This is a genomic window from Caulobacter sp. GW821-FHT11E11 (assembly GCF_058808315.1).
This window is the reverse complement of the sequence record NZ_JBXARO010000005.1, coordinates 220,396-274,574: the sequence shown is the minus strand read 5'-3', so window position 1 is coordinate 274,574 and position 54,179 is coordinate 220,396. Positions and strand designations below refer to the sequence as shown.

Annotated in this window: 57 protein-coding genes and 1 pseudogene (1 of these 58 running past the window's edge); 34 read left to right on the top strand and 24 right to left on the bottom strand. The window is 67.8% G+C overall.

Annotated features, from left to right (window positions below; genetic code table 11):
• Both AC1RR5_RS14565 and AC1RR5_RS14560 read left to right on the top strand, forming a co-directional pair.
• Positions 1-696 carry the 3' portion of an SDR family oxidoreductase gene (locus AC1RR5_RS14565; protein ID WP_492922357.1) on the top strand. Its footprint begins 45 nt before the window's first position, so 696 of the gene's 741 nt are visible here — the last part of the coding sequence; its start codon lies beyond the left edge, outside the window; its stop codon occupies positions 694-696.
• Between the two features lie 14 nt (positions 697-710).
• Positions 711-1,610: an SDR family oxidoreductase gene (locus AC1RR5_RS14560; protein WP_492922356.1), complete on the top strand. Its 900-nt coding sequence runs from the start codon at positions 711-713 to the stop codon at positions 1,608-1,610.
• 54 nt (positions 1,611-1,664) lie between these two features.
• Here the strand turns inward: AC1RR5_RS14560 and AC1RR5_RS14555 are convergent, their stop codons facing one another.
• Positions 1,665-2,042, bottom strand: a complete 378-nt coding sequence (locus AC1RR5_RS14555; protein ID WP_492922355.1) for a VOC family protein — start codon at positions 2,040-2,042, stop codon at positions 1,665-1,667.
• Between the two features lie 136 nt (positions 2,043-2,178).
• Here AC1RR5_RS14555 and AC1RR5_RS14550 point away from each other — a divergent pair, with 136 nt between their 5' ends.
• From AC1RR5_RS14550 to AC1RR5_RS14540, 3 genes are all read left to right on the top strand, one after another.
• Positions 2,179-2,508 carry a PadR family transcriptional regulator gene (locus tag AC1RR5_RS14550; protein ID WP_492922354.1) on the top strand — a complete coding sequence of 110 codons (330 nt, stop codon included), beginning with the start codon at positions 2,179-2,181 and terminating at the stop codon, positions 2,506-2,508.
• Between the two features lie 35 nt (positions 2,509-2,543).
• Positions 2,544-3,554, top strand: a complete 1,011-nt coding sequence (locus AC1RR5_RS14545) for an HAAS signaling domain-containing protein (protein WP_492922353.1) — start codon at positions 2,544-2,546, stop codon at positions 3,552-3,554.
• Positions 3,555-3,995: 441 nt separating this feature from the next.
• On the top strand, positions 3,996-5,150 hold the full coding sequence (locus AC1RR5_RS14540; RefSeq protein ID WP_492922352.1) for a cell wall hydrolase: 1,155 nt from the start codon (positions 3,996-3,998) through the stop codon (positions 5,148-5,150).
• On the opposite strand, the gene AC1RR5_RS14535 is transcribed toward AC1RR5_RS14540, so the two are convergent.
• Positions 5,110-5,940, bottom strand: a complete 831-nt coding sequence (locus tag AC1RR5_RS14535) for an SDR family oxidoreductase (RefSeq protein ID WP_492922351.1) — start codon at positions 5,938-5,940, stop codon at positions 5,110-5,112. The genes AC1RR5_RS14540 and AC1RR5_RS14535 overlap by 41 nt on opposite strands.
• A gap of 58 nt (positions 5,941-5,998) precedes the next feature.
• Positions 5,999-6,196 (bottom strand): YegP family protein, encoded by a 198-nt coding sequence (locus AC1RR5_RS14530; RefSeq protein ID WP_492922350.1) that lies wholly within the window; start codon positions 6,194-6,196, stop codon positions 5,999-6,001.
• Between the two features lie 130 nt (positions 6,197-6,326).
• Here AC1RR5_RS14530 and AC1RR5_RS14525 point away from each other — a divergent pair, with 130 nt between their 5' ends.
• From AC1RR5_RS14525 to AC1RR5_RS14515, 3 genes are all read left to right on the top strand, one after another.
• On the top strand, positions 6,327-6,884 hold the full coding sequence (locus tag AC1RR5_RS14525; RefSeq protein ID WP_492922349.1) for a DUF1003 domain-containing protein: 558 nt from the start codon (positions 6,327-6,329) through the stop codon (positions 6,882-6,884).
• Complete coding sequence (locus AC1RR5_RS14520) at positions 6,881-7,786, top strand: carbon-nitrogen hydrolase family protein (RefSeq protein ID WP_492922348.1); 906 nt, start codon at positions 6,881-6,883, stop codon at positions 7,784-7,786. The genes AC1RR5_RS14525 and AC1RR5_RS14520 overlap by 4 nt, the downstream gene beginning before the upstream one ends.
• Positions 7,787-7,852: 66 nt before the next feature.
• The gene (locus tag AC1RR5_RS14515) at positions 7,853-8,473 is read left to right on the top strand and encodes a DJ-1/PfpI family protein (RefSeq protein WP_492922347.1); all 621 of its coding nucleotides are present in this window, start codon (positions 7,853-7,855) and stop codon (positions 8,471-8,473) included.
• Positions 8,474-8,537: 64 nt separating this feature from the next.
• Here AC1RR5_RS14515 and AC1RR5_RS14510 read toward each other — a convergent pair whose 3' ends face one another.
• The 3 genes from AC1RR5_RS14510 to AC1RR5_RS14500 form a co-directional block, all read right to left on the bottom strand.
• Positions 8,538-8,786, bottom strand: coding sequence for a hypothetical protein (locus AC1RR5_RS14510; RefSeq protein WP_492922346.1), 249 nt, complete (start codon positions 8,784-8,786; stop codon positions 8,538-8,540).
• Between the two features lie 104 nt (positions 8,787-8,890).
• Complete coding sequence (locus AC1RR5_RS14505; RefSeq protein WP_492922345.1) at positions 8,891-9,076, bottom strand: hypothetical protein; 186 nt, start codon at positions 9,074-9,076, stop codon at positions 8,891-8,893.
• Positions 9,077-9,157: 81 nt separating this feature from the next.
• Positions 9,158-10,099, bottom strand: coding sequence for a GlxA family transcriptional regulator (locus tag AC1RR5_RS14500; RefSeq protein WP_492922344.1), 942 nt, complete (start codon positions 10,097-10,099; stop codon positions 9,158-9,160).
• An 83-nt stretch (positions 10,100-10,182) separates the two neighbouring features.
• Between AC1RR5_RS14500 and AC1RR5_RS14495 the strand changes: the two genes are divergently transcribed.
• Positions 10,183-10,863 (top strand): DJ-1/PfpI family protein, encoded by a 681-nt coding sequence (locus tag AC1RR5_RS14495; RefSeq protein WP_492922343.1) that lies wholly within the window; start codon positions 10,183-10,185, stop codon positions 10,861-10,863.
• A gap of 155 nt (positions 10,864-11,018) precedes the next feature.
• Here the strand turns inward: AC1RR5_RS14495 and ygiD are convergent, their stop codons facing one another.
• Positions 11,019-11,789, bottom strand: a complete 771-nt coding sequence (gene ygiD / locus AC1RR5_RS14490) for a 4,5-DOPA-extradiol-dioxygenase (protein WP_492922342.1) — start codon at positions 11,787-11,789, stop codon at positions 11,019-11,021.
• A gap of 105 nt (positions 11,790-11,894) precedes the next feature.
• Here ygiD and AC1RR5_RS14485 point away from each other — a divergent pair, with 105 nt between their 5' ends.
• From AC1RR5_RS14485 to AC1RR5_RS14460, 6 genes and pseudogenes are all read left to right on the top strand, one after another.
• Positions 11,895-13,058 carry an acyltransferase family protein gene (locus AC1RR5_RS14485; RefSeq protein ID WP_492922341.1) on the top strand — a complete coding sequence of 388 codons (1,164 nt, stop codon included), beginning with the start codon at positions 11,895-11,897 and terminating at the stop codon, positions 13,056-13,058.
• Positions 13,059-13,060: 2 nt separating this feature from the next.
• A complete protein-coding gene (locus AC1RR5_RS14480; protein WP_492922340.1) occupies positions 13,061-13,834 on the top strand; it encodes a tyrosine-protein phosphatase in 774 nt (257 codons plus the stop codon).
• An 84-nt stretch (positions 13,835-13,918) separates the two neighbouring features.
• Positions 13,919-15,358, top strand: coding sequence for an MFS transporter (locus tag AC1RR5_RS14475; protein WP_492922339.1), 1,440 nt, complete (start codon positions 13,919-13,921; stop codon positions 15,356-15,358).
• Positions 15,301-16,717: pseudogene (gene pabB, locus AC1RR5_RS14470) on the top strand (aminodeoxychorismate synthase, component I); the annotation flags it as partial. The gene AC1RR5_RS14475 and the pseudogene pabB, both read left to right, overlap by 58 nt.
• On the top strand, positions 16,714-17,454 hold the full coding sequence (locus AC1RR5_RS14465; RefSeq protein WP_492922338.1) for an aminotransferase class IV: 741 nt from the start codon (positions 16,714-16,716) through the stop codon (positions 17,452-17,454). The pseudogene pabB and the gene AC1RR5_RS14465, both read left to right, overlap by 4 nt.
• A gap of 204 nt (positions 17,455-17,658) precedes the next feature.
• A complete protein-coding gene (locus tag AC1RR5_RS14460; protein WP_492922337.1) occupies positions 17,659-17,955 on the top strand; it encodes a GIY-YIG nuclease family protein in 297 nt (98 codons plus the stop codon).
• Positions 17,956-17,958: 3 nt separating this feature from the next.
• On the opposite strand, the gene AC1RR5_RS14455 is transcribed toward AC1RR5_RS14460, so the two are convergent.
• The 3 genes from AC1RR5_RS14455 to AC1RR5_RS14445 form a co-directional block, all read right to left on the bottom strand.
• Positions 17,959-18,525: a TadE/TadG family type IV pilus assembly protein gene (locus tag AC1RR5_RS14455; protein WP_492922336.1), complete on the bottom strand. Its 567-nt coding sequence runs from the start codon at positions 18,523-18,525 to the stop codon at positions 17,959-17,961.
• The gene (locus tag AC1RR5_RS14450; protein ID WP_492922335.1) at positions 18,522-19,064 is read right to left on the bottom strand and encodes a TadE/TadG family type IV pilus assembly protein; all 543 of its coding nucleotides are present in this window, start codon (positions 19,062-19,064) and stop codon (positions 18,522-18,524) included. The genes AC1RR5_RS14455 and AC1RR5_RS14450 overlap by 4 nt, the downstream gene beginning before the upstream one ends.
• Positions 19,065-19,169: 105 nt before the next feature.
• Positions 19,170-19,619, bottom strand: a complete 450-nt coding sequence (locus tag AC1RR5_RS14445; protein WP_492922334.1) for a pilus assembly protein N-terminal domain-containing protein — start codon at positions 19,617-19,619, stop codon at positions 19,170-19,172.
• A gap of 317 nt (positions 19,620-19,936) precedes the next feature.
• Here AC1RR5_RS14445 and AC1RR5_RS14440 point away from each other — a divergent pair, with 317 nt between their 5' ends.
• The 11 genes from AC1RR5_RS14440 to AC1RR5_RS14390 all read left to right on the top strand — a co-directional run bounded on the left by AC1RR5_RS14440 (position 19,937) and on the right by AC1RR5_RS14390 (position 29,980).
• A complete protein-coding gene (locus AC1RR5_RS14440) occupies positions 19,937-20,113 on the top strand; it encodes a Flp family type IVb pilin (RefSeq protein WP_492922333.1) in 177 nt (58 codons plus the stop codon).
• A 221-nt stretch (positions 20,114-20,334) separates the two neighbouring features.
• Positions 20,335-20,511, top strand: a complete 177-nt coding sequence (locus AC1RR5_RS14435) for a Flp family type IVb pilin (RefSeq protein WP_492922332.1) — start codon at positions 20,335-20,337, stop codon at positions 20,509-20,511.
• Positions 20,512-20,673: 162 nt separating this feature from the next.
• The gene (locus tag AC1RR5_RS14430; protein ID WP_492922331.1) at positions 20,674-21,186 is read left to right on the top strand and encodes an A24 family peptidase; all 513 of its coding nucleotides are present in this window, start codon (positions 20,674-20,676) and stop codon (positions 21,184-21,186) included.
• Positions 21,187-21,398: 212 nt separating this feature from the next.
• Entirely contained in the window at positions 21,399-22,292 is an 894-nt protein-coding gene (gene cpaB, locus AC1RR5_RS14425) for a Flp pilus assembly protein CpaB (protein ID WP_492922330.1), read from the top strand.
• Positions 22,289-23,932, top strand: a complete 1,644-nt coding sequence (locus AC1RR5_RS14420; protein ID WP_492922329.1) for a type II and III secretion system protein family protein — start codon at positions 22,289-22,291, stop codon at positions 23,930-23,932. Before cpaB ends, AC1RR5_RS14420 begins: the two co-directional genes overlap by 4 nt.
• Before the next feature lie 9 nt (positions 23,933-23,941).
• Positions 23,942-24,622 (top strand): CpaD family pilus assembly lipoprotein, encoded by a 681-nt coding sequence (locus AC1RR5_RS14415; protein ID WP_492922328.1) that lies wholly within the window; start codon positions 23,942-23,944, stop codon positions 24,620-24,622.
• Positions 24,622-26,190 (top strand): CpaE/TadZ family protein, encoded by a 1,569-nt coding sequence (locus AC1RR5_RS14410; protein ID WP_492922327.1) that lies wholly within the window; start codon positions 24,622-24,624, stop codon positions 26,188-26,190. The genes AC1RR5_RS14415 and AC1RR5_RS14410 overlap by 1 nt, the downstream gene beginning before the upstream one ends.
• Entirely contained in the window at positions 26,191-27,723 is a 1,533-nt protein-coding gene (locus AC1RR5_RS14405; protein ID WP_492922326.1) for a TadA family conjugal transfer-associated ATPase, read from the top strand.
• Between the two features lie 6 nt (positions 27,724-27,729).
• Positions 27,730-28,707: a type II secretion system F family protein gene (locus AC1RR5_RS14400; protein ID WP_492922325.1), complete on the top strand. Its 978-nt coding sequence runs from the start codon at positions 27,730-27,732 to the stop codon at positions 28,705-28,707.
• 12 nt (positions 28,708-28,719) lie between these two features.
• A complete protein-coding gene (locus tag AC1RR5_RS14395) occupies positions 28,720-29,706 on the top strand; it encodes a type II secretion system F family protein (RefSeq protein WP_492922324.1) in 987 nt (328 codons plus the stop codon).
• Positions 29,707-29,782: 76 nt separating this feature from the next.
• Positions 29,783-29,980 (top strand): hypothetical protein, encoded by a 198-nt coding sequence (locus AC1RR5_RS14390; RefSeq protein ID WP_492922323.1) that lies wholly within the window; start codon positions 29,783-29,785, stop codon positions 29,978-29,980.
• A gap of 10 nt (positions 29,981-29,990) precedes the next feature.
• On the opposite strand, the gene AC1RR5_RS14385 is transcribed toward AC1RR5_RS14390, so the two are convergent.
• Positions 29,991-30,806, bottom strand: coding sequence for a tetratricopeptide repeat protein (locus tag AC1RR5_RS14385; protein WP_492922322.1), 816 nt, complete (start codon positions 30,804-30,806; stop codon positions 29,991-29,993).
• Positions 30,807-30,891: 85 nt separating this feature from the next.
• On the opposite strand from AC1RR5_RS14385, the gene AC1RR5_RS14380 reads away from it, so the two are divergent.
• From AC1RR5_RS14380 to AC1RR5_RS14370, 3 genes are all read left to right on the top strand, one after another.
• Entirely contained in the window at positions 30,892-32,298 is a 1,407-nt protein-coding gene (locus tag AC1RR5_RS14380; protein ID WP_492922321.1) for a leucyl aminopeptidase family protein, read from the top strand.
• The gene (locus AC1RR5_RS14375) at positions 32,295-33,128 is read left to right on the top strand and encodes a C40 family peptidase (RefSeq protein ID WP_492922320.1); all 834 of its coding nucleotides are present in this window, start codon (positions 32,295-32,297) and stop codon (positions 33,126-33,128) included. Before AC1RR5_RS14380 ends, AC1RR5_RS14375 begins: the two co-directional genes overlap by 4 nt.
• Positions 33,129-33,190: 62 nt before the next feature.
• Positions 33,191-34,435: a DmpA family aminopeptidase gene (locus AC1RR5_RS14370; protein WP_492922319.1), complete on the top strand. Its 1,245-nt coding sequence runs from the start codon at positions 33,191-33,193 to the stop codon at positions 34,433-34,435.
• Positions 34,436-34,442: 7 nt separating this feature from the next.
• Here AC1RR5_RS14370 and AC1RR5_RS14365 read toward each other — a convergent pair whose 3' ends face one another.
• Positions 34,443-34,952: a thioredoxin family protein gene (locus AC1RR5_RS14365; RefSeq protein WP_492922318.1), complete on the bottom strand. Its 510-nt coding sequence runs from the start codon at positions 34,950-34,952 to the stop codon at positions 34,443-34,445.
• A gap of 112 nt (positions 34,953-35,064) precedes the next feature.
• Positions 35,065-35,766 carry a c-type cytochrome gene (locus AC1RR5_RS14360; protein WP_492922317.1) on the bottom strand — a complete coding sequence of 234 codons (702 nt, stop codon included), beginning with the start codon at positions 35,764-35,766 and terminating at the stop codon, positions 35,065-35,067.
• Between the two features lie 155 nt (positions 35,767-35,921).
• Between AC1RR5_RS14360 and AC1RR5_RS14355 the strand changes: the two genes are divergently transcribed.
• The 3 genes from AC1RR5_RS14355 (at position 35,922) to AC1RR5_RS14345 (ending at position 37,998) form a co-directional block, all read left to right on the top strand.
• Positions 35,922-36,653, top strand: coding sequence for a 3-deoxy-manno-octulosonate cytidylyltransferase (locus AC1RR5_RS14355; protein WP_492922316.1), 732 nt, complete (start codon positions 35,922-35,924; stop codon positions 36,651-36,653).
• A gap of 1 nt (position 36,654) precedes the next feature.
• Positions 36,655-37,503, top strand: coding sequence for a prephenate dehydratase (locus AC1RR5_RS14350; RefSeq protein WP_492922315.1), 849 nt, complete (start codon positions 36,655-36,657; stop codon positions 37,501-37,503).
• A 78-nt stretch (positions 37,504-37,581) separates the two neighbouring features.
• Positions 37,582-37,998, top strand: a complete 417-nt coding sequence (locus AC1RR5_RS14345) for an MAPEG family protein (protein ID WP_492922314.1) — start codon at positions 37,582-37,584, stop codon at positions 37,996-37,998.
• On the opposite strand, the gene nadC is transcribed toward AC1RR5_RS14345, so the two are convergent.
• From nadC to nadA, 3 genes are read right to left on the bottom strand one after another with little or no spacing between them, the layout of a single operon-like run.
• Positions 37,995-38,843 (bottom strand): carboxylating nicotinate-nucleotide diphosphorylase, encoded by an 849-nt coding sequence (gene nadC, locus AC1RR5_RS14340; protein WP_492922313.1) that lies wholly within the window; start codon positions 38,841-38,843, stop codon positions 37,995-37,997. The two genes, AC1RR5_RS14345 and nadC, sit on opposite strands and share 4 nt — an antisense overlap.
• Positions 38,840-40,369, bottom strand: a complete 1,530-nt coding sequence (locus AC1RR5_RS14335; protein WP_492922312.1) for an L-aspartate oxidase — start codon at positions 40,367-40,369, stop codon at positions 38,840-38,842. The genes nadC and AC1RR5_RS14335 overlap by 4 nt, the downstream gene beginning before the upstream one ends.
• A 40-nt stretch (positions 40,370-40,409) precedes the next feature.
• On the bottom strand, positions 40,410-41,498 hold the full coding sequence (gene nadA, locus AC1RR5_RS14330) for a quinolinate synthase NadA (protein ID WP_492922311.1): 1,089 nt from the start codon (positions 41,496-41,498) through the stop codon (positions 40,410-40,412).
• Between the two features lie 726 nt (positions 41,499-42,224).
• Here nadA and AC1RR5_RS14325 point away from each other — a divergent pair.
• Entirely contained in the window at positions 42,225-45,158 is a 2,934-nt protein-coding gene (locus AC1RR5_RS14325) for a TonB-dependent receptor plug domain-containing protein (RefSeq protein ID WP_492922654.1), read from the top strand.
• A gap of 355 nt (positions 45,159-45,513) precedes the next feature.
• Here the strand turns inward: AC1RR5_RS14325 and AC1RR5_RS14320 are convergent, their stop codons facing one another.
• Both AC1RR5_RS14320 and AC1RR5_RS14315 read right to left on the bottom strand, forming a co-directional pair.
• Positions 45,514-47,811 (bottom strand): TonB-dependent receptor, encoded by a 2,298-nt coding sequence (locus AC1RR5_RS14320; protein ID WP_492922310.1) that lies wholly within the window; start codon positions 47,809-47,811, stop codon positions 45,514-45,516.
• 219 nt (positions 47,812-48,030) lie between these two features.
• The gene (locus AC1RR5_RS14315; RefSeq protein ID WP_492922309.1) at positions 48,031-49,596 is read right to left on the bottom strand and encodes a hypothetical protein; all 1,566 of its coding nucleotides are present in this window, start codon (positions 49,594-49,596) and stop codon (positions 48,031-48,033) included.
• A gap of 304 nt (positions 49,597-49,900) precedes the next feature.
• On the opposite strand from AC1RR5_RS14315, the gene AC1RR5_RS14310 reads away from it, so the two are divergent.
• The gene (locus AC1RR5_RS14310; protein ID WP_492922308.1) at positions 49,901-50,410 is read left to right on the top strand and encodes a hypothetical protein; all 510 of its coding nucleotides are present in this window, start codon (positions 49,901-49,903) and stop codon (positions 50,408-50,410) included.
• Between the two features lie 303 nt (positions 50,411-50,713).
• Here the strand turns inward: AC1RR5_RS14310 and AC1RR5_RS14305 are convergent, their stop codons facing one another.
• From AC1RR5_RS14305 to AC1RR5_RS14280, 6 genes are all read right to left on the bottom strand, one after another.
• Positions 50,714-51,724: a radical SAM protein gene (locus AC1RR5_RS14305; protein WP_492922307.1), complete on the bottom strand. Its 1,011-nt coding sequence runs from the start codon at positions 51,722-51,724 to the stop codon at positions 50,714-50,716.
• Positions 51,725-52,256: 532 nt separating this feature from the next.
• Positions 52,257-52,679 carry a DUF1801 domain-containing protein gene (locus AC1RR5_RS14300; protein ID WP_492922306.1) on the bottom strand — a complete coding sequence of 141 codons (423 nt, stop codon included), beginning with the start codon at positions 52,677-52,679 and terminating at the stop codon, positions 52,257-52,259.
• A 7-nt stretch (positions 52,680-52,686) separates the two neighbouring features.
• The gene (locus tag AC1RR5_RS14295; RefSeq protein WP_492922305.1) at positions 52,687-53,097 is read right to left on the bottom strand and encodes a DUF1801 domain-containing protein; all 411 of its coding nucleotides are present in this window, start codon (positions 53,095-53,097) and stop codon (positions 52,687-52,689) included.
• Positions 53,098-53,108: 11 nt separating this feature from the next.
• A complete protein-coding gene (locus AC1RR5_RS14290) occupies positions 53,109-53,309 on the bottom strand; it encodes a hypothetical protein (protein WP_492922304.1) in 201 nt (66 codons plus the stop codon).
• Positions 53,310-53,314: 5 nt separating this feature from the next.
• Positions 53,315-53,734 (bottom strand): SRPBCC family protein, encoded by a 420-nt coding sequence (locus AC1RR5_RS14285; RefSeq protein ID WP_492922303.1) that lies wholly within the window; start codon positions 53,732-53,734, stop codon positions 53,315-53,317.
• Positions 53,731-54,057 carry an ArsR/SmtB family transcription factor gene (locus AC1RR5_RS14280; protein WP_492922302.1) on the bottom strand — a complete coding sequence of 109 codons (327 nt, stop codon included), beginning with the start codon at positions 54,055-54,057 and terminating at the stop codon, positions 53,731-53,733. Before AC1RR5_RS14280 ends, AC1RR5_RS14285 begins: the two co-directional genes overlap by 4 nt.
• Positions 54,058-54,179: the final 122 nt, after the last annotated feature.

The window sequence follows — 54,179 nt, the reverse complement described above, 5'->3', positions numbered from 1 at the left end:
GGCGGCATCGGCGCGGAGACGGCCAAGCGCCTGGCCCGCGACGGCTTCACCGTCATCGTCAACTACGCCGGAAACCCCGCCCCGGCCGAGGCGACGGTGCGCGAGATCGAAGCCGATGGCGGCAAAGCCATCACCGCCCAGGCCGACGTCAGCGACCCGGCCGCCGTGCGCCGGCTGTTCGACCATGCCGAAGCGGCGTTCGGCGGCGTCGACGTCCTGGTCAACAACGCCGGCATCATGAAGCTGGCCAGCCTGGCCGACACCGACGACGCCCTGTTCGACCAGACGATCGCCGTGAACCTGAAGGGCGTGTTCAACACCCTGCGCGAGGCGTCGCGTCGTCTGCGTGACGGCGGCCGGATCATCAACATCTCGTCCAGCGTCGTGGGCCTGCTGCCGGTCAACTACGGCGTCTATGCCGCGACCAAGGCGGCGGTCGAGACGATGAGCGCGATCCTGACCAAGGAGCTGCGCGGTCGGAACATCACCGTGAACTCGATCGCGCCCGGCCCGACGGCCACCAAGCTGTTCCTGGACGGCAAGCCCGCCGAGGTCATCGACCGCCTGGCCAAGGCCGCGCCCTTGGAGCGCCTCGGCCAACCCGAGGACATCGCCGCGACCATCGCCTTCCTTGCCGGTCCGGACGGCGCCTGGGTCAACGGCCAGACCCTGCGCGTCAACGGCGGCATCATCTGAGAAGGAGCAGTCCCATGAGCAAGCAAGTCATCCTCGTCACCGGCGCCTCCTCGGGCTTCGGCGCGCTGACCGCCCGGGAGCTGGCCGGCGCCGGCCACACCGTCTACGCCTCGATGCGCGAGACGACGGGGCGCAACGCGCCGCAGGTGGCCGCCGCCGCCGACTACGCCCAAGAGCACGGCGTCGATCTGCGCACGGTCGAACTAGACGTGGCCTCCGAGGCCTCGGTCCAGGCCGCCATCGACCAGATCGTCGCCCGGGACGGTCGCCTCGACGTCATCGTCCACAATGCCGGCCATATGAGCTTTGGTCCGGCCGAGGCCTTCACGCCAGAGCAGTACAGCCAGCTGTTCGACGTCAACGTGCTGTCGACCCAGCGGGTCAACCGCGCCGCCCTGCCGGTGTTGCGCCAGCAGAGGCGGGGCCTGGTGGTCTGGGTGTCGTCCAGCTCGACGCGTGGCGGGACCCCGCCGTTCCTGGCGCCCTATTTCGCGGCCAAGGCGGCGATGGACAGCCTGGCGGTCTCCTATGCCAGCGAGCTGACCCGCTGGGGGATCGAGACCTCGATCATCGTGCCGGGGGCCTTCACCAAGGGCACCAACCACTTCGCGCACTCCGGCAAGCCGGCAGATGCGGCGGTGGCGGGTGCGTACATGGACGGGCCGTATGCCGGGGTGGCTGACGCCGCGCTGAGCGGCCTGGCGGCGCTGGAGCCGGCCGATACCGACGCCGGCGAGGTCGCGAAGGCCATTGCGCGCGTGGTGGATACGCCGTTCGGGCAGCGGCCGTTCCGGGTGCACATCGATCCGTCGCAGGATGGGGCGGAGGTCGTCAACGGCGTCGCCGACCGCGTGCGGGCGGAGATGTTCTGGCGGATCGGGTTGCAGGATCTGCTGAAGGTGAGCGGGCGCTAGCCCCCTCAGTCGCTCCGCGACAGCTCCCCCGCATCGCGGGGGAGCATCTGCGCTTCAGTAGTTCCCCAGGCTCAGAATGTTCCCGTCCGGATCCTTGAACCACACGACCCGCATGCCGCCCGCGACATGGACGTCGCCATCATGGCCCATGCCCGGGAGATCGTAGCGTTCAAAGACGACGCCCCGGCCTCTCAACATGTCCACCGCGGCGTCGAAGGTATCGCCGAGCGCCCAGGTCAGCACCGTGGCCTTGTTGTCGCCCGCGAACTGGGACTCGTAGACCAGCACCAGCGACTTGCCGGCCTGGAAGGCCTGGACGCCGGGCTGGTCCGAGGGGACGGGCCTCAGGCCCAGGACCTCCTCATAGAAAGGCCGCGCCGTCTTCAGGTCCTTCACCGCCACCGTCGCCTGGGCGTCCTGGTCGCCGAGCATTCGAAAACCTCCGTTTCGTTCGCCAGGAAAAGCCGCGAAGCCGAACCGCGTTCCGCCGCGTTGACTCCCGATCATACTGTGTGACATACAGTGTGTGTCACACACCATGTGATGCACACTATGTGGCGCACACCCAATGCCGACCGATACGGACATCTTTGAATCACTCCGCCAGGAGCTGCGACGGGGCAGCCTGATCCTCGCCGTCCTCGCCCAGCTGCGGGAGGAGCGCTACGGCTACAGCCTGCGCCAGGCCCTCTCGACCGTGGGCGTCGAGATCGACGAAGGCGCGCTGTATCCGATGCTGCGCCGGCTGGAGACCCAAGGGCTCCTGGCCAGCGAATGGCGCGAGGAAGACAAGCGCAAGAAGCGTTTCTACCAACTGTCGGAAGAGGGCCGGGCCGTGCTGGCCCGCCTGGCCGGCGAATGGCGCGCGATCAACGCCGCCCTCGAGCCGCTGCTGTGAGCGCGGCCTCCAACCATTCTCAAGGGGACAAGACCATGAGCGATCTGATCGATCGTTATCTGGCGGCCGTGGCCGCCCTGCTGCCGAAGGCCTCGCGCCAGGACATCGTCGCCGAGCTGCGCGACCTGATCATGAACCGCGTCGAGGAGAAGGAGGCCGCCCTGGGCCGCTCGCTCGACAAGGACCAGACCGAGGACCTGCTGCGCGAGATCGGCCATCCGATCGCCGTGGCCGGCCGCTACGGCCCGCACAGCGCCCTGATCGGGCCCGAGATCTATCCGTTCTGGCTGTTCGCCGTGAAGGTGCTGCTGGTCTTCGCCGCCCTGGCCGCGGTGGTCCCGGCGGCGGTGGTGCTGATCGCCGGCCACGGTGACAACTACCGGATCGGCGGGATCCTCTCGGACTTCATCCCCACCGCGCTCAGCCTGATCGGCGGGGCCACCGTGGTCGCGGCGGCGATCGAGCGCGGCTGGATCAAGGTCGGCGACCTGGCCAAGTGGAAGGTCAGCGAGCTGCCGCATCTGCCCGAGGGCGCCGGCTGGCTGGGCGGCGGCGACTGGTCGGGCTGGACGGACGGCAAGGGCTGGTTCGCCAAGAGCCGCTTCGAGGGCGTGTTCGAGCTGGCGGCCATCGGCCTGTTCATCGCCTGGTGGACCGGCGTCCTGCCGTTCCCGATGGAGCGGATCGTGCGCACGCCCGACGGCGTCGGCGTCATCCTGAGCCCGGTGCTGCTGGCCCTGCACTGGCCGATCCTGGGCCTGGCCGTCCTGCAAGGCCTGTCGGCCCTGATCCTGGTGATCCAGCCCGGCTGGGTGCGGGCGCGGGCGGCGACCGAGCTCCTGTGCGCCATCGGCGGCCTCGCCCTGGCCGCGGCCCTGTGGCAGGCCCAGCCCCTGGTGACCCTGTCCGCCGACACGCTCGCCGCCGACCTGGTCAATCTGCAGGAGGTGATCGACATGACCGTCAAGATCATCATCGCGGTGGCCGCGGGCATCAATCTGACCAAGCTGTTCGTCGACGGTTGGCGCCTGGTTCGGGGGCGTTGAGGGGCGGGGTTCGGCGCTCGACACATTATCCGGCGCCGACCCAATCCTGGGCTCGCGTTAAGCAAGATTGTTAAGGTTTATGACGTCGTCGAGTATCGATGCGGCGCCGCCGAAGTTCCGTAGGCGGAGGCTGAGCAAAGGCGTGGCAAGGCTTTTCAATCCACAAAAAAACGTCGATCGCACTTGTCGAGCTTTTCGCGAGGATTCAACGCGTTAACAATTTGACTGTGCGACTTCTAAGCGCAGACGTCATGTTGCAGTGCGGCAAGTGCTTGCGAGTCGTTCATGGATACGTCATAAGCCGCATCAAGCAGGATCTTGGCCACAGCGTGTTACGGCCAGTCCACCCGCTTCGAAGGGTTCCCCGCCAGTAGATTCCGGGGGTTTCGAGGTGGTTTTTGTCGGGGGGCCGGAGCGCCCTCGCCGCGCAGGACGCTAGTTTTGTATATCAAGTCGCAGACGCGCGCGGACGCGCGCGGGCTGGTCGGCGCCGTATTGGTCGGATCCATCACGGGTCTGGCTCTGGGCGGCGTTTACCTTCTGGGTGGCCTGGCTCAATCGGCCTCCACCCACGCCCGCGTCGCCCGATTGGCGGAAGGCGCTTCGGGGAACTTCTCCGACGCGGCCATGCTGAGCGCTTCTACGCGTATGGACCCCGGCGCGCTCGCCGTGGCCAAGCGTCACGATCCTTACCTGTTCGCCGCTGTTGAACGCAGCGACCGCCAGTCACAGATGCTGGCCGCGCGTCTCGACACCGCCGGTTCGAACCTGCTGCCGGGTCAGAACGGCCGCACCGGTCCGCTGATGCTGCGCGCCAGCTTCGGCTCTGCATTCAACCCCGGGATCGCTGGTCCGTTCCAACTGCGCAATGCTTTGGAGAGCTCGCGCGAGCTGGAATGCCTGGCGGACGCCGTCTATTACGAAGCCCGCGGCGAAACCCCCAGCGGCCAGGCGGCCGTGGCCCAGGTGGTCATGAACCGCGTGCGTCACCCGGCCTTCCCGAAGTCGATCTGCGGCGTGGTGTTCCAAGGCGCCTATAACCGCACGGGCTGCCAGTTCAGCTTCGCCTGCGACGGCTCGATGCGCCGCGCTCGCGACATCGGCGCCTGGGCCCGGGCCCGCAAGGTCGCCTCGCGCACCCTGGCCGGCGACGGTTCCAGCACGGTCGGCTCGGCCACGCACTTCCACACGATCAATGTTTCGCCCGGCTGGGGCCCGCGCCTGATGCGCGTCGCCCAGGTCGGCATGCACATCTTCTATCGTTTCGGCCGTCATGGCGCGTCGACCTATGCGCCTTCGCGCCTGCCGACCGTCGACGACATCGCCCCGTCCGAGATCGCCAGCCTGACGGCCGACGGCAAGCCGCCGGTGGTCTATGCCGCCAGCGCGATCGGTCGCCTGGAACCCGCGTCCTCGGCCCCCGGCATGGGTGGTCCGATCGGCGCGGCGGTGACCGAGCCGGCCTCGGCTCCGATCGCCACGGCCCCCAAGGCCCAGGCCAGCGGCCTGACAGCGGTTAAAAGCATCCAGTCCGACAAGCCGGTGATGGAAGGCCTCAAGACGACAGTAGGGGCTGGGAGCGGAGCCGCTTCCTAACCGCATTGGGCATGTGGCTGGTGGCGAAGCGCATCTGCTTCGCCCGCTTGCCCACGAAGTAGTGCAGCTGCTTGCCGTGCGCGGCGTCCCAGACCGCCTGGGCGGCGTCCTCCACCGGATAGACCTCCAGGCCGCCGGCGCGCAGGGCGTCGGCCATGTTCTCGTTCGTGCCTGAGGCTCCGGCGTGCAGGATCGGCGTCTCGACGAACCACGGCATGACGCAGGCGACGCTGACCCCGTGGCGGGCGTACTCGACGTCCAGCGCTTCCGACAGCCCGCGCACCGCGAACTTGGTGGCCGAATAGACCGCCAGCTTGGGCGAGCCATACAGCCCCGCGCACGAGGCGATGTTGATCAGCCGCCCGCCGGCCGCCTGCAGCAGCGGCAAGCCGGCACGAGCGCCGTTGATCACGCCCTTGATGTTGACGTCGATCTGGATGTCGCAGTCGGCGTCGGAGAGATCCTCCAGCACCCCGAACCGCGCGACCCCGGCGTTGTTGAGGATGACGTCGGCCTTGCCGCCGGTTTCCTTGCCGAACGCGCCCAGCGCGTTGGCCCAGGCTTCGCGGTCGCGGACGTCCAGGGGATGGATCGAGCCGTTGGCCAGGCCGATGGTCTCATGCGCGGCCTTCAGGCCGGCCTTGTCGATATCCGCCAGCCCCACGAACCAGCCGGCGCTGGCGAACCGCTTGGCGCAGGCCAGGCCGATGCCGCTGGCGGCGCCGGTGACAAAGATGGATTTCCGGCCGTTCGCAGCCATGGCGGTCCCCTCCCGTATCATTGTTATCAATGATCAGAAGGCCGGAATGGGGGAGGGGTCAAGCCTCCCCCACGGTGAGAGGCGCCGCTTACGGCCCTTCGTTCAGTTCGACCGTGTCGTCTTCGGTCACGGCGTCCGGGCCGTTCTTCTTGATCGACTCGATGGCGTTCTTGGCCCCGGCCTTCGAGGAATAGCCTTCGGTCCAGAAGATATTCTCGCTGTTGTAGGTGAAGTAGGCGACGAACTCGCCCGCCTTGTTCTTCTTGATCACGAACTTATGGGCCATCGGTCTTCTCCTTGGGAAGGAACTGGAAGTCGTCGGCCCCACCCGACCCATGGACCGTCGCCTTCTCGACAGGTCGCTGTCAATCTCGGCCCCGTTAAACTTCACCTGTAACGCCCGCTATGAGTCGCCGATGACCCAGGAACACCTCGACCAGCTGTCCCGCGAACTGCTCAGCCAGCCCTATGCCGAGCTGAGCGACGTGCAGAAGCGGGTCATCGACCTGATCCTGCACGAGGAGCCCTCCGACGAGCCCGACGAGGGTGACGACAACACCTTCTGGACGCGGCTGGCCGACCGGGTGGCGGCGATCGGCGGCTCGTGGGCCTTCATCGGCGGCTTTGGCCTGGCGCTGTTCCTGTGGATGGGGCTGAATCTGGCGCTGACCCCGTTCAAGCACGCCTTCGACCCCTATCCCTTCATCTTCCTGAACCTGATGCTGTCGACCCTGGCCGCCATCCAGGCGCCGGTGATCATGATGAGCCAGAACCGACAGGCCAAGAAGGACCGCCTGACCGCCGAGCACGACTACGCCGTCAACCTGCGGGCCGAGCTGGAGATCATGCGGGTGATCGACAAGCTGGACGCCCTGCGCAGCGACGAGCTGATGGTCCTGTGCCGCGAACACGCCGCGCGGCTGTCGGAGCTGCAGGAAGAGGTGGGGCGGCTGCGAGCGGAGCGGCCTGCGTGAAGGTCGCCACCGCCCAGTTCGCGGTCAGCGCCGACGTCGACGCCAATCTGGCGGCGATCGAGCGGCTGATGCGCCAGGCGAAGGCGGCGGGGGCGGACGTCGTCCATCTCTGCGAGGCGGCGCTGTCGGGCTATGCGGGTGTCGACTTCGAGAGTTTCAAAGGCTTCGACTGGCCGCGCCTAGAGGCGGCGACCCGTCGGGTCATGGCGCTGGCCGGCGAGTTGGAACTCTGGACGATCCTGGGCTCGGCCCACCCCTTGAGCGACGGCCGCAAGCCGCACAACTGCGCCTATGTCATCGACGCCTCGGGCGCGCTGGTCGATCGCTACGACAAGCGCTTCTGCGCTGGCGACGCGGCGGGGCTGACGGGGGATCTTGCGCACTACACGCCGGGCGACCACTTCGCGGTGTTCGAGATCGAGGGCGTGCGCTGCGGCGTGCTGATCTGCCACGACTACCGCTATCCGGAGCTCTATCGCGCCTATAACCGGCTGGGCGTGCGGCTGATGTTCCACGGCTTCCATGCGGGCGGGCTGCCCGCCGAGCGGTTCACGGACATGGAAGCGGGCGTCGGGACCCACCTGCTGACCGGCGGGACGACCCTGCCGGCCATCACCATGCCGGCCGGCATGATCGCCAGCGCCTCGAACAACAACCTGTGGATCAGCTGCCCGAACTCCTCGGCGCCGAAGAGCTGCTGGCCGTCGTTCTTCGTGCGGCCGGATGGGGTGATCACCGGGGCGCTGGAGCTTGAGGTGGAGGGGCTGCTGATCTCCGAGGTCGATCTGGCGGCCGAGATTTACGACAGCACCGTCGCTTGGCGGGACCGGGCGATCGACGGGGTGCTGCACTCGGGCGTAACGGTGGAGGATCCGAGGTCGAAGGCGCGGACGAAATTGTGACCGTGACAATACCGGCGTTGAGCCGCTGACGCCTGGGCCTTAGCTATGGGGCGACAGGAGGCCTCCATGCGGATCGCGGTGCTGACGTTCGACGGTTTCAACGAGCTGGACTCGTTCATCGCGTCCTCGATCCTCAATCGCCTGAAGGCCAAGGGCTGGAAGGCGGAGATCACCTCGCCGACCGAGAGGGTGACCTCGATGAATGGGGTGGCGGTCCACCGCCAGCAGCCGCTGGAATTCGCCGCCCAGGCCGACGCCGTGCTGATCGGCAGCGGGATCAAGTCGCGTGAGATCGCCGCCGACGCCGGGCTGCTGTCGCGGATTCAGCTGGATCCTTCGCGTCAGCTGATCGGAGCACAGTGCTCGGGCACGCTGCTGCTGGCCCGGCTGGGCCTGGTCGGCGATCTGCCGGCCTGCACGGACCTGGCGACCAAGCCCTGGGTGATCGAGGCCGGCGTCCAGGTGCTGGACGCGCCGTTCGTCGCCCACGGCAATGTCGCCACGGCCGGTGGCTGCCTGGCCTCGCAATACCTGGCGACGTGGATCATAGCCCGCGCGGCCGGGGTGGCGGAGGCCGAAGAGGCGATCCGCTATGTCGCGCCGGTGGGCGAGAAGGAGGCCTATGTGGCTCAAGCAATGGCGGCGGTGTCGCCGTTCCTGCCGGCAAGCGCGGTGCAGGCGGCCTGAGCCCATGGTGTCATCCCGGATAGCGCTACGCGCTTTCGGGATGACACGCTTAGAGCTTTAACGGCTACCGCCAGGTCCAGTAACAGACCCGCTCGCGGTGACCGTGCCGCCACTCGCGGTGGCAGACCTTCACCTTGTGGCCGCGATGATGGCGGCCGCGATCGTAACGTACGCGATCGTAGCGGCCCCGGTCATGACGGTCGTAACGATCGTGACGCTCATAACGGCCGTCCCGGTCTTTGGCGTCGGCCGCAGCGGGAACGCTGACGACCAGGGCCGAGGCCGCGATGACCGCGACGCTCAGCAATTTCATGACGGACATTTGTCCTCCAAGGATCGATGGTCCCTCGATCGGTAACCACGATCCTTGCCGGTCGTTGCAAGACTATGTCCGAAATGTACGGCCCCGCTTAGGTTCTAGCGGCGGGTCACCCAATGGCAGACCTTGGTCTTGTGGCCGTGATGGCGCTCCCACTTGCAGACCTTCACCTTGTGCGGAGGCTTGCGGTGGTGATGGGTGTCGGCGCTGGCCAGGGTCGGGACGGCGAGGGCCAGGGCGGCGGCGGCCAGGGTCGAGACACCCAGCATCTTCGCGAACGTCATTCAGGTCTCCAAGACTAAGGTTTGTGTCCCCCGACCCGGATACGATCTGTGTCCAATATTGCCGGCCGATGTCGCCGTGTTTCAGCTGGCCTTCGCAGCACGTCTCAGCGCCTGGGGCGGCTGGCCATAGGCGCGGATGAAGGCCCTGCGCATCCGCTCGCTATCGCCAAAGCCGGTCTCCAAGGCCACGTCCTCGACCTGCAGCGGCGCGCTGTCCAGCAGGGCGCGGGCGGCCTCGACCCGCAGTCGCTCGACGGCCTTGGCCGGGGTGACGCCGGTCTCCTGGGCGAATAGGCGGGCGAAGTTGCGCGGGCTCATGGCGGCGCGGTCGGCCAGCTGCTCGACGCTGAGGGCCTCGGCCAGGTTCTGGCGGGCCCAGGACAGCAGGGTGTCGAAGCGGCCGGGACGCAGGTCGATCAGGGCCGAGTGCTGCGACTGGCCGCCGGGGCGATGGTGGAAGACCACCAACTGCTGGGCCGTGCGGCGAGCCACGGCCTCGCCCTCGTCGGCGCCGATCAAGGCGAGGGCCAAGTCGATGCCGGCAGTGATCCCGGCCGAGCTCCAGATCGCCCCGTCCTGGATGAAGATGCGGTCCGGCTCCAGGCGGATGTTGGGATAGCGCCGCTGGAAATCCTTAGTCCGGCTCCAGTGGGTGGTGGCGCGCTTGCCATTCAGCAGGCCGGCCTCGGCCAGGACATAGGCGCCCGAACACACCGAGGCCACGCGCCGCGACAGCCGTCCGGCCTCGCGCACGAAGGCCAGGGTGTCGGCGCAGGTGGCCGGAACCTTCACCCCGTCGCCGCCGGAGATCAGCAGGGTGTCCAGGCGCGGGCAGTCGGCGAGGGCGGTGGTCTGGATCACGACGCCCGACGTGCTGGGCGTCAGCCCGCCGTTCAGCGACAGGAAATGCAGGCTGTACGCCCCCGGCGACAGCCGTCCGGCGATCTCGAAGGCCGCGATGGGGCCGGTGGCGTCCAGCAGCTGGAAGCCCGGATAGACCAGAAACCCGATAGCGCGAGGCATGGCTGAAACCGTGGGAACTATGTCATTTCAGACGGACGCTAACTGAACCATGTTCTCTCCGCAATCATGACGGAGACCATCGCATGAGCCAGCCGCTACAAATTGTGATCGCCCTGTTCCCCGGCGTGACCCACCTGGACTTCACCGGCCCCCACCAGATCCTGTGCCGCCTGCCCGGCGCCAAGGTGACGGTGGCCAGCCTCGCCGGCGGCGAGATCGAGGCCGACGGCCTGGTCTTCGCGCATCTGCCCAAGCTTTCGGACATCGAGGCCTGCGACCTGCTGCTGGTGCCGGGTGGCTTCGGGACCACCGAGGCGATGGGCAATATGGACTTCATCGCCGAGATCCGGCGGCTGGCGGACGGGGCCAAGTACGTGACCTCGGTCTGCACCGGCTCGCTGGTGCTGGGCGCGGCGGGGCTGCTGAAGGGCAAGCGGGCGGCGTGCCACTGGGCGTGGCGGGATCAGCTGGCGCTGTTCGGCGCGATCCCGGATCCGTCGCGGGTGGCGCGGGACGGGCGCTACATCACCGGCGGCGGCGTGACGGCGGGGATCGACTTCGCCCTCACCGTGGTGGCCGAACTGGCCGGCGACGACATGGCGCAGAGCATCCAGCTGGCGGTGGAATATGCGCCGGATCCGCCGTTCAACGCCGGGCGGCCGGAGACGGCGCCGGAGGCGGTGCTGCGGCGGGTGTCAGGGATCTACGGGAAGGGGATGGAGGCGCGCGAGGCGGCGGCGCGGAAGGCGGCCGAGGCGCTGTAGGCTTTAGCGCCCCCTCCGTCACGGCGCGTATCCGCGCCGCGCCACCTCCCCCCCCCCCTTCGCAGGGGAGGAGGAAGCTGCTCTTTCCTGCCCCGTGAAACGGGGGAGGTGGATCGGCGCCGATAGGCGACGAGACGGAGGGGGCGCTTTGGGCGCTAACCGACCTGCACCCCGGTCATCGAAATCGCCGCGAACACGTCATCATTGAAGAAGCTGACGGGTTCGTCCTTCTCCTGCGCCCCCAGCACATAAAGCAGCGGCAGGTAGTGCTCCGCGCTGTTGATCGAGATCTCCGCATCTGGTCCCAGGCTCCGCCAGTCGATCAACGGATCATGATCCCCGGCCAGGATCAGCGCCTTCGCCGCCTCATTGAACCGATCCGCCCATTCCGGCGCCTCGGGCCGTCGGAAGTCAGCCGCTCGCAGATTATGGACGATGTCGCCGCTGCCCACGATCAAGACGCCTTCATCCCGCAGCGGGGCCAACCGCCGCCCCGCCTCATAGTGCCAGCGATCCGACCGCCCACGATCCAGGCTCAGCTGCACCACCGGCACGTCGGCATGCGGATACATCGGCGCCAGCACGCCCCAGGCCCCGTGGTCGAGACCGCGGGTCGGATGCTGCACCACCACGTCCGGCGACAGCAGCTCGGCGACCCGCGCCGCCAGCACCGGATCGCCCGGCGCCGGGTACTGGACGTCGAACAGCGCCTGCGGGAAGCCGCCGAAGTCGTGGATCGTCTCCGGCGCGATCGAGGCGCTGACCGCCGAGGCGCCGCGCGTCTCCCAGTGGGCGCTGATCATCAGCACCGCCTTGGGCCGCGGCAGCTCGACGCCCAGCCGCGCCCAGTCGCGGTTCCAGGCATTGTCCTCGATGGCGTTCATCGGCGAGCCGTGGCCGACGAACAGGACGGGCATGCGAGACATGGGTGGAGACCTATCAGAAACAGTATGAGTTGCAGATAGTGGCCGTGACGCCATACCGCAAGACGACCTGCCGGCGACGGCTTTTCGGGGGGCGGCGCCTTTGCTATGGCCACCTCCGTGACCGTCCCGCTTTCTCAGAGTCCTTCGGGTGAGACGCCCGCTGCCGAGCCTGTCGGCTTCAAGCCCGGCAAGGACGCCGTGCGCGGCGGGGCCCTGGATTTCCTGCGCTTCCTCGCCTCTCTGCTGATCGTCGTCTATCACTATGGCGCCGAGAGCCCGATGCGGATCGAGCGCTTCGGCCAGGTGTTCTCGCGCGGGTTTCTCGCGACCGACTTCTTCCTGATGTTGTCCGGCTATGTGCTGGGCCGGGCCTATGGCGGCTCGGTGCTGAGCGGCCGGGTCAGTCCGCCGCGCTTCTGGGTGCGCCGCGCCGCGCGCATCTGGCCCGGGCACCTGGTGGTGCTGGCCATGCTGGCGGGACTGGTGCTGCTGCTCAACACCGTCGGCACCGACGCCCACAAGCCCAGCCGCTTCGCCTGGGACCAGCTGGCGACCCAGGCCCTGCTGATCCACGCCTGGGGCTTCCCTAGCGACGGCTGGAACCTGCCCAGCTGGTCGCTGTCGGCCCTGATCGTCTGCTACGCCCTGTTCCCGTTCTTCTGGAGGACGGTCAGCAAGGTGCGCCACGCCTGGATACTGCCGCTGGGCGCGGCCGTGATCCTGGGCGTGTTCGAGGTGATCGCCCGCAAGGCCTTCCACCACCCGCTGCCCGACCTGCAGTTCCAGTACGGCGTGGTGCGGGCGCTGCCGCTGTTCATTCTGGGCGTCTGCCTGGCGCGCGCGGTCGACATGCGCTGGCCGTCGGAGCAGGCGGCGAAAGCCCTGCTGTGGGGCGGCGTCGTCCTGCTGGTCGTCACCCAGCCGCTGGACCGCTACGCCCTGCCGGACCAGTGGCTGTTCGACGCCCCGTCGCTGCTGGCCATCGCCATGATCGTGCTGGGCGCCGGCCGCCTGCCGGTCAAGCAGCCGCGCAAGTGGATCGAGGAAGGCGCCAAGCTGTCCTTCGCCCTGTTCATCACTCACATCTTCGTCGGGGTGATCTACTGGAGCGCCGTGCACAAGCTGATCGAGACGGTGCCGATCGGCATCGGCTGGCAGTGGCTGATGTGGCTGGCCGGTTTCCCGATCGCCTACGGCGCGGCCTGGCTGTTCCACACCTATATCGACCAGCCGATCCAGGATCGGCTGCAGCCGCTCCTCAGGAAATAGACATGACCCGGCACATCCCCCTCCAAGGCGTCGAGAACTTCCGCGATTTCGGCGACTACGCCGCGGGGGCGGGGCGGCTGAAGAAGGGCGTGCTGTTCCGGGCCGCGCACCAGGCCGAGGCCACCGACGAGGATCTGGCGGTGCTCGAAGCCCTGGGCATTGTCACCCTGGTCGACCTGCGCCGGCCCAATGAGCGCGAGCGCTCGCCCTCGCGCCGTTGGACGGGCTTCACCGCCCAGGTGATCGACAACGACCTGGGCGTCACGGGTGTCGATCCCTGGCTGGAGTTCATCACCAGCACCGATCTCACCGAAGAGACGGTCCACGACTACATGGACGAATACTACCGCCGCCTGCCGTTCAAGGAACGGCACATCGACCTGTTCCGCCGCTTCTTCCTGGCGCTGGCGGAAGCCAAGGGCCCGGCCCTGATCCACTGCGCGGCCGGCAAGGACCGCACCGGCGTGCTGGCCGCCCTGACCCACCACATCGCCGGGGTCGGCGACGACGACGTCATCGACGACTACCTGCTGACCAACGACCCGACCCGCTTCGACCGGCGCGGCGCGACGTTCATGGACCACATCGAAGGCATGACCGGCCGCCGCCCGGATGAGGCCGCCATGCGCGCGGCCATGGGCGTCGAGGCGCGCTACCTGGCGGCGGCGTTCGAGGTGATCAAGGCGCAGAACGGCTCGCTGGACGGCTACCTGGAGCAGGTGGTCGGGCTTGATGCCGACAACCGCGAGAAGGTGCGGGCTCACATCCTTCTCTGAATCCGTAAGGTGACAAACGCCCGTTTAAGGTCCAGCCTCCCCTGACGGCCCCGACAGAGGGCCAAGCATCATCAGGGTTACGGTATGAGCGAGTTGGCGGGTTCGCCTCCGGGCATGAGCGATGTCGCGGGCGATGATGTTCTCGTCCCCGCCCCCAAGCAGAAGCTCTCCCGAAGCGCGCTCAGCTGGATCCTGCACCAGGGCACGCGCGACCCCTACGTCATCCTGATCACCATCTATGTCTTCGCGCCGTACTTCTCGCGCGTGCTGGTCGGCGATCCGGTCAAGGGCCAGGCGGTCGTCGCCGACATCTCCACCGTCTATGGCCTGCTGACCGCCGTGATCGCGCCGATCCTGGGCGCGTCGATCGAGCGGTTCGGACCGCGCAAGCCGTTCATGGGCCTGGTCCTGGCGATCATGGTCCCGATCCTGTTCGCCCTGTGGCTGGCCAAGCCGGGCGGCCTGCCGGTCGACCTGGTGGGCCTGGCTTTGATCGTGCTGGGCGTGGCCTATAACAGCGGCGACGTGCTCAACAACTCGCTGCTGTCGCGCTCGGCCGCGCCGGGGCAGGAGCCGGTGCTGTCGGGCCTGGGCTATGCCGCCGCCAACGGCCTGTCGGTGACCCTGCTGATCTTCGTGATGTGGGCCTTCGTGCTGCCCGGCATGGTGCCGTGGTCGTTCGTGCCAGCCTCGCCGCTGCTGGGCCTGAGCCAGACCGCCCAAGAGCCCAGCCGCATCGTCGGCCCACTGGCGGCCACGGTCATGCTGCTGGGCGCCATCCCGTTCTTCCTGTGGACCAAGGACGCGCCGCGCACCGGCGTCTCGCTGTTGGCCGCGATCAAGGAGGGCGTGAAGCTGATCGCCGACACCTTCGGCAACCTCAAGGGCCACGCCGACGTCGCCAAGTTCCTGGGCGCGCGCATGCTCTATTGCGACGGCATGACGGCCCTGCTGATCTTCGGCGGCTTGTTCGCGGCCGGGCTGATGAAGTGGGGCGAACTGGAGATGCTGGCCTACGGCATCTCGCTGTCGATCTTCGGGGTGCTGGGCGGCCTGATCGCGCCGTGGTTCGACAAGACCCTGGGCCCCAAGCGGGCGATCCAGCTGGAGATCGGCATCTGCATCCTGGTGCTCTTGGGCACGCTGGGCATGGGTCGCGAGAAGATCCTCTATTTCTGGACCTGGGACGCGGCGACCCACCCGGCGGTCTGGAACGGTCCGCTGTTCCGCACCCTGCCCGAGATCATCTATCTGAGCCTGGGCCTGCTGATCGCCGTCTTCGTCACCGCGCAATACGCCTCGAGCCGCACCCTGCTGGTGCGCCTGGCCCCGCCGGACCGCATGGCCGCCTTCTTCGGCCTGTTCTCGCTGTCGGGCACGGCGACCATGTGGCTGGGCTCGCTGCTCGTGGCCCTGGCGACCAAGATGTTCGCCAGCCAGGTCGCCGGTTTCATCCCCATCGCGGGCCTGCTGGCGCTGGGGTTGGTGGGCCTGTTCACGGTCAAGGGCGGGGAACGGGAGTAGTCCCCGGGGGCGGGAGCCGTTACATCCCGTCCCATGCGCCGCGTCGCCCTCCTTACCGTCCCCTGGCGTGAGCCGGTCTGGGCGTTGGCTCCGTTCCGGGGCGAGCCGTACGCCTGCGCCCTGGTGACGGGCGGGCGGGGGCGGTGGTCGTATCTGCTGCGGGCGCCGGATGAGACGTTCAGTCTGAATGCGGATCACACTGCGGATCCCTTCACGACGCTTTCCGATCTGATCGGCCCCCGCCTTGCCGGCGATCCTGAAAGGCCGCCGTTCCAGGGGGGCGTCGTGGGCTTGGCGTCTTACGAGCTGGGCGATCGGGTCGAGGCGTTGAGCCTTGGCCGCACCGATTGGCCCGACCTGATCTGCGCCCGGTATCCGGCGCTGCTGGCCTTCGACCATCATGCGCGGCAGGTGGTGGCCGTCGGGCGTGGCGACTCCGATGCGCAGGCCGCCGAACGGGCTCGCGCGGCGCTGGCCTGGTTGGACGCGTCCACGGATCGTACCGAGTTCGCCGGCCCGCTGTGCCCCGACCTCACCGCCTCCGACGGCGAAGCCTACGAGACCGCCGTGGCCGAGGTCGTCGACCGCATCGTCGGCGGCGAGATCTTCCAGGCCAATATCGCCCGCGCCTGGACAGGACGCCTGGCCGCCGGCGCCGATCCGTTCGACCTGTTCGTCCGCCTGCGCGGCCAGAGCCCCGCGCCGTTCTCGGCCTATCTGCGCCTGCCGGGCCGGGCGGTGGTCTCGAACTCGCCCGAGCGGTTCCTGAAGCTCGACCCCGCCGGGGCGATCGAGACCAAGCCGATCAAGGGCACCCGTCCCCGTGGCCGCGACGCCGCCGAGGACCACGCCCTGGCCGCCGAGCTGCTGGCCAGCGACAAGGACCGGGCCGAGAACCTGATGATCGTCGACCTGATGCGCAACGACCTGGCGCGGGTGTCGCCGCCGGGCAGCGTCAAGGCGCCGGAACTCTTCAAGGTCGAGAGCTTCGCCAACGTCCATCACCTGGTCTCGACCGTGACCGCCCGGCTGGCGGAGGGGCGGACCGTCGCCGACCTGCTGCGGGCCAGCTTCCCGCCGGGATCGATCACCGGCGCGCCCAAGGTCCAGGCCATGAAGGTCATCGCCGGCCTGGAGCCGCCGCGCGGACCCTATTGCGGGAGCCTCTTCTGGGCGGGCTTCGACGGGGCGTTCGACAGCTCGGTGCTGATCCGCACCGTCGGTCTCGTCGAGGACGTCGACGGCTGGCGGCTGGAAGCCCGCGCCGGGGCCGGCATCGTCGCCGACAGCGACCCGCACGGCGAACGCCTGGAGACCGAGGCCAAGATCGCCGCCCTGAGGAAGGCCCTGACCGAATGATCCCTATCGAAGATCGCGGCCTGCTGCTGGGCGATGGCCTGTTCGAGACGATGCTGGCCCTCGATGGCCACCTGCCGCACCTGGCCGCCCACCTCGACCGGATGGCCGCCGGCTGCGACGTCCTGAACCTGCCGTTCGATCGCGAGGAAGCCGAGCGTGTGGTTCGTGCGGCGACGCCGGAGGAGGGCCGTTTCGCCGTCCGCCTGACCCTGACCGCCGGCTCCGGCGGCCGAGGCCTCGACCGTCCCGCCGCCCCGGTCCCGGTCCTGTTCGCCAAGGCCGCGCCCTCGGCCCCGGTCACGACCCCTGCCACGGCGATCATCGCGACCACCTGCCGCAACGAAGGCTCGCCCGCCTCGCGCCTGAAGACCTTGAGCTATCTCGACAACGTCCTGGCCCGCGCCGAGGCGAAAGCGGCCGGCGTCGACGAGGCGCTGATGCTGAACAACCGCGGCGACCTCGCCTGCGCCGCCGCCGCCAACCTGTTCTGGATCAGAGGCGGCCGCCTCTACACCCCGCGCCTGGACTGCGGCGTCTTAGCGGGGATCACCCGCGCCCGGCTGCTGGCCTTGCACGAGGTCGAAGAGGTCGCGGTCGGCGTCGAAGCTCTGGAGACCGCCGACGCGATCTTCCTGACCAACAGCCTGTTGGGTATCCGCGAAGTCTCGAGGCTGGGCGACAAAGTGTTCGCGCCGCATCCGTTGGTAGGGAGTTTGCGGCAAGCGCCGGGGTTCTGAGAACTACCTCTCCGCCAAACCCAAACTGCCTTCCTAGGCCTTGTGCCTAGGACCCATGGTTCAGCGGTTGAAGTTTGTCCGCGCGTGGCGGTGCGGATGCGGCCGTTCCCGATCTCTTAACCTGGCGGCGCCATGGGTCCTCGCCACGAGGGCGAGGAAGGCATGGATATTTACTTATAAGTGTATATCTGAAATTCTCCCCTCATGCGGGAGGAGCGCTACATCGCCGTCTACATCATGGCCAACAAGCGTCTAGGCACGCTCTATATCGGCGCGACGGGATATCTGAACCGCCGCATCTGGGAGCACCGCGAGGGCCTAATGCCGGGCTTCACCAGGACCTATGGCCTCAAACGCCTCGTCTGGTACGAAACCCACGAAGACATGAGTGTCGCCTTCCAGCGCGAGCGCAGTCTCAAGCGTTGGCCGCGCCAGTGGAAGATCAATCTGATCGAGCGCGAGAATCCGGCCTGGGACGATCTCTATGAAGGCTTGATCTAGACTTTAGCTCGCCGCGTTCCACAGCACCGAGTCGGTCTTGCGCGGACGCAGGTAGTAGGTGCGGTTGAAGGTCATGCCCGAGGGCAGGACCAGTTTGATGGCCGAGGTGTAGGTGTAGCTGACGCGGGCCAGGATCACGCTCTGGTTGGCGGGCAGCACGCCGACGGGGACGTCGGTCAGCACCGTGCCCTGGGCGGGGCAGTTGGTCATGCCGGTGACCGAGGCCTTGGACCAGGCGACGGTGTCCTTGCCGTTGGCGTCCGAGGTGACGCTGAGCAGGCACTGCTTGAGCAGGCCCGTGGTCGGGAAGGGCGCCATGATGGTGTCGCCGATCTTGAAGATGTCGGCGGTCTTCAGCGGGCCGGTCTGGCTGCTCTGGGCCACGAGGTCGCCGATGGCCGAGGCGAGGTTGGACAGGCGGCGCTGGGCCATCATGGTCTGCGTCAGCTCGGCCATGCCGCAGTACATGGTGATCAGCAGCGGCGCGATCAGGGCGAACTCCACGGCGGTCGCGCCGCGGCGGTTGCGCCAGAAGCGCGTCAGGCGACCAAGGGGGCGGGGCGCGCTCATTGGTAGGGCTCGTTCGAGAAGGCCGTCGCGGCGTAGATGATCCGCTTGCCGTTGGACGACTGCAGGCCCGTGCTCAGCAGCGGCGTGATCAGCGGCCAGGTGTAGTAGGCGCGAACCAGCACGATCGAGCCCGGCTGGCCCGGATCCCAACGCATCGACGTAGGGACGGTGGCTTCATTGGACGCGTTTCTGGAGGCGGCGAAGTCGCTGTAGGTCTGCACGTCGATCTGCAACGCGCCCTGGCATTTGGAGCCCAGCCAGCTCAGCTTGTTGCAGACGGCGGTCTTGAAGGTGGCGGCCGTGCCGCTGCCGGTCTGGACCTGGCCGGTGCGAATGGTGCGGCCGACATCGGCGACGGCGGTCTCCAGCGTCGTGGAGACCAGGAACACCAGGCCCAGTTCGATGATGGCGAAGATCAGCAGCAGGAAGGGCACGCCGACGAGGGCGAACTCGACGGCGGTGGCCCCGCGTTCGGCGCGCGCGAAACGGCTGGCGTGGCGGGCCAGTCGTTTCCTGGCGTTGGCGAGAATGCGGGCCATGCGGCGAAAGTCCCTTCGGACCCCGGAAGGGTCGATCGCGGAAAAGACTAGCCGAACGATCCTAACGGCGCGTTAGGCGCGCGCCCGCGTACGTACGAGGCGCGGTTACGGCGTGGTCGGGGCCGGGGCGGCCGCGGCGGCGGCCGGCGCGCCCAGGCGGGTGCACTGGTCGGCGCAGGCATAGTTGCTGGCGGTGTTGCCGCGATAGACGGTGACGCCGCCGCTGCCGTTCTCCGACACCACGATCTGGCGGTCGGCCAGGGCGCGGCCGCTGGGACCGAAGGCCAGCAGGCTGGTCACGCCCGGCTTCTTGCCCAGGACGACCAGGGTGCGGTCGTTGACGACGCTGACGTCGGCGATGCTGGGATCGCCCACCACGATGTCGCGCACCGCGCCGCCCAGGTTGACGTACGAGGCCTGGCCGGCGGCGACCGGCAGGTCCGCCGAGGCGCCCGTCGAGGCGCTTACGGGCGTCGCGCGGACGGGCAGGGTCTGGGCGTTGGCGACGCCCCAGAAGGTCAGGGCGGCGGCGATGGCGAGCGAAAGGCGGCGCATAGAGGTTTCCGATCTCGGATCCGAACGTCCGCCAGCATCACTTTGTTTGGTCAACAAAAGACTAAAGCGCGGCTGTGTGCGTCCAAGCGTCGCTTGAGAAACTCCTTGATTCCAAAGGGTTTGAGAGGTCTTCGAAGTGTCGTGGTTAAGAACAAGTAATGGTAAATACAAATAAACCAAAAGAAAATCGCCAGAAACTATTCGATGTTTACTCAGCATTAAGCGCGCCGGGCCAAATTGATCGTGTTTTCGGGGGTGAGCAAGTCGAACGGCTTGAAAGCCTCAAATCAACTGCTACTGGTTTAGGAGACCAAGTCATGACCAAGTTCGTCACTCGCTTCCTGAAGGATGAATCGGGCGCCACGGCCATCGAATACGGCCTGATCGTCGCCCTGATCTCGGTGATCATCGTGACCGCCGTCACGACGCTCGGCACCAACATCAAGGGCGCCTTCACCAAGGCCGCCGACGCCACGAAGGCCGCTGGTTCCTAATCGGATCCTTCGCCGCTCGAAAAAAGAGGGTCGAGGCTTACGCCTCGGCCCTTTTTCTTTGTTTTCAAGTCTTTGGCGATGACGCGATCACCTGAAAATACTCGCGATCAGCGTCGATTTTCTTTAGGTTGTGCAGCGCGTTAACCGACAACTCTAAGGGTTGATTCACTATCGGCGACATATTGTCGCGTCATTGGTTCAACCCAACGGAGACTGCGTTCATGACGCGCCTGCTCAAAGCCTTCGCCCAAGATGAATCGGGCGCCACCGCCATCGAATACGGCCTGATCGTCGCCCTTATCGCCGTCATCATCGTCGGCGCCGTGACCACGCTGGGTGGTAATATCTCGGGCGCCTTCACCAAGGCCGCCGACGCCACGAAGGCCGCCGGTTCCTAATCGGATCCAGCGCACACGCTCGAAAACGGAAAGGGTCGAGGTCATGCCTCGGCCCTTTTCCTTTGTCGGGCGGCTTTTCCGTTTCGGAGCGCGGCGGGCTCAACGATTGCTTCACCCGTCCTGTCCCACAATGACGCGATACCAACGAGACCCTTTCCCGCCATGCAGGCTCTTCAGATCTCGCTGCTGCTGGTCTTTCCGGCCCTCGCCATCGTCGGGGCGCTGAAGGACCTGACCAGCTACACGATCCCCAACTGGGTCTCGCTGGCCCTGATCGGCGCCTTTCCGGTCGCGGCCCTGGCCGTCGGCGCGCCCCTGGGCCAGGTCGGGCTGTGCGCGGCCGTGGGCTTCGTGGGCCTTCTGATGGGCATCGGCATGTTCGCGGCCGGCTGGATCGGCGGCGGCGACGGCAAGCTGTTCGCGGCCTGCGCCCTGTGGGTCGGCTGGCCCGCCGCCCTGCCGTTCATGCTCTATACGGGCCTGGCCGGCGGCGCCCTGACCTTCGCCATCCTGGCCCTGCGTTCGGGCTGGCTGGCTCCGGCCGTGGCCGGCGGTCCCAGCTGGCTACGCAAATTGGGGACGACGGGCGGCGACCTGCCTTATGGCGTCGCCATCGCCATCGGCGCCTTGGCGGCCTTCCCGCAAAGCCCGCTGGCCCACGGACTCCTGGGCTAATTGCGCCCTGCACGCGGCGGTTGCGGCCGCGCTTGCCTGACTCGTCCCGCGACAGCCTGTCGCGCGCCAGTCGGCTTTCGACGCAAAAACTTTTAGCGCCCGTTAACCATGCGCAAGCGACCATGGGGCGTGGCCAGAAAGGCTGACTGACGAATCGTGCGTGTTCGCCTGAAGGCGTCCGTGCGGCTCACCCTAGAGTTTCAGCCCGCGCCATGAGCCCCGTTCGCCTCCTGATCGTCCTCGTCGCCGCCATCTCGGCCATCGGCCTCGCCGTGGTTTTGCAGAAGGCGATGGGCGGCAAGCCCGCCGCCGCGCCGACGGCCCAGGCCGCGCCCGCCGAGGCGCCGGGCAAGCCCATGACCCAGGTCCTGGTGGCCAAGCGCGACCTGCCGATCGGCACCCGCCTGGTGGCCGCCGACGTCTCCTGGCAGGCCTGGCCGTCCGACGCCATCAATGGCGCCTTCATCACCAACGGCGCGGCTCCGGCCAAGCCCGACGGCAAGGTCGAGGCCGCCAAGGCCAGCCTGGCCAACACCGCCGACCAGATGATCGGCGGCGATCCGGCCAAGGTCGTCGAGGGCGCGATCGTTCGCGACCCGATCCTGACCGGCGAGCCGATCACCAACCGCAAGATCGTGCGCGGCGGGGAGGGCGGCTACCTCTCGGTCGTGCTGACCCCCGGCAAGCGCGCCATGTCCGTGCCCGTCACCTCCGACACCGCCGTGGGCGGCTTCATCCTGCCCGGCGACCGCGTCGACGTGCTGATGACCCGCGACGTCCAGAACACCTCGCCCGACAGCGGCGGCGGCAAGTCTGTCGTCGCCGAGACCGTGCTGCAGAACATCCGCGTCCTGGCGCTGGACCAGAGCACGGCCGCCGACAAGGACGCCAAGTCCATCGTCGCGGCCACCGCCACCCTCGAGGTCGGTCCGGTCGAGGCCGAGGCCCTGGCCCGCGCCAAGGCCGCCGGCGCCGTCTCGCTGGCCCTGCGCGCCTATACCGACCTGGGCGGGCCCTCGGGCATGACGCGCCCGGCCGCCCAAGACGACTCCACCGTCCGGATCAACCGCGGCGGCCAGACCACCAGCGTAGCGGTGCGCCCATGAGCCGCCCCATGAGCCGTCTCGTGAAAGCCAACATGACCAGAAAGCGCCTGACGGCCCCCGTGGCCGCCATGCTGGCCCTCTCCTGGACCGCGCCGGCCTTCGCCGACGGTCCGGTGGGCGGCTCGCACGTCTATCGCCCCGCCGCGCGCGTCTCGCGTCCGGTCCCGCCGCCGCCCGCGCCGGTCTACGCCCCGCCGCCCAGCGAGCAGGTGGTGCGCATCACCCTGACCGCCGACCAGAACGCGGCCGCCGTCGAGCTGGCCCGCGGCAAGTCGGCGATCATCGAGCTGCCGACCGACGTCCGCGACCTGCTGGTCACCAACCCGGCCATCGCCGACGCCGTGCTGCGCGACAAGCGCCGCATCTATGTTGTGGGCCTGACCGAGGGCACGACCGACGCGGCCTTCTTCGACGCGACCGGCCGCCGCATCGTGTCGCTGAACATCCGGGTGACCGCGCCCGTCGACCAGCTGGCCGACACCCTGAGCAGCGTGCTGCCCAACGCCAAGATCCGCGTGCAGCCGATCCGCGACAGCGTGGTGCTGACCGGCACCGTCCGCAACGCCTCGGAATCCGACGCGGCCTCGCGCATCGCCGTCCGCTATGTCGGCGCCGAGGACAAGGTCCTCAACATGCTGACCATCGCCGGCAAGGACCAGGTGATGCTGCAGGTCCGCATCGTCGAGGTGCAGCGCAACATCGTCAAACAGCTGGGCTTCAACACCGGCGCGGTGCTGGGCCAGCTGGGCGAGACCCAATACGGCTTCAACCTGACGCCGACCTTCGGGGTCAATGGCAGCCTGATGGGCGGCCTGACCGGCGGCTACAGCGTCGACACCACCAAGCAGGTGCTCGCCGCCTCGCCTTCGGACTGCGAAAAGTCGGTGATCACCGATCGCACCAACCCCGCCAACTGCGTGGGCGTCGGCCGGGCCGGCAGCGCGGGCCTGAACAGCGCCAAGGGCGCGATCCAGGCGTTCGAACGCGTGGGCCTGGTCCGCACCCTGGCCGAGCCGAACCTGACCGCCGTCTCGGGCGAGAAGGGCAACTTCCTGGTCGGCGGCGAATTCCCCGTGCCGACCGGCTCGGACGACAACGGCCGCATCTCGATCGAATTCAAGCCCTACGGCGTGGGCCTGGGCTACACCCCGGTGGTCCTCTCGAGCGGCCGCATCTCGTTGAAGATCAGCACCGAGATCTCGGAGCTGACCAGCCTGGGTTCGTTCTCGGTCGCCTCCAGCACCTCGACCAACCTGGTCGTTCCGGGCCTGTCGGTGCGCCGCGCCGAGACGACGGTCGAACTGCCCTCGGGCGGCTCGTTCATGATCGCCGGCCTGCTGCAGCAGACCACCAAGCAGACGATCGACTCGCTGCCGGGCATGACCACCCTGCCGATCCTCGGCTCGCTGTTCCGCTCGCGCGACTTCCAGAACGGCCAGACCGAGCTGGTGATCATCGTCACCCCCTACATCGTGGACCCCACCCGTCCGCAGAACCTGCAGACTCCGGCCGACAATCTGGAGTTCGCCAACGACATGAGCACGGTCCTGCTGGGCCGGCTCAACAAGGTGGTCAAGGCGCCGGCCGGCGCGAACTCCGGGCGCGCGTACCAGGGCCCGGTCGGCTACGTGATCGAGTAGGACGCCGCCATGACGCACAAACACATCGTCCGAACCGTCCTTCTCGTCGGCGCCCTGTCCGGGCTGGCCGCCTGCGCCTCGACGCCGCCCGACCAGGGGCCGTCCAAGACCGCCGCCACCGAGACCCAGCAGTGGGTGGACCGCATCAAGGTCACCTCCGCGCCGGACGAGATCGTGCTGGCCCCGCACGCGACGGGGCTGTCGGCCAACCAGGTTGTCGCCCTGGAAGACCTGCACCGCCGCTGGCTGGAAGCCGAGGGCCGCGAACTGGTGATCACCGCGCCGAACGCCTCGGGCATGATGGCCACCCAGGTCCGCGACCGGCTGATCGACCTGGGCGCGCCGGGCTCGCGCGTGCGGGTCGTCGGCTTCAACCCGGTCGGTCCCGAGGACGACACCATCCGCGTCGGTTTCCTCCGCTACGCCGCCGAGCCGCTGAAGTGCGGCCAGCGCTGGGAGAACCTGACGGCGACCCGCAACAACACCGCCTACGACAACTTCGGCTGCGCCCTGGCCGCGAACATCGCCGCCCAGGTCGCCAACCCCGAGGACCTGATCCGGCCGCGCGACATGGATCCGGCCGATACGGGCCGGCGTGACGGCGTCCTGGGCAAGTACCGCAAGGGCGAGGTCACCAGCACGAAGAAGGACGACTCCTCCAGCGGCACCATCTCGAAGGCGATCCCGTAATGCGCCCGACAGACAACGATCCTTTCGACCTGGGCTTCGACGCCGCCGACGAGTTCACGACCGGCGCGTCCGATCCCTGGCGCTCGTCGGCTCCCTCGCTGACGCCGGCAGGCGGCTTCGACGACCCGTTCGCCGACTTCCCGCCGGCCCGTCCGCGCGATGACGCCCCGCCGGCCCGCGCGCCGCAGGCCGCGCCGCCGGTCACGCGACCGCAGCAGCAGCAACGCGCCCCGCAGCCGCAACAGCAGCAGCGCGCGCCGCAGCCGGTCGCCGCCGCGCCGGACTATGACCGCGACCTGGACATCGCGCCCAAGGCCCCGCCCGTCGCGGCCGAGCCCGCCTATCAGGAGCCGATCGCCGACAGCGGCATGGGTGAGGCGGTGATCCCGCGCATCAGCGTGCACGCCTTCTGCGCCCGTCCCGAGACGATGGCGCTGATCCAGCACGCCGCCGCCGATCGCCGCATGGCCCGCGCCTCGACGCTCGTCCGCGACGGCGGCCTCGAAGCGGCCGTCGAATATTACCAGAACCAGCCGACGCCCTCGCTGGTCATGGTCGAGACGACCGACACCGCCCAGCGCCTGCTGCACCTGCTCGACAGCCTGGCCCAGGTCTGCGACCCGGGCACCAAGGTCGTCGTGGTCGGCCAGACCAACGACATCGCCCTGTACCGCGAGCTGATCCGCCGCGGCGTCAGCGAGTACCTGACCCAGCCGCTGTCGCCGCTGCAGGTGATCCGCGCGGTCGGCGGCCTCTACGCCGACCCGTCCGCGCCGTTCGTCGGCCGCCAGATCGCCTTCGTCGGCGCCAAGGGCGGGGTGGGGGCCTCGACCCTGGCCCACAACTTCGCCTGGTCGATGGCCGAGAAGATGCAGACGGCGACCGTGATGGTCGACCTGGACCTGGCCTTCGGCACCGCCGGCCTCGACTTCAACCAGGATCCGCTGCAAGGCGTCCTGGACGCCCTGACCCAGCCCGACCGCCTGGACCCGGTGCTGATGGACCGGATGATGGTCCGCTGCGGCGATCGCCTGTCGCTGTTCGCCGCCCCGGCCACGCTGGACGACGACTACGAGATCGGCGCCGACGCCTATGAGGAAGTGACCCAGAAGATCCGCGGCGCCGCGCCCTTCGTGGTGCTGGACATCCCGCACGTCTGGAGCGCCTGGACGCGCCGCGTGCTGGTCGGTTCGGACGACCTGGTCGTGGTGGCCACGCCCGATCTCGCCTCCCTGCGCAACGCCAAGAACATCATCGACCTGGTCAAGAGCTCGCGGCCCAACGACGTGCCGCCGCGGCTCGTTCTGAACCAGGTCGGCGTGCCCGGCCGTCCCGAGATCCCAGTGAAGGACTTCGGCGAGGCTCTGGGCGTCCAGCCCTCGCTGGTGCTGCCGTTCGATCCGAAGCCCTACGGCCTGGCGGCCAACAACGGTCAGATGCTGGCCGAGGTGGCGCCCAAGTCGAAGGCCGCCGAGGGGCTGGAGCACCTGGCCCGCCTGATCAGCCGGCGCGAGCCGCCGCCCGTCCAGAAATCTTCCATGCTCTCGGGCCTGTTCAAGAAGAAGTAGATGTTCGGCAAGCGCGACCAGTCAGCCCCCGCCGAACCGAAGGCGCCGCCCCCCGCTCCGACGGGCGGCGCGCCTATCGCCACGCGCCCGCAACGGGTCGAGCCGGCCGCCGCTCCGCCTGAACCGAAAGCTCCGGCCCCCAAGGTCACCAGTCCTTCTTCTAAAGGGGGCCCCGCGCCCAAGGCGACGGCGGGCCTGGACCAGCTGCGCGCCGCCCAAGGCGTCGCCGCCGCCCAGACGACCAACATCGTCCGCGAGCAGAGCGACTACTACCACGCCACCAAGACCACGATCTTCAACGCCCTCTTGAACACCATCGACCTGAGCCAGCTGGCCCAGCTCGACATCAAGGCGGCGGCCGAGGAGATCCGCGACATCGTCGCCGAGCTGGTGGCGATCAAGAACGTCTCGATGTCGGTGTCCGAGCAGGAGCACCTGGTCCAGGACATCATCAACGACGTCCTCGGCTACGGTCCGCTGGAGCCCCTGCTGGCGCGCGACGACATCGCCGACATCATGGTCAATGGCGCGCACCGCGTGTTCATCGAAGTCGGCGGCAAGGTCCAGCTCACGAACGTGCGCTTCCGCGACAATCTGCAGCTGATGAACATCTGCCAGCGGATCGTCAGCCAGGTCGGCCGCCGCGTCGACGAAAGCTCGCCGATCTGCGACGCCCGTCTGCCCGACGGCTCGCGCGTCAACGTCATCGCCCCGCCCTTGGCTCTGGATGGTCCCACCCTGACCATTCGTAAGTTCAAGAAGGACAAGCTGACCATGAAGAACCTGGTGGAGTTCGCCTCCATCAGCCCGGAAGGGGCGCGGGTTCTGGGGGTCATCGGCGCCTGCCGATGCAACATCGTCATCTCGGGCGGTACGGGTTCGGGCAAGACGACGCTGCTCAACACCATGACCGCCTTCATCGACCCCACCGAACGGGTCGTGACCTGCGAAGACGCCGCCGAACTGCAGCTGCAGCAACCGCACGTGGTGCGCCTGGAAACCCGTCCGCCGAACCTGGAAGGCTCCGGCGCGGTGACCATGCGCGATCTGGTCAAGAACTGTCTGCGGATGCGTCCCGAACGGATCATCGTCGGCGAAGTCCGTGGCCCGGAGGCGTTCGACCTCCTGCAAGCCATGAACACCGGCCACGACGGCTCGATGGGCACGCTGCACGCCAACAGCCCGCGCGAAGCCATCAGCCGTATCGAGAGCATGATCACGATGGGCGGCTACGGCCTGCCCTCCAAGACTATCAAGGAGATGATCGTCGGCTCGGTCGACGTCATCGTCCAGGCGGCTCGTCTGCGCGACGGTAGCCGCCGCATCACCCACATCACCGAGGTGGTCGGCCTGGAGGGCGACGTGATCGTCACCCAGGACCTCTTCGTCTACGAGATCACCGGCGAGGACGAGCACGGCAAGGTCGTGGGCAAGCACCGCTCGACCGGCATCGCCCGTCCGCGCTTCTGGGATCGCGCCCGTTATTACGGCCTGGAGCGCGAGCTGGCCGAAGCCCTCGACGCGGCGGAGTAGGCGGCGATGCTGTTCATCCTGGCCGGGATCCTGGGCTTCATCACCATCGCGGGGCTGGGCTTCGCCTTCGCCGGCGGCGACAGCGGCTCGGCCAAGGCGGCCAAGCGCGCCCAGCTGATCGCTGGCGGCGGCGAGCGCCAGGCCAGCGTCCGCGCCAAGGCCGCGGCCAACACGCCCGACGCCCGTCGCCAGGCCATCCTCAAGTCCCTGAAGGACCAGGAACGCAAGCAGAAGAAGGCGTCGCTGAGCATCGGCGCGCGCATGCAGGCCGCGGGCCTGGGCCAGAACGTCAAGATGTTCTGGATCATCAGCGGCGTGCTGGGCGTGTTCGTGGCCCTGATCATCCTGCTTTTGGGCCAGCAGCCGCTGGTCGCCCTGGGCGCGGGCTTCGCCGCCGGCGCCGGCCTGCCGCGCTGGGTGCTGGGTTTCCTGGGCAAGGGTCGCACGACCAAGTTCACCGAGGCCTTCGCCGACGCCGTCGACATCATCGTGCGCGGCATCAAGTCGGGCCTGCCGGTCCATGACTGCCTCAAGATCATCGGCAAGGAATGCCCCGAGCCCCTGGCCGGCGAGTTCCGCACCCTGACCGAGAACGTCGCCATGGGCGTGCCGATGGATGCGGCCCTGGAGAAGATGTACGAGCGCATGCCGACCAACGAGCTGCGCTTCTTCGCCATCGTGCTGGCCATCCAGCAGAAGACCGGCGGCAACCTGGCCGAAGCCCTGGGCAACCTCTCCACCGTCCTGCGCGCGCGCAAGCTGATGAAGGAGAAGATCAAGGCGCTGTCGGCCGAAGCGGTCGCCTCTGCCTTCATCATCGGCTGCATGCCGCCGGGCGTGGTCACCCTGATCACCGTGACGTCGCCGGCCTACATGAAGCCGATGTTCACCGACCCGCGCGGCCACCTGATGCTGCTGGCCGGCGCCACCCTGATGACCATGGGCATCTTCGTGATGCGCAAGATGATCAACTTCAAGTTCTAGGGGGAGGGCCAAGTGAGCATCGTCGACACCCTGACCGACCCCTCGAACCTGCTGACGGCGTTCATCGCCCTCGTGGTGTTCGCCACCATCATCACCCTGTCCGCCCCGGCCATGCGCGACAACAACCTGGAAGGCCGCCTGAAGTCGGTGGCCAACCGCCGCGAGGAGCTGCGACGAAAGTCGCGCCAGAACATAGCCTCACGCACCGGTCCCGGCGCCAGCACGCTGCGCCACACCGACGAAGGCCTGTACAAGAACGTCGTCGAGCGGCTGCAGCTGTCCAAGCTGCTGGAGGATCCCAAGGTCGTCGACAAGCTGGCCCAGGCCGGTTTCCGCGGCCCGCGCCCGGTGTCGACCTTCTACTTCTTCCGCTTCATCATGCCGTTCGCCTGCGCGGCCGTGGCGGCGTTCTATCTGTACGTCATCAACGGCTTTGGCCTTCTGCCCATCCAGAAGATCTGCTTCTGCGTGGGCTTCCTGGCGCTCGGCTACTACGCGCCCAACGTTTACATCAGCAACATCGCCCAGAAGCGCCGCGAGTCGATCGTGGCCGCGTTCCCGGACGCCCTGGACCTGCTGCTGATCTGCGTGGAAAGCGGCATGTCGATCGAGGCGGCCATCCAGAAGGTGGGCGCGGAAGTCGGCGCCTCGTCGATGGAGCTGGCCGAGGAGCTCTCGCTGCTCACCGCCGAGCTGTCGTACCTGCCCGATCGCCGCCAGGCCTATGAGAACCTGGCCCGCCGGACCAACCACCCCGGCATCAAGTCGGTCGCCACCGCCATGATCCAGGCCGAGCGCTACGGCACGCCGCTGGGCACCGCCCTGCGCGTCATGGCCAAGGAAAACCGCGAACTGCGTCTCTCGGCCGCCGAGAAGAAGGCTGCGGCCCTGCCGGCTCAGCTGACCGTGCCGATGATCATGTTCTTCCTGCCGGTGCTGTTCATGATGATCCTGGGCCCGGCGATCATGAGCATCATGGACGTCTTCGGGAAGAAGTAGCCCGTCCTCCGCCTCCCCCAACCTGGCGTATGGTTTGCGAGTCCTTAACCGGAACGTTTCGGTTTGGGACAGTGCAATGGATTATGGTTTCGGCAAGGGTCCTCCGGTCCGCATTTTCGCGGAGGAGGAAGAGGGCGGCGCGGCCCTGGAGCTGGGTCTGCTGCTGGGCCTGGCGGCGTTCTTCGCGTTCACGATGAAACACCTGCTGGCCGACCCCCTGCTGAACACCTTCAGCAAGGCCGCCCAGGTGATGAGCCAGGCGCTGGCGGGGTAGGGCTAAGCCCTTACTGCCCGCCGCCGGCCTTCATGGCGTCCCACGAGCGGTTCGCGCCCGACTGGCCGATGGCCGCGCGGAGGTAGGCCAGGTTGTTGGCGACTTGCTCGGGCGGGAGGTCGGCGCGGGCGAGCTTTTCAGCTTCGGGCAGGCGGCCTTGCAAGCCGACCACCAGGGCCAGGTTCTGGCGCACCTGGATGGTGGCCGTCGGCAGGGCGGCGGCGCGGCGCAGCTGGGCTTCGGCGCCGGTCAGGTCGCCCTTGGCGGCCAGGTGCATGGCGTAGTTGGCCAGCGGCGTGGCCTCATTGGGGGCCAGCGCCAGGGCCTGGCGGTGCGCCGCCTCGGATTCCTCGTCGCGCTCGGCCTGTTCGTAGGCCACGCCCAGCAGGGTCTGGGGGCGCCAGTCCCTGGGGTTCTGGGCGGCGGCCTTGCGGGCCGGGTCGATGGCGTAGAAGCCCTGGCCGCGCGCGATCTGCGCCCGGGCCAGTTCCAGCAGCAAGGCGTTGTCGTTCGGATTGGAGACCAGGGCCTTGCTCACGGTCTCGGCGGCCTCGTCGTTGCGGCCCAGGCCGCGCAGGGCTTGGGCCAGGCCGGCACCGGCCTCGGCGTCGGCCGGATCGATCTCGAACTCCGAACCCCAGAAGGCCGCGCGGGCCAGCGGGTCCAGACGGCGCGCCTCGGCGCGCTGCTGGGCCGAGGCCTTTTGGATCGCCGGAGCGACCGCTTGCGGCGCGGGCTTGGGCGCGTCCGCCGCGAAGGCAGGAACAGCCAACAGCAAGGCTGCCGGGGCGAGAACGGTTGCGACGAGCGCGCGCTTGCGACACATGAAAGACATGTCTCCAGAGAGTGCGCCCATTGTCCGGGCGCGGCCCTCAAGGAATCGTTAAGCATAATTTTAAGGGACTTGGCCGATGTCCGACGCGACGCATCCGATCCTCAGCGAGGCCGACGGTCAGGCGATCCCGATCCATCCGCTGGCCGAGGGCGATGTCGAGGCCTTCCTGGCGCAAAAGCGTGCGCCGGTAAGGACTTACGCCGACGCCAACAAGTTCGCGGGCAAGGCCGGCCAGGTGCTCAGCGTCCCCGGCGCCAGCGGCGCGGTCGAGCGGGTGCTGTTCGGCCTGGGCGCGGGCCGCGTTGATCTGTCGCTGTTTCGGACCCTGGCGGGCAAGCTGCCGGCCGGCCAGTACGCCCTGAGCAAGATCCCCCGGGGCGTGGATCCGGCCGAGGCGACCCTGGCCTTCGCCCTCGGGACCTACCGCTTCGATCGCTACAAGAAGAAGGGCGAGCCGATCGCCCGCCTGGTCGCGCCCAAGGGCGTCGACGCCGCCGCCGTCACCGCCTTCGCCCACGCCTGCGCCCTATGCCGCGACATGGTCAACACCCCGGCCAACGACATGGGGCCGCTGCAGATCGAGACCATCGCCGGCGAGATCGCCCAGAAGTACGGCGCGACGCTGTCGGTCGTGCGCGGCGATGACCTGCTGCTGCAGAACTATCCCGCCGTCCACGCCGTGGGCCGCGCCGCCGTCGACGCGCGCGCGCCGCGGATGATCGAGGTCAGCTGGGGCGATCCTTCGCATCCCGTGCTGGCGCTCGTCGGCAAGGGCGTGGTGTTCGACACCGGCGGCCTGGACATCAAGCCCTCGGCCGGCATGCGCCACATGAAGAAGGACATGGGCGGCGCCGCTCACGCCCTGGCGCTGGGCCGGATGATCATGGAGGCCGGGCTGCCGGTGCGCCTGGTGATCCTGACCCCGGTGGTCGAGAACGCCATCGCCGGCGACGCCATGCGGCCGGGGGACGTACTGCAGACCCGCGCGGGCCTGACGGTCGAGGTCGGCAACACCGACGCCGAGGGGCGCCTGATCCTGGCCGACGCCCTGACCCGCGCCGCCGAGCTCAAGCCCGCCCTGACCCTGGACTTCGCCACGCTCACGGGCGCCGCACGGATGGCCATGGGCCCGTTCGTGATCCCGTTCTGGACGCCCGACGACAAGCTGGCCGGCCAGATCGAGACCGCCTCGAAGACCGTCTCCGACGCCCTGTGGCGCATGCCGCTGACCGACGCCTATCGCGAGGCCCTGGACAGCGACATCGCCGACCTCAAGAACGATCCCGACGGCTGGGCCCAGGCCGGCGCCACCATGGCGGCCTTGTTCCTGCAGCGCTTCGCCCCAAATGCAGAAGATGTGGGACCCTGGGCCCACTTCGACGTCTTCGCCTGGAACCCCAAGGGACGCCCCGGATTCCCGGTAGGGGCGGAGGTCCAGGCCATCCGCGCCGCGTTCGCCATGATCAAGAGCCGCTTCGCATGACGCTAGACACCCGCATCACCCTGGCCCGCCCTGACCTCGCCGACCAGCGCCTGGAAGGCCTGGCCCCGGCCGAGCGTTATGCCGAGAGCCGGGTCATGGTCTGCGCGGTCCCGGCCGCCGCGATCCGCGCCGCCGCCGCGCCCGACGCCGAGCAGTGGGACCAGCTGTTGTTCGGCGAGGTCTTCCGCGTGCTGGAAGAGAAGGACGGCTTCGCCTGGGGCCAGGCCCCGCGCGACGGCTATGTCGGCTATGTCGCGATCGCCGACCTGGCCGAGCAGGGCCATCCGCCGACCCACGCGGTGTCGGCGATCCGCACCTACGCCTTCAGCAAGCCCGACATCAAGTCGCGGCCCGAAGGGCTCTACAGCCTCAACAGCCTGATCACGATTGAAGAGCGTGAAGGCCGCTTCGCCAAGGGCGCCGGCACGGGTTGGTTCGTCGAGAGCCACCTGACCGCCATCGGCCGGGGCGAGAAGGACTACGTCGCCGTCGCCGAACGTTTCCTGGGCGCGCCCTACCAGTGGGGCGGCCGCGAGAGCCTGGGCCTGGACTGCTCGGGCCTGGTCCAGCAGGCCCTCTATGCCTGCGCCCGCGCCTGTCCGCGCGACACCGACATGCAGCGCGGCTTCTTTGCGGAGGTCGCCGAAGCCGACCGCAAACGCGGGGACCTGATCTTCTGGAAGGGCCACGTGGCCATCCTGCTGGGCGCCGACACCATCCTGCACGCCAACGCCCACCACATGGCGACGGCGGTCGAGCCGCTGGCCGAGGCGATCGCGCGGATCGAGGGCACGCCGACGGGTGCGCCACTGGGCTTTCGGCGGGTCTGAAGAGCCTTCCAACCTCCGCCCATACAGGCCTATCGTTCCACGACATCCAGTGGGACAGACACATGCCGACCGACCGTCTACGCGGGCTTTTCGCGCCGCTCCTCGCCGCGATTCTGCTCGCCTCTTCGGCGCACGCCGGTCCGCGCGAGAACAACCTGGCCCTGCCGATCGGCGGAACGCCGGGGCCGTTGGACGCGATCACCGACGTCGCCGGGGTCGAGGTCGGCCACACCACCCTGATCTCCGGCCACGGCAAGCTGGTCCTCGGCCAGGGCCCCGTGCGCACCGGCGTGACCGTGGTCCTGCCGCGCGGCAAGGCCGATGTCGATCCGGTGTTCGGCGCCTGGTTCACCCTGAACGGCAATGGCGAGATGACCGGCACGACCTGGCTGCAGGAAGGCGGCTATCTGGAAGGCCCGATCGCCATCACCAACACCCACAGCGTCGGGGTGGTCCGCGACGCCGTGATCAAGTGGGAGCTGTCGCGCCAGGCGGTGCTGCAGCCCTGGTGGCTGCCCGTGGTGGCCGAGACCTATGACGGCATGCTCAACGACATCAACGGCTTCCATGTGAAGTCGGAGCACGTCCTGGCGGCCCTCGACAGCGCCAAGGGCGGCCCGGTGCAGGAGGGTTCGGTCGGCGGCGGCACGGGCATGGTCTGCCTGCACTTCAAGGGCGGGATCGGCACCGCCTCGCGGGTGCTGACCACCAAGCAAGGCGGCTACACCGTCGGCGTGCTGGTGCAGTGCAATTTCGGCGGCCGCAAGGATCTGCGCATCGCCGGCGCGCCGATCGGCGAGGCGATTCCCGACCTGATGCCCTGCTACGCCAGCGGGACGACGCCCCCGCCGGCCGGCAAGTGGCTGAAGCCCTGCGACGCTCCGGCGGCGGGACGGGGCCAAGCCTTGGCCGACGACGTCCGCGAGCAGGGCTCGATCATCGTGGTGGTGGCCACCGACGCGCCGCTGCTGCCGCATCAGCTGAAGCGGCTGGCCACCCGGGTCTCGCTGGGCGTCGGCCGGCAAGGGGGCTTCGGCGGCAACGGCTCGGGCGACATCTTCATCGCCTTTTCGACGGCCAATCCCAAGGCCTGGTCGGCGGAAGGCGAGTCGTCGGTGCGCATGCTGGGCAACGACCAACTGGACCCGCTGTTCAAGGCCACCGCCCAGGCGACCGAGGCCGCCATCACCAACGCCCTGCTGGCGGGCGAGACCATGACCGGCGCCGACGACGTACGCGTCTACGCCATGCCGGTGGACCGGATGCTCGAGGCGATGAAGACGTACGGGCGGGCGACCAAACCCTAGAGGCTGCCTACTTCACCCATTGGGCCAGCCAGTCGACGATCGACTGCGGGGTCATGTGGCGGGCGTCGGTGAGGGCGAAGAAGGCGCCGTCATTGACCAGCTTGCCCTTGGTGTCGACGACCAGGAAGGACGGCACGCCCTTCAGCTTGTCGACGCCGTAGCGGGCCGGGATCTGCATGTTGTGGTCGTAGCGGCCCACGTTGATGGTCACGACCTCGTAGTGCTTGTCGACCCAACGCTTGACGTCGGGCTGCTCGATGACGCCGGCGAACACGCGGCAGTCGCCGCACCAGTTGCCGCCCAGGTCGATCAGGACGAGCTTCTTGTGGGCCTTGGCCTTCTTGATGGCGGCGGCCAGATCGGCCTCGGCGTCGGCCTTCTCGTCATAGGGGAAGGGCAGGGGCGTCGGCAGGCCGTCGATCGACTTCAGGGCGACGGTGGGCGCCTTGGCGGCGAGGGCCAGGCCCGGAGCGGTGAGGACCAGGAGGCCGGCGAGGGCCAGGACGCGGAGCTTCATCGACAGACTTTCGAAGGAACCTTGAGTTCGAAAGCCTAGCTGTCAGATAGAAAAAGGGCCGCGAAGAAAACTTCGCGGCCCTTTCAGATTCAGTGATCAGCCTAAAAGGTGATCAGGCCTTCGGCGGGGCGGTGTTGCCGCCGGCAGCCGGGGCGGCCGGAGCGGCAGCCGCGCCAGCGGCCGGAGCGGTCGTGCCGCCCACGGCGCCAGGCGCGGCGGCGTCGGCAGCCGGAGCGCCTTCAGCGGCCGGAGCAGCGGCGGCGGCGGCCGGACGCGGCGGCGGCACCGGCAGCTTGCTGCCCAGGCTGTGCAGGTAGGCGATCATCGCGATGCGATCTTCCGGCTTCTTCAGACCCACGAAGGTCATGTTGGTGCCGGGGACGTCCTTACCGGGCGCCTTCAGGAACAGGTACAGGGCGTCGTAGTCCCAGATCGGGGTCTTGCCCGAGAAGTCCTTCATCGCGCCCGAATAGTTGAAGCCCGGGTGGCCGGCCGGCTTGCGGCCCACCACGTCCCACAGGCCGGGGCCGGTGGCGTTGGCGTTCGAGGCGTCCAGCTTGTGGCAAGCGGCGCACTTGGCGGCGACGGCTTCACCGGCGGCCACGTTGGCCGGGGTCAGCACGGCATTCCAGTCTGGCGGGGTGTCGACCGCGGCGGCGCCGCCAGCCGATTCTTCCTGCACGGCGATCTCGTAGCCGGCCTTCTCGACTTCATGCTTCTTGAAGACGATGTCCGAGGCTTCCCGCAGACCGAAGATGATGAGGCCGGTCAGCAGCACGCCGCCAGCGATCTTGTTGAACGTCAGGTCGCTCATTTCAGCCTTGTCAGCCTCTTGTCCACCCGTCGAAAGGCGGGTCTGAAACTCACGTACCGGAATCCCCCCAGTACGCGTCATGTTGCGCTCGCGTCTCTTACACGCTACCGCCCCTCGCGCAACCGGTTGGCAAAGATTTGAGGCCACGAAGCGTCATGAACCCCATCGTCCTGATCCCGGCGCGGATGGCGGCGACGCGTCTGCCGAACAAGCCGCTGGCCGACATCGGCGGCGAGCCGATGATCGTCCGGGTTCTGCGCCAGGCCCTGGCGGCCAATATCGGCCCGGTGGCCGTGGCCGCCGGCGACGCCGAGATCGTCGAGGCCGTGCAGGCGGCCGGCGGCGTGGCGGTGCTGACCGACCCCGACCTGCCCTCGGGCTCGGACCGTATCCTGGCGGCGTTGGCGCAGCTGGATCCCCAGTTCGAGCACGACGTGGTCATCAACCTGCAGGGCGACATGCCGTTCGTCGATCCGGCCGTGCTCAGCGACTGCGCGAAGATCCTGGAAGAGTTCGGCGACGCCGATATCGCCACCGTGGTCGCGCCAGAGGCCTCGCCGGCCGACCGCTCCAACCCCGACGTGGTCAAGGCCGTGCTGGCCATGGAAGACGACGGCCAAAGCGGCCGCGCGCTCTATTTCACCCGTTCCACCCTCTATGGCGACGCGCCCGTGTGGCGCCATATCGGCCTCTACGGCTATCGCCGCGAGGCGCTGGAGGCCTTCAACGCCGCCTCGCCCTCGCCGCTGGAGAAGCGCGAGAAGCTGGAACAGCTGCGCGCCCTGGAGCAGGGCATGATCATCCGCGCGGCGGTGGCCGCCGAAGCGCCGATCTCCGTCGACAATCCATCCGACCTCGAAGCCGCGCGACAAGTGGCAGGGAAATAGAATGAGCATCCTCAAGAAGATCGCCTTTCAGGGCGAGCCCGGCGCCAACAGCCATGAGGCGTGCCGGACCTATTTCCCGGATCACGAGGCCTATCCCTGCGCGACGTTCCAGGAGGCGTTCGAGGCCATCAAGACCGGCGTGTGCGAGCTGGGCATGATCCCGATCGAGAACTCGATCGCCGGCCGGGTCGCCGACGTGCACCACCTGCTGCCGGCCTCGGGGCTGAAGATCATCGGCGAGCGCTTCAAGCCGATCCGCTTCCAGCTGATGGCCAACAAGGGCGTCAAGCTGGCCGACATCAAGGTGGTAGCCTCGATGCCGATCGCCCTGGCCCAATGCCGTCACAGCCTGAACAAGCTGGGCGTGGCCACCGAGGCGGCGGGCGACACCGCCGGCGCGGCCAAGGCCCTGGCCCTGAAGCCCGACCCGACGCGCGGCGCCGTGGCCCCGGCCCTGGCTGCCGAGATCTACGGCCTGGATATCCTGGCCAGCGACATCGAGGACGAACGCCACAACACCACCCGTTTCCTGGTGATGACGGCCGACAAGGCCCCGCCGGCCCCGGAATTCACCCACCGCTGCGTGACCAGCTTCGTGTTTCGCGTCCGCAACCTGCCCGCGGCGCTCTACAAGGCCCTGGGCGGTTTCGCGACCAACGGCGTCAACATGACCAAGCTGGAAAGCTACATGGAAGGCGGCGCCTTCACGGCGACCTTCTTCTATGCCGAGGTCGACGGCCGGCCCGAGGATCGCTCGCTGGCCCTGGCCCTGGACGAGCTGAAGTTCTTCTCCGAGCGCTTCGAGATCCTGGGCGTCTACCCGGCCGATCCGTTCCGGGATCGGGGCTAGGCGGCTTTCCGCGTACGTCACGCTTTTCGATAACGTCGTTCTCTGGTTACCCTCCCTCAAAATGGGGAGGGAACCACGATGCAAACTCCGATGATCGCGCCCGTGATGGCGCTGGTGGGCTGGTCGCTGCTGATCTGGCTGTGGATGTACGTCCAGCGGATCCCGGCGATGCAGAAGGCGGGGATCAAGCCGCAGGACGCGCGGTTCCCCGGCTCGCTGGACAAGCTGCCTGACGGCGCGCGGCAGGCGGCCGACAACTACAACCACCTGATGGAACAGCCGACCATCTTCTACGCGGCGGCGCTGGCCATCCAGGTCGCCGGGCATGCCGACGGCATGGCCGTGCACTTCGCCTGGGTCTATGTGGGCGCGCGGGTGCTGCACAGCCTGGTGCAGGTGAGTGTGAACCTGGTGGCGGTGCGGTTCCTGCTGTTCGTGGTGTCGACCGGAGTGCTGGCCGCGATGGTGGTGCGGGAGCTGGTGAGGGTGTTCTAGGCCGCGTCCAGCCCGATATCCAAGACCGGAGCCGAGTGCGTCAGCGCGCCGACGCTGATCACGTCGACGCCGGTCTCGGCGATCGCCCGCACGGTGGTCAGGTTCACCCCGCCCGAGGCCTCCAGCACCGCCCGGCCCTTGGCCAGGGACACGGCCGTGCGCAGGTCCTCGAGGCTGAAATTGTCCAGCATCACCACGTCCGGGCCGTGCTTCAGCGCCGCTTCCAGCTGGTCCAGCCCATCGACCTCGACCTCGATCTTGACTAGGTGCCCCGCATAGGCCCGCGCTCGGCGGACGGCTTCGCCGACACCGCCGCAGGCGACGACGTGGTTGTCCTTGATCAGGATGGCGTCATCCAGGCCGAAGCGGTGATTGACCCCGCCGCCGCAGCGGACGGCGTACTTCTCCAGGGCGCGCAGGCCCGGCGTGGTCTTGCGGGTGTCGACGATGGTCGCGCCGGTGCCCTCGACCAGACGGACATAGGCCCGCGTCAGGGTGGCGATGCCAGACAGGCGGCCCAGCAGGTTCAGGCCGGTGCGCTCGGCGATCAGCACGGCGCGCGCGTTGCCCTCGGCGCGGGCCAGGACCGTGCCGGGCAGGACGTCCGAGCCGTCGGGCGAGACGACCTCGAAGCTCGCCGTCGGGTCCAGGGCGGCCAAGGATAGGCGGGCGCATGACAGGCCCGAGACCCGGCCGTCCTGGCGGCTGGCCCAGACCACCGACAGGCGGGCGTCCGGATCGATACAGGCCTCGCCGGTGATGTCGCCGGCGCGGCCCAGGTCCTCGGCCAGAGCCAGGTCGACGATCGGGCGGACCAGCAGGTCGGCCAAGGGCGTGATGGTCATTCGGCGGCGTAACGGACGGCGGCGTCCGTGTTCTCCAGGGTCACGAAGGTGCGGACCGGCTGGGCGGCCGCGGGGAAGTCGCTGCGATAGTGGCCGCCGCGGCTTTCCTGGCGGGCCAGGGCGGCGTCGACGATCAGGCGGGCGGTAACCAGGGGCGGGCAGGGGCCGACGGCCGGCTCCAGCGCGTCGATCTGTTCCAGCAGGCGGGTCAGGCCCGCCGCGTCGCGGATCACGCCGGCGTCGCGGCTCATGGCCTTGCGCAGGATCTGCAGCGTCGCGTCCGGCAGGTCGGGCAGGGGCGCCAGGCTGACCGGCTCGCCGCCGTTCAAGCCTTCGGTCGCCGCCGCATGGCCGGCGCGGGCGCCGAAGACGGCCGCTTCCAGCAGGCTGTTGGAGGCCAGGCGGTTGGCGCCCTGCACGCCGGTCGAGGCGCACTCGCCGGCGGCGTAGAGGCCCGCCAGGCTGGTGCGGCCGTCCAGGTCGGTGGCGACGCCGCCCATGTGGTAGTGCACGGCCGGCGTGACCGGGATCATCTCGCGGCGCGGGTCGATGCCGGCGCTGCGGCAGGCCTCGAACACCGCCGGGAACTCGTGCGGGAAGTGGGCGCCGACCGCCGTGGTGGCGTCCAGGAAGGCGCCGCGACCGGCCGCCCGTTCGGCGTGGATGGCGCGGGCGACGACGTCGCGCGGCGCCAGCTCCTTGGCCGGGTGGTAGTCGGCCATGAAGGCGTGGCCATCCGTATTGCGCAGGATCGAGCCCTCGCCGCGCAGGGCCTCGGTGGCCAGGGGCGCGGGATCGCGGCCGATGTCGATGGCCGTGGGGTGGAACTGCACGAACTCCGGATCGGCGATCGTCGCGCCGGCCAGGGCGGCCAGGCCCAGACCCTCGCCGCGCACCTGGGCGGGCGTGGTGGTGACGGCATAGAGCCCGCCGACGCCGCCGGTGGCCAGGATCACGGCCTTGGCGCGGATTTCCACCAGCGCGTCGCCGATCTGGGCCAGCACCCCGACCACGCGGCCGGTCTTGTCCTGCAGCAGGCGGCGGGCGCGGGCGTTCTCGCGGACCTCGATGCTCGGCGTCGCGCGGACGCTGGCGATGACCGCGGCCATGATCGCCGCGCCGGCCCCGTCGCCGCCGACCCGCGCGACGCGGGCTTTGGCGTGGGCGGCCTCCAGGCTCAGCACGAACTCGGCTTCTTGTCCTTCTTTGGCGGTCTTGCGGTCGAACGGCGCGCCGCGGGCGGCGAGATCCCGGACGGCCTGCGGGCCTTCGTGGGTCAGCAGGGCGACGGCGTCCGGATCGCAGAGACCCGCCCCGGCGGCGATGGTGTCGGCGGCGTGCAGTTCAGGCGTGTCGTCAGCGGCCAGGGCGGCGGCCATGCCCCCTTGCGCCCAGGCGCTGGAGCAGCCGGTCGCCAGCGGCGTCGGCGACAGCACCAGGGCCTTGCCCGCCGCCAGCGCGGCGGTGAGACCGGCCAGCCCGGCCCCGAGGATCACGGGGCCGTCGAAGTTCACGCGTTCGGTCACTGAAAACGACTCCCAAGGGAGGGGGGAGAAAAAGGCGGCGCTAGATCAGCTCGACATTCACGTGATGCCGGGCCTTCACCAGGTCGTACCGGGCCGGCACGACCGGCGGCGGCAGGTCGATCATCCGCTGCACGGCCAGGCGGGCGCGGTCGAGGATGTCGGCGTCGACCGTCACCTCGTACTGCTCGTAGACCAGGGCGTCGTGGATGTTCTGCAGGGTGATCCGCTTCATGTGCGGGCACATGTTGCAGGGGCCGATGAACTGGGTCAGCGGGCTTTCGGCCTGGACGTTGCTGGCCATCGAGCACTCGGTGATCAGCACCACCTGGGCCGGCTTCCTGGCGGCGACATAGTCGTTCATCGCGGCGGTCGAGCCGGCGAAGTCGGCGGCTTCCAGGATCTCGGCCGGGCACTCGGGGTGGGCCAGCACTTCCGCGCCCGGCCAGGCCGCGCGCATGTCGGCGATGTCGCTGACGGTGAAGCGCTTGTGCACTTCGCAATGACCGGCCCAGGCGATGATCTTCACATCGGTCTGGCGGGCCACGTTGCGGGCCAGATATTCGTCGGGGATCAGGATGACCTTGTCGGTCCCCCATTCCTTGGCGGCCCACTCGACGACCTGCACGGCGTTGGCGCTGGTGCAGCAGATGTCGGTCTCGGCCTTCACGTCGGCCGTGGTGTTGACGTAGGTGACGACCGGCACGCCCGGATAGCGCTGCTTGATCAGCCGCACGTCGGCGCCGGTGATCGAGCTGGCCAGGCTGCAGCCGGCCTTCAGATCCGGGATCAGGATCTTCTTCTGGGGGCTGAGGACCTTGCTGGTCTCGGCCATGAAGTGCACGCCGGCCTGGACGATGATCTGGGCGTCGCTCTTGGCGGCCTCCTTGGCCAGCGCCAGGCTGTCGCCCACGAAGTCGCCCACGCCATGGAAGATGTCCGGCGTCATGTAGTTGTGAGCCAGGATCGCGGCGTTCTTCTCGCGCTTGATCCGGTTGATCTCGGCGATCAGCGGCGCCTGCGCCCGCCACTCCATCGGGGTGACGTGGTGCTTGACCTTGTCCCAGATCCCGCTGGTCTCCGCCTCGACCTGGGCGGTGAACTCAAGCGGAGCGGTAAAGCCGTCGGCCATCTGATACTCCGTTATGCTCAAAGTGAGCATTTCCAGGGCCTCAAAAAACGCCGGAGCTTTGCGGAGCGTTCCGCTCGGACCCGACGTCCAGGTTATGCTGAAAGTGAGCATAACCTTCCCGTCACATATAGCGCCTGCGAAGCGGAATGCAAACCGGCTTATTCTGAAAGCGCCGGCGCCATTTTCTGGGGCGCGGGGCTTCGAGGGCGGTGCAATGGTTTCGGTGCGACCGGGTGTCGCGACGCGCATTGCATGCCAAGAACAGCGTTATCTTCGCCGGTTCTTATCCTTACATATCCGTAATGTGGAAGAAAAATTCTGCCACCGCTGCAGGTGCGCAGAAACCTCATGCGTCAATCATATGATACAGCATGTACAGTAATTGCTGTACAAATAGTCGTAACTAATTCCCGTATCGAAATTCGAAAATGACAAGGAGTTTCTCGAACCTAAAGTGGCAATCTTGTCTTTATGTATATTTATTCGCAACTTTAGAGTATTTGAATTACGCAATTGTAATGATGTGACTTTAATGAGACAGCGATTTTACGCGTTGTTTCAGCCTCGCAATGTTCGTTGACCTACGATCATTTCAGCTCGTAGCTCCCCGTCAGCCGGATTCAACGAGGGGTCCGGAACCGCGCATGACTGCATGCAAGCGCCAAGACGCTGGGGAGTTTTAACTTGATTACGAAGTCCATCCGGGAGCGCCTGCTGGCCTCCTCCATGATCTGCGGCATGGCCGTGCTGGCCGCTGGCCAAGCCGCCGCCCAGACCGCCGCTCCGGCTCAGGCCGAAGACACGCAAGTCGAAGAAATCGTCGTCACCGGCTCGCTGTTCCGTCGGACCGACACCGAAACCCCGTCGCCGGTCACCGTGCTGACGTCGGAAAACCTGCAACGCGCGGGCATCAGCACCGCTTCGGACGCCATCCGCACGATCTCGGCGGACGGCGCCGGTTCGATCCCGACCGGCTTCCAGGGCGGCTTCAGCGCCGGCGGCTCGGCCGTCTCGCTGCGCGGCCTGGGCGTCTCCTCGACCCTGGTCCTGGTCGACGGCCTGCGCTCGACCAACTTCCCGCTGAACGACGACGGCCATAACGCCTATGTCGACCTCAACACCATTCCGTTCAGCCTGATCGACAAGATCGAAGTCCTGAAGGACGGCGCCTCGTCGTCGTACGGCGCGGACGCCATCGGCGGCGTCGTGAACCTCAAGCTGAAGAAGACCTTCGTCGGCGTGGCCGGCAGCCTGGAAGCCGGCGAAAGCGACCGCGGCGACGCCTCGCACAAGCGCGGCGACCTGACCCTGGGCTTCGGCGACTACCGCGAGAGCGGCTGGAACGTCTACATCAACGCCGAGTACCAGAAGGACGGCCGGGTCACGAACCACAGCCGCGGCTTCCCGTACAACACGCTGGACCTGACCTCGATCGGCGGCGTCGACAACAACACCGCCGACAGCAGCCTGACGGTCACCACCGGCACGCCGACCGCCGTCGTCACCCGCGTCGGCCAGACCGACCTGAACAACCCGCTGTCGGGCGCGGCCGGTTCGCCGTTCACCAACCAGTACCAGGCCCTGAACCTGAACTGCACCAACGGCACCTTCACGGTCACCACCGGCGCCGCCCAAGGCACCAGCTGCAAGTACAACTTGCAGGACATGTACAACCAGATCCAGCCGCTGCAGAAGCGCTACGCCTTCAACGGCCGCCTGAGCGTGCGTCTGGCCGACAATGTCGAGGCCTACGCCACCGGCAGCTTCTCGCGCAACGAAGTCAGCATCAAGGGCCAGCCGCAGAACACCCGTCTGCGTCAGCCGTTCGGCGCCGCCGCTTCGCTGGCCTCGAACAACCCCGGCATGGTCCTGCCGGTGTGGATCTGCTCGTCGGGCGTCAACTGCGTCACGGCCGCCGATCGCCGCCTGAACCCGAACAACCCGTACGCGGCCGCCTACGCCAACGATCCGTCGAACGGCGCGGCCCGCATCTACTACGTGTTCGGCGACATCCCGTTCGCCAGCGACCGCCGCAACGACGTCATCCGCGGCACCGCCGGCCTGACCGGCGACTTCGGCGGTGACTGGAACTGGCGCATCGAAGCCGTCGGCGCCAAGGACAACCTGCGCCTGGTCCAGCACGGCTACCTGAACATCGCCAACACGCTGAAGGCCATCAACACCGGCTCGTACAACTTCGTCGATCCGTCGAAGAACACGGCCGCCGTGCGCCAGTCGATCGCGCCGGACATCACCACGCCGTCCAGCTCGTCGCTGATGGCGCTGGACGCCTCGATCACCAAGCGTCTGTGGACCCTGCCGGGCGGCGACATGCAGCTGGCCCTGGGCGCCCAGATCCGTCGCGAGGAACTGGAAAACAACAACCAGAACGCCCGTCTGGACACCTGGACCCTGACCACCTCGTCGGCGTTCGGCAAGCACACGGTGTCGGCCGGTTACTTCGAAGTGCTCGCGCCCGTGCTCGACACCCTGGAAGTCAACCTGTCGGGTCGCTACGACCACTACTCGGAAGGCTACGGCCACTTCTCGCCGAAGATCGGCGCCAAGTTCACGCCGATCAAGCAACTGGCCTTCCGCGGCACCTACTCGAAGGGCTTCCGCGCCCCGACCTTCGCCGAAGCCAGCCCGCGTTCGCAATATGCCGGCTTCTCGAACTACACCCCGCCGGTCGCGTTCCAGAACGCTCACGGCGGCACGGTCACCGGCGGCAACAAGAACCCCTATGCCGGCCAGTACTCGATCGGCGGCGGCTACAACGGCAACCCGGACCTGAAGCCGGAAACCTCGCGTAGCTTCACCGTGGGCGCGATCTACGAGCCGACCCGTTGGCTCAGCATGACGGTCGACTACTACAACGTGAAGAAGTCGGACCTGATCGTGTCCGGTCCGCTGATGGCCGACGCTCGCGCCGCCTACTTCAGCAAGACCAACGTCGCCGACGCCTGCGCCGCCGTGGCGGCCGTGGGTCCGGGCTATTCGTGCAACGTCGTCGACGGTGTCGACCCGCTGTTCCCGACCGCCCTGCCGCGCGTGCTGATCATCAACGCGCCGTTCGTCAACGCCAACTACCAGATCACCTCGGGCGTCGACCTGGCGGCCACGGGTAAGTTCACCCTGACCGACAGCATCAACCTGACCAGCCGCGTCGAGGTCACCCACGTGATCAAGTCGGACCTGCATGCCGCCAACGGCGTGCAGAAGTACGCCGGCACGCTGGGTCCGAACGGTCTGTCGGCCGGTAACGGCACGCCCAACTGGCGTGGCAACTGGCAGAACACCGTCTCGTTCGGCGACAAGTACACCCTGTCGGCCACCACCTACTTCGTCGGCAAGATCAAGCAGGTCGCCGCCGACGTCTATACCGACACCAGCTGCGCCAAGGGCAACCTGTACAACAACGGCGACCAGGCGATGGGCGAAAAGTTCTGCTATATCAAGAAGTTCGTCAATGTTGACCTGAACGGCACCGCCCAGGTGACCGACCAGGTCCAGGTCTATGCCAACGTGGCCAACCTGTTCGACGAAAAGGCTCCGGTCGCTCCGGGCGCCTATACCTCGAACCCGAACTATCTGAGCGCCTTCCACTACGCCGGCCTGATCGGCCGTTCGTTCAAGCTGGGCGTCCGCTTCCAGTACTAAGACTCTCTAGTCCTTCGACATGAGAGAGGGCCGGTTCCGCGAGGAACCGGCCCTTTTCTTTGGCGCGGATCTCCGCCTTCGACCCATTGCGGACGTTTGCCCCCTCTCCCCTTGCGGGAGAGGGTGGCCCGCGAAGCGGGTCGGGTGAGGGGTTGCGCTCCGCTATCCGGACAGGGCTTTCAACCCCTCATCCGTCAGCTGCGCTGACACCTTCTCCCGCAAGGGGAGAGGGAAACAAAGGTCAGCTCACCACCCATCGCAGACGTCACCTCCCAAAAGAAAGCCCCGGAGCTTTCGCTCCGGGGCTCAGGCAGGGATGGCCCAGCCGCAAACGGCCGGACCGGGGAGGAGACGCTTATTTCAGCTTGGCGCTCAGCGAGACGCCGACGATGCGGGGCTCGTTGTAGACGGCGGCCATGTAGTTCTCGATCACGCCCTTGAGGTTCTTCTCGTTCGTGATGTTGCGGCCGAACAGGGCGATCTCGTAGCCCTTGTCCAGGTTCTCGTAGCCCAGCTTCAGGCCGCCTTCGAAGGCGCCCTTCGCGTAGAACTCCTTGGTCTTGTAGAGCACGAAGTTCGTGTAGCCCTGGACGTTCCAGTCGGTCATCGCGAACAGGCGACCGGCTTCGCCGACCGGCACGTTGTAGCGCGCCGTGAAGTTCAGGTTGTACTTCGGGGCGTTCGGCAGCGGCTGGCCGTCGATCTGGGCGAAGGTGTTGGCCCCCACCTTGATCGTCGGGTTTTCGACCGTGCAGACCACCACGCCGTTCAGCGCGCAGACCTGGGCGTAGACGCGCTTGTCCTTGATCTCGCTGTGCAGATAGCTTGCGCCGGCCGTCAGCAGCAGGTTCTGGACCGGGCGCCATTCCAGGTCGGCTTCGACGCCGTAGGCCTTGGCCTTGTCGGCGTTGAACAGCACGCCGTTGCCGTTGCTGTCGTTGCCGTTCAGCTGGATGTCGCTGACTTCATAGGTGAAGGCCGAGGCGTTGAAGCGCAGGGTGTTCTCGAGCAGGAAGCTCTTGAAGCCCACTTCGTACGACTGGATCGTTTCCGAGTCGGCCGTGGTGAAGTCGCTGTTGAACACCGCCGAGCGGCCCTGGATGGTCGGGCCGCGGAAGCCCTTGGCCGCGCGGGCATAGAGGCTGACGTCCGGATTGACCTGGTAGTTGGCCGACAGGTCCCAGCTGACCTGCTCGTCGGCCAGGCGCACGTAACGACGACCGGCATAGGTCGAGACGTTGGCGGCGTTGTTCGAGGTCTTTTTCAGGACCGTCTTCTTGGCGTCGTAGGTGTCACGGATGCCGGCCGTGATCGTCAGGGCGTCGGTCAGCTGGTAGCTGGCCTGGCCGAACACCGCCCACGAGGTGTTCAGGTTGTTCAGCAGCACCCAGTTGTTGGGGTTGTAGCCGGCCGAGGTCGGCAGCAGGAACACGCCGCGCTGGGCGAATTCAGTGGTGTCGCGCGAGTCGAAGTACATGCCGCCGACTTGCCACTTCAGCTTGCCGTCGCTGTTGCTGGCCAGGCGGATTTCCTGGGTCAGCTGGTCCAGGTCGTGGACGCGGCCTTGCGACTGGCCAAAGCCGTTCGGCACGCCGCCGACCGGGAAGTTGGCCGCCGCGCCGCCGTCGGTGTCGCCACGGCTGTAGCCGGCGGTGTGCTCGTAGGCGCTGATCGAGGTCAGGGTCACCGGGCCGAAGTCGTAGTCGACATGGGCCGAGATGCCTTGGGTGTCGTAGGCCTGCGGGTTGTTGCCGGCTTCGTCGAAGGCGACCTTGTCGCGCGGAGCGCTGCTCTTGTTCGAACCCTTGGTCAGGGCCTGGCGCAGGAACAGGGTCGAGGTGCCGGCATATTCACGGGCGTGGGCCGAGACCAGGACCGACAGCTTGTCGTTCGGCTTGGCCAGCACCTGCAGGCGGGCGTCCTTTTCCGTGAAGCCGCCCATGGCGTTCTTCTGCGGGGTCTTGGTGCCGTCGGCGCTGACGCCGGCGAAGGTGTTGTCCACATAGTCGTCGCGGTGCTGGTACAGCACCGAGGCGCGGAACATCAGGCCGTCGGCGATCGGGCCGCCGATGCCGCCGTCGAAGGTGGTCGTGCCGTAGGTGCCGTACGAGGCCGACATGCGGGCGTTGAAGTCTTCGCTCGGCTTGATGGTGTCGAACTTGACGATGCCGGCGGTGGTGTTGCGGCCGAACAGCGAGCCTTGCGGGCCACGCAGCACTTCGACCTGGCCGATGTCGAACAGCGGGTTCGACTTCAGGACCACGTGCTCCAGCACGACGTCGTCATGGATGATCGACACGGGCTGCGAGGCGCCTAGGTAGAAGTCGATGTTGCCGAGGCCCCGGATGTAGAAACGCGGGAAGATCCGGCCCGTGGTGGTCTCGGCGTAGAAGCTGGGGACCTTGCCCGACAGGGCCAGGATGTCGCCGCCATCGGCGGTGACGGCGCGCAGCTGGTCGCCCGAGACGGCGGCCACCGACAGCGGCACCTTCTGCAGGTTTTCCGAGCGGCGCTCGGCGGTGACGACGATCGCGTCCAGGGTGGCGGCGTTTTCGGCCGCCGGAGTTTGTTGCGCGTGGGCGGCGCCGGCGAAGGCCAGGGTCGCGGAAGCCGCGCCCAGCAGCAGAGCCAGCTTGGGGGAAGAGAGACGCATGGAGAGAGAACCTTTCATCGCGACCGTTTTCGGCCGTCTTCGTGAAGCGCCAGCGACCTAGCGGAGCGAACGCGATTCGTCCCGCTACTGGCGCGTCCGCGCTATAGGCCTCTTCGATGTCGGTTCAGTGAAGGACTTACTTACTTGGCTTTAGCCGACTGCCCGCGAGTGAGGCGCCGAAGCCTCACCCGCGGGAGCCAGGTGTCGCCGGAACGGGGGCTAGAAGCCGACCCGCATCCCCAGGCGCAAGCCGCCGCCCGAACGGCCGCCGCCGCTTTCGCCAGTGCCTTCCAGGAAGGTGACCATCGCCCCGCCGGCGCGATAGCTCAGACCCACGGTCAGCTGGCCGAAGGTGCGGCCGCCGTCCTTGGACAGGTGCTCGGAGCGGTCGCCGCTGACCAGGGTCAGGCCGTTCTTGACCGTGAAGTCATGGACGACGAAGGCCGCGCCGTACGAGGTGAACACCCCGCCCAGCGCTTCCCCTTGCAGGGCCCCGCGCACGCCGGCCTTGGCGACGAAGCCGGTGGTGTTGTCGAAGTCCAGCTTCTGGGCGAAGGCGTCGACGTCGTCGAGGCGCGAACTGACATAGTTGATGCTGAGCAGCTGCTCGAGGATCACGCCGTCGTTTTCCGACCGCGCGCCGGCCTCGACCTGGCCGCCCCAGGCGGTGCCGTCGAAGTCCAGGTCGATGGCGTCCGGACCGTTCGTAGCCTTGATCGACTGGCGGTCGACCTTGGCCAGGGCGTTCAGGAAGTAGCCGCCTCGGGTCAGGCCCAGATAGCCGCCGATGTTGGCGACCTGCAGCTTGACCGTCTGGGCGCCCGCGCCGCTGAAGCGCTGACGCGAGTCGGCATAGCCGCCGGTCACGCCCAGCACGACGCGACCGTCGTCGATGCCGGCGTTGATCAGGTCCACGCCCATCTGGCCGCCATAGGTGGTCTGGCGGTAATCGAGCTCGACCGGCGAGGTCTTGGTCCCGAGCGTGTCGTCGCGGTCGGTGCGATGGCCGAAGGCCTGGGCCCAGACGCCGGCGCCATTGGCGTCGTCGCCGGCGTCGCGCAGGTTGGCCAGGTGGCTGCTCCAGGCCTCGGCCGACTGGCGCCAGACGTCGCGGACGCCCTCGGACACCTTCAGCATCTCATAGGCCCGCTGGCCGGCCACGCCGGTCAGGCGATAGGTGACGGACTTGTCCGCCGCCGTGTCCTGGACGACGCCATAGCGGATGAAGCCGACCTCGGTGTTCTCGATGCTGAAGGCGTCGGCCTTCGAGCCCGCGGCGGCCTGGATCAGCACCGGACCCTTGTCGCCGGTCAGGGTCGCGGTCTTGGCCGTGACGCCGCCCAGCACGACGGCGGTCTTGCCGTTGGCGATGTCGCCGACCACCAGGCGGTCGACGCCGCCGGGACCGATGTCCAGGCCCAGGCGCGCCTTGCCCGAACCGTTATAGTCGCCCGACAGGGTCAGGACGTCGCCGGCGCGGCCGTTGCGCAGGTCGATCAGGCCGCTGTTCTTCAGGGCCTCCAGCTGCAGCAGCGACACGTTGACCGGCGCCGTCGCCTTGGCGCCGATGGTGATCACGTCGGTATTGGTCAGGACGTTGGAGCCGCCGCCGAAATCGATGCTTTGGGCCAGATCGATCGGCTTGTCATTGGTGAAGACGTCGTCGCCGTCGGTCAGCGGCCGGTCGCCGAACTGCTTGAGCGGCGGCGGTGGCCCGTCCTCGGCGTGGGCCACGAGCGGCGCCGCGAGAACCAGAGCGATGGCGGAAAGGGCTGCCGGCGTCACGCGGGGCAGCCAGGAACGGTCCGCGGCAGCTTGGCTGGCGCGGTGAACTGGAAACAACACTTACAGACTCCGTAAGCGATCGCGCCCCCGCGATGCCTGGGGGTCTACTATGGCGAGGCTTGCGGGATCAAGGCGCAGATGCGGCGAGGAGCTTGCGGGAGGCGTCAAGACGCGCAACGGCCGTTCTCAACGTCCGCAACGGGTGGGAAGCAGACCTATCCTCCCGAGAGTTGACGCGTCAGCCCTCGCCGCCAAGTATACCAAACGGTGGACTTGGGGGTTGTCTTACGTGTTACACTTTGGCGTGGCTGCCGCCGTTACCTCACTGATGGTGGCAGCCCTTGCAGCAGTTATTGCTCGTGGCCGGCCAAAGGTAGAGCGCGCCGATGGCGGAACAATTTCGCCCGAGCGCTGGACCGCCGCCTTTACCGTCTTGTCCGGACTGGCGATGGCCGCCGGTGGTGCGATCGCTCTCATAGCCGGGCAGTGGATACTCGGCTTTGCGCTGCTTCTGATAGGTCTGCCCTGCGCAGCCTTCATGTCTCCGTCACTGACCGATCTACACAACGTGAACTGGTCGTCCGATGGAGTTGAGGGGCCTTCCAGGTTGTTCGGCCCAACCTTGGGGCTTCAGCGGGCCTCGGTCGCCTGGCCGGAAATTGAAAGCACGGGGCAGACCAGCATGGGGTATTGGTATGTGCAGACTGCCGACCGTCGACGAGTCTACTGGAGCTATTTATACAAGGGCTATGCAGCCTTGAATGCGGCTCTCACCAATCATCGTCCAGATTTAGTTCTACCGTCCGACCTTTGAGACAACGTCCGACTAGGGGCGTGAACGGTCATTGGCGCCAGCGCCCAATGCCGACCGATCGACGCCCAGAGGCAGCGCCAGTCGCAAAGACGGCTCGCGACCCATTGCGGACTACACCGCTACGGCCAATCCAAATTGGCCCCGGACATCTTCTCATGCGGATAGGACGGCGGTTCGCGCCTGGCCAATCTATATGGAACCCCGCCAACAGCGACGTCGTCGCACACGCCCCGGTCAAGCGCCTAGTCTAACATTGGTCCGGACCGTCGCCTCGCGGCGGCGGTCCGGACGCTGGGCGAACGATCAGGCCCCCGCGTCCAGCGGCTCGAACTTGGCGAACTGCTGGGTGCTGGGACAGTCGGCGCAGTCGCGCGACGGCGTTCGCCACTGCAGCTCGCGCAGCCGGCCCGGCAGCGCCTCCAAGTCCGAGGCCTCGCGCAACTCGTCGACCGACAGCGCGAAGTGCTGCGGCGTGAAGCTGCACGGCGCGATGCGGCCCGCCTCGTCGATGAATAGAAAGCGCTCGGCCACCCGGCAGTCGTCAATCGGCAGCGGCCGGCCCGCCACGGTGTCGGCAATCCGCGCCACATAGGCCGCCCCGCCCACCAGGGCCGTCCTCCGCGCCGCAAGCTCCGCCCGCAGCCCCGGCAGCAGCCCGGCCAGGAACGTCACGTCGTCCGGGCGCAGGCGATGATCGGGGAAGAACTCGGGCCGGTCGCGGCCCCCGAGCTGATTGAAGCTGATCTCGTCCACCCCCCAGCCGGCCAGGGTCCGGCACAGGGCTTCGAAATCAGCGATGTTGTCACGCATCAGCACCACGTTAGCGCGGACCTTCAACCTTGCGCCGGCGGTGTCGCGGTCGGCCACGAGCGCCGGGACGTAGCGCGAGAGCTTGTCGAACGCCCCCGGCCAGCCGCGCATCGCGTCGTGGAAGGCGGCGGGGCCGTCGATGCTGACCGTCACCTCGCGATAGCGCCGCACCAGGTCCTCGCGAACCCTGGGCGACCCCAGCAGAGTTCCGTTGGTAGTCAGGCTGAGGTCCTGGCCCTGCTCGGCGGCCCGCGCGCTCAGCGCCGCCAGCGGCGCCCACATCAGCGGCTCGCCTCCGAGCCAGCTTAGCAGGACCGGACGGCAATAGGCGCGCCGCCAGTCGCCGAGCAGGTCGACGAACCGCTCCACCCGGCCGGCATCCACGGCGTGGCGAGGCCCGCCCAGCCGCTTGTCGTAGGCGCAGAACGGGCACGACAGGTTGCAGTCGTCGAAGACCCGCCACAGCACGATCAGGCGACGGTCGGTCTCGGCGGAGTATGTCACGGGCAATTCTCCTGATCGAAAGCGGAAATCTCAGACCCCCTGGCTGCAAGCGTGCACCTGCGCCAGGTGCGGTCGATCCAGGCGCCGTCGACCTTGGCGGCCGAGCACTTCAGGGCGAAGCGCCGGGTGTCGCGGCGCGTATCATCACGGCCCGTCCCGCGGCATTGAAGGGGTTGCGCATGGCGCGCGGCTGGCGGGGCCGATGAGCACGATCACCTTGTCCGCGACGTATGCTTGAGCACGCTGCCGTGGCCGTTGTGAAACGGCTGAAAGCGTCCGATCAGGCCGAGATAGTCGAAGCGCATGAGATTCCCTCACGCCAATGTCCGCCGCGGCCTATCCGGCGGCATGGGTTATGCTAAATTTGAGCAAAAGGGGTTGTCAACCCCAGCGTGCGTCACTCGCCTTCCATTTATCCTCATCGTTCCTGCCCTCGTGGCGGGGTCTAATGAGACCGACGCTCGCGGGTCAGCGGACGCATCGAGAGTCCGAGACGGGTCGTTAGCGGACCTAAGGTGACTGGTCCTCGCGCCTAGGCCTTCTTCTTCTTCGCCGCGCGCGCGGCCTGGTCGGCCTGGTTCACGGCCACGGCCGCGCGGATCAGGGCCTTGAAGGCGTCGGCGTCGAGGGGCTCGTCCTGGCGGAAGTCGATCGCGCGGCGGACATTGCCTTCGAGGCTGGAGTTGAACAGGCCCTTCGGATCGGCCACGGCCGCGCCCTTGGCGAAGGTGGTCTTGACGTAGGCCTTGTAGGTCTCGCCGGTGCAGATCAGGCCGTCGTGCGACCAGACCGGCTTGCCCCACTTCCACTCCTCGACGACGTCGGGATCGGCTTCCAGGATCAGGGCGCGGATGCGGGCCAGCTTTTCGCCGCGCCAGTCGCCCAGCTCGGCGATGGCGTTGTCGATCAGGTCCGAGACGGGGACGCCTTCCGGCGCGGGCTTCATCTTGCTCATCGGGCTCTCACATGCGCTCGCCGGGCAGGGCGGCGGCTTGGCGGATCCAGTCGGTCAGCTGGGCTTCGTCCAGCGCGTCGTCCTCTTGGATGTGGAAGTAGCGCACGTCCTTCTGCTTGGACGCGACGGGCGGCAGGGGATCGAGCCCTGCGCCCTTGAAGAAGGCCAGCTTGATGTATTTGGCGAAGACGTGGACGCCGAGGAACCAGGTTCCTTCCTCGACGCCGTACAGCGGCGAATTCCACTTCACCGCCTTGCGCAGGTCGGGGACGGCGGCCTCGACCAGGGCGTCTACCCTGGTCCCGACCGCGCTCTTCCAGCCCGGCATGGCGGCGATATAGGCCTGGACGGGCGCGTCGCCGTAGCCCTTGGCGATCTGCGGATTGCCCCCGGACAGCAGGACGGGCTCGTCGGCCATGGCGTTCTCTCCTAGGCCTTCGCGCGCCGCCGCACATAGGGCAGCACGAACAGATAGAGCCCCGAGACCAGCAGCAGGATAAGCGGGATCAAGGCGAACAGGCCAACCCAGTAGGGCGGCTGGCCCTGGGTCATCACGATGATGTAGCCCAGCACCCCGGCCGTGAAGGCGATCGAGAGCCAACGGTGGATCTGGCGAATGGTGTTGCTCATGGCGCTCAGTCCTCCTTGCCCAGCAGGGTTTCGAGGTTGTCGAGGAAGCTCTTCCAGCCGGCGTGGGCGCCGCCGAAGGCCTGCTTCTGGTCGGGACGGAAGCCGGCCTGTTCCATGCGCAGGTGCGTGCCGGTCGGCGTGGGGGTGAGGGTGAAGGTCACGACGCTGGTCAGGTCGTAGGCCGGGTCCTCGTGCTTGAAGTTCCAGGTGTAGGACAGGCTCTTGGGCGGCTCGAGGCTGAGCACCTCGCAGTCCAGCACGCCGCCCCATTCGCCGCGCAGATTGAACTTGTGGCCGACCTGGGGCTGGAAGTCGTTCTTCATCAGCCATTCCTCCATCAGGTGGGGCTGGGTGAGGGCGCGCCACAGCTTCTCGGGCGCGTGGCCGATCTCGCGTTCGACGACGACGGTCTTGGTCTCGGTCATTGGTCCATCCGGTTCAAAAGGTCCTCGAGCTTGTCGAACCGGCCTTCCCAGAAGCCGGCCATCTTGCTCGTCCAGTCGATCAACGGGGCCAGGGCGTTCAGCTGGGCGCTGTAGTGCGTCTGGCGACCCTCGTGGCGGTCGGCCACCAGGCCGGCGGCCTTCAGCACCCCGAGGTGCTTGGACACCGCCGGCTGGCTGACCCCCGCCTGGGCGGTCAGCGCGCCGACCGTCTGCTCCCCGTCCCGGCAGAGGCGCTCGAAAAGCGCCCGGCGGGTCGGGTCGGCGAGGGTGCGGAAGAGGGTGTCGTGCGGTGTTTCTGTCACTGATCCATAACCATTGAGCTATGGGATATTTCATAACTCTGTGGTTATGCGTTCGTCAAGCGGCTTGTGAGCGCCCCCTCCGTCACGATGCGGATAGGCGACGTGACGGAGGGGCGCTACGG

Excerpts from the sequence above, each read along its gene's own strand:
- AC1RR5_RS14560 (WP_492922356.1), top strand. The coding sequence starts at position 711 with ATGAGCAAGCAAGTCATCCTCGTCACCGGCGCCTCCTCGGGCTTCGGC.
- AC1RR5_RS14555 (WP_492922355.1), bottom strand. The coding sequence starts at position 2,042 with ATGCTCGGCGACCAGGACGCCCAGGCGACGGTGGCGGTGAAGGACCTG.
- AC1RR5_RS14550 (WP_492922354.1), top strand. The coding sequence starts at position 2,179 with ATGCCGACCGATACGGACATCTTTGAATCACTCCGCCAGGAGCTGCGA.
- AC1RR5_RS14545 (WP_492922353.1), top strand. The coding sequence starts at position 2,544 with ATGAGCGATCTGATCGATCGTTATCTGGCGGCCGTGGCCGCCCTGCTG.
- AC1RR5_RS14530 (WP_492922350.1), bottom strand. The coding sequence starts at position 6,196 with ATGGCCCATAAGTTCGTGATCAAGAAGAACAAGGCGGGCGAGTTCGTC.
- AC1RR5_RS14525 (WP_492922349.1), top strand. The coding sequence starts at position 6,327 with ATGACCCAGGAACACCTCGACCAGCTGTCCCGCGAACTGCTCAGCCAG.
- AC1RR5_RS14515 (WP_492922347.1), top strand. The coding sequence starts at position 7,853 with ATGCGGATCGCGGTGCTGACGTTCGACGGTTTCAACGAGCTGGACTCG.
- AC1RR5_RS14510 (WP_492922346.1), bottom strand. The coding sequence starts at position 8,786 with ATGAAATTGCTGAGCGTCGCGGTCATCGCGGCCTCGGCCCTGGTCGTC.
- AC1RR5_RS14505 (WP_492922345.1), bottom strand. The coding sequence starts at position 9,076 with ATGACGTTCGCGAAGATGCTGGGTGTCTCGACCCTGGCCGCCGCCGCC.
- AC1RR5_RS14500 (WP_492922344.1), bottom strand. The coding sequence starts at position 10,099 with ATGCCTCGCGCTATCGGGTTTCTGGTCTATCCGGGCTTCCAGCTGCTG.
- AC1RR5_RS14495 (WP_492922343.1), top strand. The coding sequence starts at position 10,183 with ATGAGCCAGCCGCTACAAATTGTGATCGCCCTGTTCCCCGGCGTGACC.
- ygiD (WP_492922342.1), bottom strand. The coding sequence starts at position 11,789 with ATGTCTCGCATGCCCGTCCTGTTCGTCGGCCACGGCTCGCCGATGAAC.
- AC1RR5_RS14485 (WP_492922341.1), top strand. The coding sequence starts at position 11,895 with ATGGCCACCTCCGTGACCGTCCCGCTTTCTCAGAGTCCTTCGGGTGAG.
- AC1RR5_RS14480 (WP_492922340.1), top strand. The coding sequence starts at position 13,061 with ATGACCCGGCACATCCCCCTCCAAGGCGTCGAGAACTTCCGCGATTTC.
- AC1RR5_RS14475 (WP_492922339.1), top strand. The coding sequence starts at position 13,919 with ATGAGCGAGTTGGCGGGTTCGCCTCCGGGCATGAGCGATGTCGCGGGC.
- AC1RR5_RS14465 (WP_492922338.1), top strand. The coding sequence starts at position 16,714 with ATGATCCCTATCGAAGATCGCGGCCTGCTGCTGGGCGATGGCCTGTTC.
- AC1RR5_RS14460 (WP_492922337.1), top strand. The coding sequence starts at position 17,659 with ATGCGGGAGGAGCGCTACATCGCCGTCTACATCATGGCCAACAAGCGT.
- AC1RR5_RS14455 (WP_492922336.1), bottom strand. The coding sequence starts at position 18,525 with ATGAGCGCGCCCCGCCCCCTTGGTCGCCTGACGCGCTTCTGGCGCAAC.
- AC1RR5_RS14450 (WP_492922335.1), bottom strand. The coding sequence starts at position 19,064 with ATGGCCCGCATTCTCGCCAACGCCAGGAAACGACTGGCCCGCCACGCC.
- AC1RR5_RS14445 (WP_492922334.1), bottom strand. The coding sequence starts at position 19,619 with ATGCGCCGCCTTTCGCTCGCCATCGCCGCCGCCCTGACCTTCTGGGGC.
- AC1RR5_RS14440 (WP_492922333.1), top strand. The coding sequence starts at position 19,937 with ATGACCAAGTTCGTCACTCGCTTCCTGAAGGATGAATCGGGCGCCACG.
- AC1RR5_RS14435 (WP_492922332.1), top strand. The coding sequence starts at position 20,335 with ATGACGCGCCTGCTCAAAGCCTTCGCCCAAGATGAATCGGGCGCCACC.
- AC1RR5_RS14430 (WP_492922331.1), top strand. The coding sequence starts at position 20,674 with ATGCAGGCTCTTCAGATCTCGCTGCTGCTGGTCTTTCCGGCCCTCGCC.
- cpaB (WP_492922330.1), top strand. The coding sequence starts at position 21,399 with ATGAGCCCCGTTCGCCTCCTGATCGTCCTCGTCGCCGCCATCTCGGCC.
- AC1RR5_RS14420 (WP_492922329.1), top strand. The coding sequence starts at position 22,289 with ATGAGCCGCCCCATGAGCCGTCTCGTGAAAGCCAACATGACCAGAAAG.
- AC1RR5_RS14415 (WP_492922328.1), top strand. The coding sequence starts at position 23,942 with ATGACGCACAAACACATCGTCCGAACCGTCCTTCTCGTCGGCGCCCTG.
- AC1RR5_RS14410 (WP_492922327.1), top strand. The coding sequence starts at position 24,622 with ATGCGCCCGACAGACAACGATCCTTTCGACCTGGGCTTCGACGCCGCC.
- AC1RR5_RS14405 (WP_492922326.1), top strand. The coding sequence starts at position 26,191 with ATGTTCGGCAAGCGCGACCAGTCAGCCCCCGCCGAACCGAAGGCGCCG.
- AC1RR5_RS14400 (WP_492922325.1), top strand. The coding sequence starts at position 27,730 with ATGCTGTTCATCCTGGCCGGGATCCTGGGCTTCATCACCATCGCGGGG.
- AC1RR5_RS14390 (WP_492922323.1), top strand. The coding sequence starts at position 29,783 with ATGGATTATGGTTTCGGCAAGGGTCCTCCGGTCCGCATTTTCGCGGAG.
- AC1RR5_RS14385 (WP_492922322.1), bottom strand. The coding sequence starts at position 30,806 with ATGTGTCGCAAGCGCGCGCTCGTCGCAACCGTTCTCGCCCCGGCAGCC.
- AC1RR5_RS14380 (WP_492922321.1), top strand. The coding sequence starts at position 30,892 with ATGTCCGACGCGACGCATCCGATCCTCAGCGAGGCCGACGGTCAGGCG.
- AC1RR5_RS14375 (WP_492922320.1), top strand. The coding sequence starts at position 32,295 with ATGACGCTAGACACCCGCATCACCCTGGCCCGCCCTGACCTCGCCGAC.
- AC1RR5_RS14370 (WP_492922319.1), top strand. The coding sequence starts at position 33,191 with ATGCCGACCGACCGTCTACGCGGGCTTTTCGCGCCGCTCCTCGCCGCG.
- AC1RR5_RS14365 (WP_492922318.1), bottom strand. The coding sequence starts at position 34,952 with ATGAAGCTCCGCGTCCTGGCCCTCGCCGGCCTCCTGGTCCTCACCGCT.
- AC1RR5_RS14360 (WP_492922317.1), bottom strand. The coding sequence starts at position 35,766 with ATGAGCGACCTGACGTTCAACAAGATCGCTGGCGGCGTGCTGCTGACC.
- AC1RR5_RS14355 (WP_492922316.1), top strand. The coding sequence starts at position 35,922 with ATGAACCCCATCGTCCTGATCCCGGCGCGGATGGCGGCGACGCGTCTG.
- AC1RR5_RS14350 (WP_492922315.1), top strand. The coding sequence starts at position 36,655 with ATGAGCATCCTCAAGAAGATCGCCTTTCAGGGCGAGCCCGGCGCCAAC.
- AC1RR5_RS14345 (WP_492922314.1), top strand. The coding sequence starts at position 37,582 with ATGCAAACTCCGATGATCGCGCCCGTGATGGCGCTGGTGGGCTGGTCG.
- nadC (WP_492922313.1), bottom strand. The coding sequence starts at position 38,843 with ATGACCATCACGCCCTTGGCCGACCTGCTGGTCCGCCCGATCGTCGAC.
- nadA (WP_492922311.1), bottom strand. The coding sequence starts at position 41,498 with ATGGCCGACGGCTTTACCGCTCCGCTTGAGTTCACCGCCCAGGTCGAG.
- AC1RR5_RS14325 (WP_492922654.1), top strand. The coding sequence starts at position 42,225 with ATGATCTGCGGCATGGCCGTGCTGGCCGCTGGCCAAGCCGCCGCCCAG.
- AC1RR5_RS14320 (WP_492922310.1), bottom strand. The coding sequence starts at position 47,811 with ATGCGTCTCTCTTCCCCCAAGCTGGCTCTGCTGCTGGGCGCGGCTTCC.
- AC1RR5_RS14300 (WP_492922306.1), bottom strand. The coding sequence starts at position 52,679 with ATGAGCAAGATGAAGCCCGCGCCGGAAGGCGTCCCCGTCTCGGACCTG.
- AC1RR5_RS14295 (WP_492922305.1), bottom strand. The coding sequence starts at position 53,097 with ATGGCCGACGAGCCCGTCCTGCTGTCCGGGGGCAATCCGCAGATCGCC.
- AC1RR5_RS14290 (WP_492922304.1), bottom strand. The coding sequence starts at position 53,309 with ATGAGCAACACCATTCGCCAGATCCACCGTTGGCTCTCGATCGCCTTC.
- AC1RR5_RS14285 (WP_492922303.1), bottom strand. The coding sequence starts at position 53,734 with ATGACCGAGACCAAGACCGTCGTCGTCGAACGCGAGATCGGCCACGCG.